A 54,047-nucleotide genomic window follows, 5' to 3' on the forward strand; every position below is an offset into this window, starting at 1 on the left:
CGCTCGCCGAGGTGCGCCGCGTGCTGAAGCCGGGCGGCCGCGTGCTGATGATCGACATCGCGGGCAACGACCATCCGCTCCTCGATACGTACCTGCAGGCCGCGGAAGTGCTGCGCGACGCGTCGCACGTGCGCGACTACCGCGCGGACGAATGGCTGGCGATGTTCCGCGCAGCCGGTTTCGACGCGCGGGTGCACAGCCGCTGGCGTCTGCCGATCGATTTCGACACGTGGGTCGCGCGCATCCGCACGCCGGCCGACAGCGTCGCCGGCATTCGCGCGCTGTGGGCGCATGCGCCGGACGAGGTGCGCGGCTACTACGCGGTGCAGGCCGACGGTTCGTTCGAGCACGACGCGTTGCTGATCGACGCGCACTGAGCGGGCGGCGCGCGCCGCGCCGTTTCGCGATCGCATGAAAAAAGCCGCGATACGCACGAACGCGTATCGCGGCTTTCGTTATCCCGGCCGGCGCGAAACCGCGCCCGCGCCGCCCGCGGATCAGCCGGTGTTGCGCAGGCCGGCCGCGATCCCGTTGATCGTCAGGTGAATCCCGCGGCGCAGCCGCGCGTTCGTGTCGCCCGCGCGGTGACGCTTGATCAGCTCGACCTGCAGGTGGTTCAGCGGATCGAGATACGGGAAGCGGTTCTTGATCGAGCGCGCGAGCAGCGGGTTGGTCGCAAGGCGGCCTTCGTGCCCGGTGATTTCCGCGAGCGCCCGCGACGTGCGCTCCCATTCCGCGACGATCCGCTCGAACACGTGCTTGCGCAGCTTGCGATCGGGCACGAGCTGCGCATAGCGCGACGCGACCGCGAGATCGGTCTTCGCGAGCACCATGTCCATGTTCGACAGCAGGTTCGAGAAGAACGGCCAGGTCTTGTTCATCTTCTTCAGCAGCGTGACGCGTTTCGCGCGTTCGGCGTCGTCCCCGGCGCCGTCGAGATACGCGCTCACCGCGCTGCCGAAGCCGTACCAGCCGGTCAGCAGCAGCCGGCACTGGCCCCACGAGAAGCCCCACGGAATCGCGCGCAGATCCTCGATCTTGCGCTGCTTCGGATCCTGCAGCTTGCGCGACGCCGGGCGGCTGCCGATATTCAGCTCGGCGATCTCGGTGATCGGCGTCGACGAGAAGAAGTAATCGGTGAAGCCCGGCGTTTCGTAGACGAGCGCGCGGTACGCGGCCATCGCCGAGTCGGACAGCGTCTGCATCGCGGCCTCGAACGCCGGCAGTTGCGCCGGTGCGTTCGACTGCGGCAGCAGCGACGCCTCGAGCGTCGCGGCGACGACCGTCTCGAGGTTGCGCCGGCCGATCGACGGGTTCGAGAACTTGCTCGCGATCACCTCGCCCTGTTCGGTCAGGCGGATCTGGCCGTTGACGGTGCCCGGCGGCTGCGACAGGATCGCCTGGTAGGTCGGGCCGCCTCCGCGGCCGACCGTACCGCCGCGCCCGTGAAACAGCCGCAGCGTGATCTTGCGCTCGCGGAACAGGTCGACGAGCGCGAGTTCCGCGCGATACAGCTCCCAGTTCGACGTGAGGAAGCCGCCGTCCTTGTTGCTGTCCGAGTAGCCGAGCATCACTTCCTGCTCGGCGCCCTGGTGCGCGATCAGCGCGTCGATGCCCGGCAGCGCGAAGTAGTCGCGCATGATGCGCGACGCGTCGCGCAGGTCGGGGATCGTCTCGAACAGCGGGATCACCATCAGGCTGTTCCTCGCGTCGCTGCCCGGCACGCCGAGCGTGCCTTCGAGCAGGCCCGTCTCCTTCTGCAGCAGCAGGACTTCGACGAGGTCGCTGACGGTTTCCGTATGCGAAATGATGTAGTTGCGCACCGCACGCGCGCCGAATTGCGCGCGGACCTCGCGCGCCTTCTCGAACACGCCGAGCTCGCTTTGCGCGAGCGCCGAGTATTCGATGTACGGCGAGCGCAGCGGGCGCGGATCGGCGAGCGCGGCGAGCAGCACGCGCAGCTTGTCTTCCTCGGCGAGCGCCGCATAGTCGGCCTCGACGCCCGCGCGCGCGAACAGCTCGGCGACCACCGCCTCGTGGATGTCGGAACTCTGGCGCAGGTCGATGCTCGCGAGATGGAAGCCGAACACTTCGGCCGCGCGCACGAGCGGCGCGAGGCGCGGCGCGGCGAGCGACGCGCCGTGGTGTTCCTCGAGCGACGCGGTCAGCACCTTCAGGTCGGCGACGAACGCTTCCGAATCTTCATACGGGACCGCACGCACGGGCGGCGCGCCGCGGCCGGCGCTGCGCACCGGCACCGTACCTTCGCCGAGACGCACGCGCGCGCTCGCGGCGAGCCGCGTATAGATGCCGATCAGCGCGCGGCGATACGGTTCGTCGACGCGGTGCGGCGACTGGTCGGGCGACGCGGCCGCGAGCGCCTTCACCGCGTCGTTCGCGCCGACCAGCAGGTTCGACACCGACAGCTCGGCGCCCAGCTTGTGCACCTGTTCCAGATAGTGTTCGAGGATCACCGCGGCCTGGCGGTTGATCGCCTCGTCGAGCGTCGCGGCCGTCACGTTCGGGTTGCCGTCGCGGTCGCCGCCGATCCAGCTGCCCATCTGGAAGAACGCGGGCACGCGGGCCGACAGGCCGTGCTCGGCGAGCGCGGCCTCGATGTCGCCGTACAGCGCGGGCAGTTCGTCGAGGAACGTCGCGCGGTAGTACGACAGCGCGTTCTCGATCTCGTCGCCGACCGTCAGGCGCGCGTCGCGCAGCATGCGTGTCTGCCACAGCGCGGTCACGCGCGCGCGCAGCATCGCCTCGTTGTACTGGCGCTCGCGCGCGGTCAGCTCCTGGTCGCGCTCGGCGAGCAGGCGCGCGATGTCGTGCTGCGCGTCGAGGATGCTCTTGCGCTGCACTTCGGTCGGATGCGCGGTCAGCACCGGCACGATCAGCGCATCGTCGAAGAAGCGCTGCAGCAGGCGCTTCGACGCGTTGCCGGTGGTTTTCAGCTGGTCGAGCGCGTACGCGACCGTGCCGGGCTGCGGCGCGGAGCCGGCCAGCGCGTGGATGCGGCGGCGGCGGTTGTGGTGGCGGTCTTCCGCGATGTTCGCGAGGTGCGAGAAATAGCTGAACGCGCGTACGACGCTCACCGTCTGCTCCGGCGTCAGCTTGCGCAGCTTCTTCTCGAGCGTCTGCGCGGCTTCGCTGTCGTCCTCGCGGCGGAACTTGACCGCGGTCTGGCGGATCGTCTCGACGACGTCGAACACCGTATCCCCTTCCTGTTCGCGCACGACGTCGCCGAGCAGGCGGCCGAGGAAGCGGATGTCCTCGAACAGCGGGCGGTCCTTGTCGTCGCGCGCGCGGGTGCCGGCCTTCGGCGCGACGGCGTCGCGGGCCGCGGGGCCGGCGGCTTTCGTCGTGCGTTTTGTCTGACGTATCGCGTCTTTCGGTTTCGTTGCCGTTGGTTTCGTTGCCGCTTTCGCACGGCCGTTCGCGGCGGTGGCGACGGTGTCCGTCGAGGCGTCGGAGGAGGACAGGGCAGCATTGCGGCGCGCCGTACGCGCCGATCCGGAAGACTTCACGATGGGTTTCCTTGGGAAAGCTCGAGTCAAAAGGAACTGCGGAAACTGCGGGAACTGCGGTCAAGCAACCAGCTACGTGCGGCACATCCGCACAACGGCGCCGCGACCCGCACGGAAGCAGGCCGGGCGCAGGCTCCGGGCCCGGGCGGGCCGGAGCGTGCGTGCTACCATTGTTCGATCTTCAATCCCGTCCTTCGATGTTCCAGCAATGAATTCCGAGACCCCCGCGGCCGGGCCGCAACAGGCACGACCGCCCGCGACGTTGACGATTGCTTCGCGCGAGAGCCGCCTGGCGATGTGGCAAGCCGAACATGTGCGTGATGCGCTGCGCAAATTATATCCAGCTTGTGACGTGAAAATCCTCGGGATGACGACGCGCGGCGATCAGATTCTCGATCGCACGCTGTCGAAGGTCGGCGGCAAGGGCCTGTTCGTGAAGGAACTGGAAGCCGCGCTGGCCGACGGCCGCGCCGATCTCGCCGTGCATTCGCTGAAGGACGTGCCGATGGCGCTGCCCGACGGCTTCTCGCTCGCCGCGATCATGGCGCGCGAAGACCCGCGCGACGCCTTCGTGTCGAACGACTACGCGTCGCTCGACGCGCTGCCGGCCGGCGCGGTCGTCGGCACGTCGAGCCTGCGCCGCGAAGCGATGCTGCGTTCGCGTTATCCGCATCTCGAGGTCCTGCCGTTGCGCGGCAACCTCGACACGCGCCTCGCGAAGCTCGACCGCGGCGACTACGCGGCGATCATCCTCGCGGCCGCCGGCCTGAAGCGCCTCGGCCTCGAAGCGCGGATCCGCGCGCTGCTCGACGTCGAGGCGAGCCCGCCCGCGGCCGGCCAGGGCGCGCTCGGCATCGAGATCGCCGCGCATCGCGACGACGTCGCCGCGTGGCTCGCGCCGCTGCACGACACGCAGACCGCGCTTGCGGTCGAGGCCGAGCGGATGGTGTCGCGCGCGCTCGGCGGCAGTTGCGAGGTGCCGCTCGCCGCGCACGCGGTGTGGCGCGCGGGCGAGCTGTACCTGACGGGCCGCGTGTCGACCACCGACGGCAAGCGCGTGCTGACGGCCGAGGAGTGCGGCGCGGTCGTGACCGTCGCCGATGCGCTCGCGCTCGGCCGCGCGGTGTCCGACGAGCTCGAGGCGCAAGGCGCGCTCGACATCGTCCAGGCGCTGCTCGCGAGCTCGCAGGCCGCGGGCAAGGGCGACGCCTGATGGCGGGCGGCGCGCGCGCGTTCACCGCTGTCCTGACGCGTCCGGACGGGCAGTCCGATGCGCTTGCGTCGCAACTGGCCGACGCCGGCTGCGACGTGCTCGAATTCCCGCTGATCGATATCGCGCCGGTCGACGATCCGGCGCCGCTCGACGCCGCATTCGCGGCGTTGGCCGACTACGCGCTGGTGATTTTCGTGTCGCCGAACGCGATCGACCGCGCGCTCGCGCGGTACGACACGATCTGGCCGAACGCGCTGCCGGTCGGCGTGGTCGGGCCCGGCAGCGTCGCGGCGCTCGCGCGTCACGGCATCGCGGCGCCCGCGCATCGCGTGATCGCGCCGCAAGCGCCGGCCGACGGCGGCGTGCCCCATTACGATTCGGAAAGCCTGTTCGCGAGCATCGAGGCCGCGTTCGGCGGCGCGCAGGCGCTGGCGGGCAAGCGCCTGCTGATCGTGCGCGGCGACGGCGGGCGCGAATGGCTCGCCGAGCGCCTGCGCGAGGCCGGTGCGGACGTCACGCTCGTCGCGGCCTACCGGCGCGTCGTGCCGGAGCCGCGCGTCGGCGCGTGGGAGCGCGTGCACGCGCTGCTCGACGGCCAGCCGCACGCATGGCTCGTCACGAGCTCGGAAGGCGTGCGCAACCTGCACGAGCTCGCGCGGGCCCATCTGAACGATGCCGAGATCGACGCGCTGAAGCATGCGCCGCTCGTGACGCCGCACCCGCGGATCGAGCAGACCGCGCGCGCATTGGGTTTTGATAGGATTACGCTGACCGGCGCGGGCGATGAGCGCATCGTCCGCGCGTTTCGAACGATGGCCGACGAGGCCGTCCAACCGGCGACAGCCGTACCGGTGACTAAACGCATGACAGATACCAACGATTCCAAAAGCGTCGCTTCCCAGCCGGCCGCTGCATCCGCGCCGCCGTCCAGCCCTCCTTATCTGGCGTCCGAGCCGCGTGCGCGCCGCGGCGGCAGCGCGGTGCTGTGGCTCGTCGTCGTCGTGCTCGGCTGCGCGGCGGGTGTCGGCGGCTACGCGCTGAACCGCAAGATCGACCGGCTCGACGGCACGTTCGCCGCCCGTCAGAAGGCGCTCGACGCGCAAGCGGCCGAAACGCGGACGAAGACCGAGCAGGCGCTCGCCAGCACGCACCAGGTCGACACGCAGCTCGCGCAGCTCGACGGCAAGCTTGCCGATGCGCAGAGCGCGCAGCAGGCGCTGCAGCAGCAATACCAGGACCTGTCGCGCAACCGCGATGCGTGGATGCTCGAGGAAGTCGACCAGATGCTGTCGAGCGCGAGCCAGCAGCTTCAACTGACCGGCAACACGCAGCTCGCGCTGATCGCGCTGCAGAACGCCGACGCGCGTCTCGCGACGTCGCAGAGCGCGCAGGCCGTCACGGTGCGCAAGGCGCTCGCGCAGGACATCGAGAAGCTGAAGGCCGCGCCGGCGGCCGATCTCACCGGGCTCGCGATCAAGCTCGACGACGCGATCGCCAGGATCGACGCGCTGCCGCTGTCCGGCGAGGCGATCGTGCCGCACGCGGCGCCGAAGGCCGTGCCGGCCGACGCCGCGTCGTCGGCCGCCGCCGGCGAGCCGCGCTGGAAGGTGTGGTGGCATGGCTTCTCGGCCAGCCTCGGCCAGCAATTGAAGGGCCTCGTGCAGGTGCGCCGGATCGACAACGCGGACGCGATGCTCGCGTCGCCCGACCAGGGCTACTTCGTGCGCGAGAACGTGAAGCTGCGCCTGCTCACCGCGCGGCTGTCGCTGCTCGCGCGCAACGACGGCGCGATGAAGGCCGACCTGCACGCCGCGCAGGCGTCGCTCGCGAAGTATTTCGATCAGGCGTCGAAGGACACGCAGACCGTCGAGGATCTGCTCAAGCAGGTTGACGGCGCAGCGCTGACGGTCGCGGTGCCGAACCTGAACACGAGCCTGAACGCCGTTCAGCAGTTCAAGAGCCGGGGGTAACGATGACGCTTCGAGGAATCGTCTGGCTCGCGATCCTGTTCGCGATCGCCGCGGCGCTCGCCACCGTCGGCCGTTTCGACGCGGGGCAGGTGCTGCTCGTCTATCCGCCGTACCGGGTCGACGTGTCGCTGAACCTGTTCGTGATCGCCATCGTCGTGCTGTTCATCGTCGTGTACGCGCTGCTGCGCATCGTGCGCAACATCTGGCGCATGCCGCAGCGGGTCGCCGCGTATCGGGCGCGTTCGCGCAACGAGAAGGCGCAGGCGTCGCTGCGCGATGCAATCTCGAACCTGTACGCGGGCCGCTTCTCGCGTGCGGAGAAGGCCGCGCGCGAAGCGCTGGCGGTCGACGCGAACCTGGGCGCCGCGAGTCTCGTCGGGGCCACGGCCGCGCACCGCATGCACGAATACACGCGCCGCGACGAGTGGCTGTCGAAGGTCGACGCGCCCGAATGGCAGGATGCACGGCTGCTCGCCGCGGCCGACATGCGCGCGGACGCACGCGACGCGGACGGCGCGCTTGCCGCGCTGGCCGACATGCAGGCCGGCGGCAAGCGCATTCATGCGCAGCAGGTCGCGCTGCGGGCGCAGCAGCAACTGAAGAACTGGGCCGAGGTGCTGAAGCTCGCGAAGGCGCTGGAAAAGCGCGAGGCGCTGCATCCGGCCGCGGCCGTGCGGCTGCGCCAGCAGGCGGCGGAAAACCTGCTGCGCGAACGCCGGCACGACGCGGACGCGCTGCTCGAGGTATGGCAGTCGCTGTCGACGGTCGAGCGCCAGTCGCCGCGCCTGGCCGATCTCGCGGCCGAGTTGCTCGTGCCGCTCGAGCGCCGCAACGAAGCGCGCCGCATCGTCGAGGACGCGCTCGCGCACAACTGGGATGCGCGCCTGCTGCGCCGTTACCCGGACACGGCCGGCGCCGATGCGCTGCCGCTGATCCAGAAGGCCGAGGGCTGGAAGAAGGATCATCCGGAAGACGCCGACCTGCTGTTCGCGCTCGGCAGGCTCTGCCAGCAGCAGCAGCTGTGGGGCAAGGCGCAGTCGTTCCTCGAATCGGCATTGAAGCTGGCCGACAACGAGGCGCTGAAAGTGCGTGCGCATCGTGCGCTCGCCCGCCTGTTCGAGCAGCTCGGCGAAACCGACAAGGCCGCGAAGCACTACCGCGAAAGCGCGCTGGCGATCACCGTGGTGTGATGCGGCGCTGCGGTGCACGCCCCGAATGCCGATCGGCCTTCGGGGCTTTTTTTCGTCCGTCGTGGGGCCGCCGGGACGCACGGTGCCGTCATCCGGCAGGTGCGGGCCTGGCCTGCCCGGAATCGAAAACGCCCCGGCGGCCGGACGATGCCGGCCGTCGGGGCGATCTCGTGAGCACCGGCCATCGACCGGCGTATTCGGTCGTTCGCGGTGCGCCGTTACACGCCGCGCATCACTTGTCGACGAGCCGCTTCGGCACCGACAGCGCAAGCAGCCCGCCGAGCACCAGGAACCCGGCCAGCATGTACATGCCCGCATCGTTGGTGCTCGTCGCCTGCTTGAGCCAGCCCATCAGGTACGGGCTCAGGAAGCCCGCGAGGTTGCCGATCGAGTTGATCATCGCGATGCCGGCGGCGGCGGCCGTGCCGCCGAGGAATGCGGTCGGCAGGCTCCAGAACAGCGGCAGCGTCGTCAGGATGCCGATCGTCGCGAGCGTGAGGCCGAGCATCGCGAGCGCGGTCTGGTGCGCCCAGATCACCGACAGCACGAGGCCGAGCGCGCCGATCGCGGCCGGAATCGCGAGGTGCCAGCGGCGTTCGCGGCGCTTGTCCGCGCTGCGCGCGATCAGGATCATCGCGACCACGGCGGCCGCATACGGCACCGCCGACAGCAGGCCGATCATGACCGTGTCGGTCACGCCGGTTGCCTTGATGATCGTCGGCAGCCAGAAGCCGACGCCGTAGAGCCCCATCACGAACGAGAAATAGATCAGCGCCATCAGCCAGACACGCGGGCTCGACATCACGGCGCCGAGCGGCAGGTCCTCCTTGGTGGCTTCCTCCGCGTCGACGTTGCGGGCGAGCAGCGCCTTTTCTTCGTCGGTCAGCCACGTCGCCTTCGCGATCCGCTCGTCGAGCGTGAAGAACACGAGCACGCCGGCGAGCACCGACGGAATGCCTTCGAGCAGGAACAGCCATTGCCAGCCGTGCCAGCCGCTCACGCCGTCGAACGCCTTCAGGATGAAGCCCGAAATCGGCCCGCCGATCACGCCGGACAGCGCGACTGCCGTCATGAAGAACGTGGTCATCCGGCCGCGCCGGTGCGCGGGATACCAGTAGGTGAGGTAGAGGATCACGCCGGGGAAGAAGCCCGCTTCGGCGACGCCGAGCAGGAAGCGCATCACGTAGAACATCGCGGGCGTCGTGACGAACATCGTCAGGATCGAGATCACGCCCCACGTCGCCATGATGCGGGCGATCCACACGCGGGCGCCCACCCGGTGCAGGATGATGTTGCTCGGCACCTCGAACAGGAAATAGCCGAAGAAGAAGATGCCGGCGCCGAGCCCGTACACGGTATCGCTGAGGTTCAGGTCGCTCGCCATCTGCAGCTTCGCGAACCCGACGTTCACGCGGTCGAGATACGCAACCACGTAGCACAGCAGCAGGAGCGGCACGAGCCGCCACGACACCTTGCGGTAGGTTGCTTCCTCGAATGCGCCGGACGATCCCGGCAGCGATTGCGTCGATGTTGCCATGTTGTCTCCTGTCGACCCGGGCTGACGCTTGAGCGGTTACCTGGATCCCATGCTGTGCGGTCGATCGAAGGCCGCGCTCGGGCGCGTGCCTGGATCCGATGCACCGCTGTCCTTGTAGTGGGCCGGAGCAGGCGCGGTGGTGCCCGATCCGGTTTCGTGCGAAGCAATACGGGCTAACCGTATGGCCCGGTGCGACTAGATGCAGCGCCCGCCGTCGACTTCGAGGCACACGCCGGTGATGAATTCGGCTTCGTCGGACGCGAGGTACAGCGCGGCGTTCGCGATGTCCTGCGGCGTCGAGAAGCGGCCGAGCGGGATCGTCGCGAGGAAGCGGCGGCGATTTTCCGGGGTGTCCTCGCAGCCCATGAACTCGGTCATCAGCGCGGTTTCGCCGAGCACCGGGTTGATGCAGTTCACGCGGATGCGATCGGCGCCGAGCTCGGCCGCGAGCGACTTGCTCGCGGTGATCATCGCGCCCTTCGTGCTGTTGTACCAGACGAGGCCCGGGCGCGGCCGCACGCCGGCCGTCGACGCGACGTTCACGAACACGCCGCCGCCCTGTGCGCGGAAATACGGGACGAAGGTCTGCACGCACCAGAACAGGCTCTTCATGTTGACCGCGTACACGCGGTCGAATTCGGCTTCCGTCACGTCGAGCACGGGCTTGTTGCGGTGCGTGGTGCCCGCGTTGTTCACGACGATCTGCACCGCATGGAAATCGTCGAGCGCGGCCTGCAGCAGCGCGCGCCAGTCGTCCTCCTTCGACACGTCGCCGGCCACCGCGATCGCCTTGCCGCCTGCGAGCGCGATCTCGCTCGCGACGCGCTCGGCCGCCGCGCCGTTGAGATCGTTGACGACGACGTTCGCGCCTTCGCGCGCATAGGTCTTCGCGATGCCTTCGCCGAACCCCGAGCCGCCGCCCGTGACGATGGCCGTCTTGCCGCTCAACCGCATGGTGTGTCTCCTGTGTTTGTCATGAGAGTCGTCGTGTGCCGCGTGCCGCGCGTTCAGCCGTGCCGGATGGCGATCGTCTTCAGCGCGGTGAAGCCGTACAGCGCCTCGAAGCCTTTCTCGCGGCCATGGCCCGAATGGCCGACGCCGCCGAACGGCAGCTCGACGCCGCCGCCCGCGCCATAGTTGTTGATGAACACCTGCCCCGCGCGCAGACGCCGCGCCAGCCGCATCTGGCGTGCGCCGTCGCGTGTCCAGATGCCCGCGACGAGGCCGTACGGCGTGCCGTTGGCGAGCGCGACGGCTTCGTCCTCGTCGACGAAACGCATCGCCGCGAGCACGGGACCGAACACTTCCTCCTGCGCGAGCCGGTGCGACGGCGGCACGTCGCGCAACAGCGCGGGCGCCTGGTAGAAGCCGGTTTCGGGCGCGTCGGCGACGACCTGCCCGTGCGCGGCCATCGGAATGCCGTCGTGCTGTGCGTCGGACAGGAAATCCCACACGCGTTGCTGCTGCTTCGCGTTGATCAGCGGGCCGCAATCGAGATCGGCGCGGCTCGGGCCGACGCGCAGCCCGTTGAACGCGGTGGCGAGGCGCTCGACGAGCGGCTCGTACACCGCGCGCTCGATCAGCACGCGGCTGCCGGCCGAGCAGGTCTGCCCGCCGTTCTGCACGATCGCGGACACGAGCACGGGCAGCGCCGCGTCGAGATCGGCATCGGCGAACACGAGTTGCGGCGACTTGCCGCCGAGTTCGAGCGTGACCGGCACGTGGTTCTCGGCCGCCATCTGCGCGACCAGCTTGCCGGTGGCCGGCGAACCCGTAAACGAGATATGGTCGATGCCCGGATGGCGCGCGAGCGCGGCGCCCGCTTCGTGGCCGTAGCCGGTGACGATGTTGAGCGCGCCGGCCGGCAGCCCGGCCTCGGCGGCCAGCTCGGCGACGCGCAGCACGGACAGGCACGCGTCCTCGGCCGGCTTGACCACGCATGCGTTGCCGGCCGCGAGCGCCGCGCCGACGCTGCGCCCGAAGATCTGCATCGGGTAGTTCCACGGCACGATATGGCCGGTGACGCCGTGCGGCTCGCGCACGGTCAGCACCGTGTAGCCGGCCTGGTAGGGGAGGGTTTCGCCGTGCAGCTTGTCGGCGGCGCCCGCGTAGAACTCGAAGTAGCGCGCGAGCGCGGCTGCATCGGCGCGCGCCTGCTTCAGCGGCTTGCCGGTGTCGCGCGCCTCGATCGCGGCGAGTTCCTCGAGATGGTCGGCCACGCGTGCCGATAGCCGCATCAGCACGCGGCCGCGTTCGGCGGCGCTCGCCGCGCCCCACGGGCCTGCGAACGCGTCGCGGGCCGCGGCGACTGCGCGCTCGATGTCGGGCGCCGTGCCGCGCGCGATCGTCGCGAATGGCTGGCCGTCGGACGGATCGACGACCGCGATGGTTTCCAATTGCGCGGGCAACGTCCATTCGCCCGCGATGAAGTGCTTCGCTTCTTCCATGTCTCCTCCTGTCGACCCGAGTTAGCGCTTCAGCGCTTACTCCACCCCCACGGCGGTCGACCCGAGTTAGTGCTTTAGCGCTTACTTGGGTCCCATGGCGTGGTTGGGTGGAGTTAGCGCTTCAGCGCTTACTTGACCCCACGGCGGTCGACCCAAGCCAGCGCTCCAGCGCCTACTTAGATCCCATGCAAAGCCGTTTGCGCTTCGGCACTTTACCCGGCTTCCGTGCCGTGTGGTCCACGCACACCGCCGCCGGCTCGACGGCCGGACATCCGGAACGATTATCGCGCCGATCGTCATCCGGACGCCACCGGTCGATTGGCTATAATGGCGCATTCCTTTTTGGGGGGCGCTGCGGCGGTGCATCGGCCGCGGCGCCCTGTCCCGAATTCCCATCGACCTACAGAGAGTGCTCATGAGCTTCAATCATGTTCCGGCCGGCAAGGACCTGCCGCAAGATTTCAACGTGATCATCGAGATTCCCGCGCAAAGCGATCCGGTGAAGTACGAGGCGGACAAGGAACTGGGCCTCCTCGTCGTCGACCGCTTCATCGGCACGGGCATGCGCTACCCGGTGAACTACGGCTACATCCCGCAGACGCTGTCGGGCGACGGCGATCCGGTCGACGTGCTGGTGATCACGCCGTTCCCACTGCTGGCCGGCTCGATCGTGCGTTCGCGCGTGCTCGGCATGCTGCAGATGACCGACGAGTCGGGCGTCGACGCGAAGCTGGTCGCGGTGCCGCACGACAAGATCTGCCCGATGACGGCGAACCTGAAGACGATCGACGACGTGCCCGAGTACCTGAAAGACCAGATCAAGCACTTCTTCGAGCAATACAAGGCGCTCGAGAAGGGCAAGTGGGTGAAGGTCGAAGGCTGGGCCGGCATCGAAGCCGCGCACAAGGAAATCACCGACGGCGCCGCGAACTACAAGAAGTAAGCGGCGTGCCGGCCGCTGGCCGGTGCGTACGGAGCGCAAACCGCGCGTGTCTCGTCAGGAGGCCGCGCGGTTTTGTTTTGCGCGGGCGGTTTTCCGGCTGGCGGACGCGGAGACAGGCGAGGGCGTGGCCGGTGCTTTCTTCGCGCGTTTCGCGCGGGGCGGGGCAATGGACGGAGCGATCGCTTCGGCGGTTTTCGTGGCCGAGGAACGGCGGCGGGCCGGTGCGGAAGCGGCGTCCTCGCGTACGTTCGCGGCGAGTTTGCCGGCGGCGGCTGGTGCCTTCCTGGTTGACGATGCGGATGGCGGCTGGCCGGTTTTCTTGACCGGTGTGCCACGCGCCGAGGTCTTTTTTGCGGCTGCATCGCCGTCGGTTTTTGCGCGTTTCGCGTCCGGAGCGGCTTGATTTGCTTTCGTCGACTTCGACGCTTGTTTGCCCTTCGCAGGCTTCGCCGTCTTCGCGGTGTTTGCAGACCCGACAACTTTCCCGGCCTTCACCTTTTTCCCGGCAACCTGTTCCGTTGCAGTCGTTTGCGCCGCATCGTCGACGTTTTCCGCCTTTCCCTTCTTGCGCCCGCGCGCCGTCGCCTTCGTCCCCGCCGTGTCGCCGCTCTCCTCGAGCGTGATCACCACCGGCACCACCGATTCGAGCGTCCGCAACCCAGCCGCCAGCTCGCGCTTTTTCGCGGGCGTGAGCCGCTTCACCCAGTATTCGGCGCGCGACGCGCTCGACCGGTCGGGTAGCGGAAACGACGCGAGCACCGCGCGCGGCTTGCGCGAGCGCGTGTAGCGCGCGCCCTTGCCGGACGCGTGTTCGTCGAAGCGCGCGGCGACATCGGTCGTGATGCCCGTGTAGACGCTGTCGTCGGTGCATTCGATCAGATACAGAAACCAGGACATGGCGGGGCGGCGGGATGCGAAGCCGCCAGTGTCTCAGAATTTACGCGTGCTCCGGTGCGCGACGTGGGGCGACGTGATACGGCTCGCCGTCAGGTACCGCGCCGGAACGGATCGTGTTCGCGCAGTTCGTCGACGTACGCGTGGATATGCTCGGTCTCGCGTTCGAGAAAGCGCGCGACCGCATCGGAAAACGCCGGATGCGCGAGCCAGTGCGCGGAATGCGTGACGGTGGGAAGGAAGCCGCGCGCGAGCTTGTGCTCACCCTGCGCGCCGCCTTCGAACGTGTCGAGCCCGGCCTCGATGCAGAATTCCAGCAACTGGTAGTAGGCCGCTTCGAAATGCAGGCAGGGCACGTGCTCGATCGCGCCCCAGTAGCGGCCATACAGCGTGCCGCCGCCGTGCTCGCCGCGCCGGTACACCGCGAGCGCGCTCGCGATCGGCTGGCCGTCGGCTTCCGCGATCACGAGCAGCAGGTTCTCGGGCATCGTCGCGCCGATCGTGCGAAAGAAGTCGAGGTTCAGGTACGGGCTCGAATAGTGCTCGCGGTAGGTCTGCCGATAGCAGCGCGAGAAGAAGCGCCAGTCGGCGTCGGTGATTTGATCGCCGGCGAGCCGCCGGAACGTCACGCCCGCGTCGTGTACCTTGCGCCGTTCCGCGCGGATGTTCTTGCGCTTCTTCTGCTCGAGCGTGCCGAGGAAATCGTCGAAGTGGCGGTACCCGTCGTTGAGCCAGTGAAACTGCACGCCCTCGCGCAGCATCATGCCCATCGATTCCAGCAGCCGCGCTTCATCGCCGGTCGGGAACAGCACGTGCAGCGACGACACGTCGCTCTGCTCGGCGAACGCGAGCAGCGTGGCCGCGAGCCGGCGGCGCGCGTCGTCGCTGGCCGCGAGCAGCCGCGTGCCCTGCACCGGCGTGAACGGCACCGCGCACAGCAGCTTCGGGTAATAGGGCAGGTTGTTGCGCTGGTACGCGTCAGCCCATGCCCAGTCGAACACGTATTCGCCGTACGAATGCTGTTTCGCGTAGACGGGCGCGGCGGCCGCGAGCCGGCCCGTGTGCGTGTCGGTCAGCGTGACGAAGTGCGGCGACCAGCCGGTGTCGTCCACCGCGCAGCGCGCGACGTGCAGCGCGTCGAGGAATTCGTGGCGCAGGAACGGCGTGGGCTGTGCGTCGCGCGCGAGCAGCGCGTTCCATTCGTCGGCCGGCACCTCGGCGGGGGACGACAGGATGCCCGTGCGATAATCGATGCGTTCGTGTTTCAAGCGTGAATCCGTACCGTTGGATGTTGCCGGATGCGGGCCGTCGCGGCCCGCGCCCGGATCGATTTCGTCAGCCGTTCAAGGCGCGCCGCCGGGCTGCGCCGCTCCCGCCATGAAGACCCGACTCGCTCTCGCCCAGATCAACGTCACCGTCGGCGATTTCGCCGGCAACGTCGCGCGCATCGTCGCGGCCGCGCGCGCCGCGCACAACGATGGTGCGCAACTGATGGTCGCGCCCGAACTCGCGCTGTCCGGCTATCCGCCGGAAGACCTGCTGCTGCGGCCCGCGTTCTACGCGGCGGCGGCCGCCGCACTCGATGCGCTCGCCGACGCGCTGAAGGCGTTCGACGGGCTCGCGGTGCTGGTCGGGCATCCGTTGCGCGGACCGGGCAGGGGGGCGGGCAGCGGACCGGGCAGCGCGTCAGCCGTCGATGGTAATGCAAACCGCCCGATCGAGCGCGGCGTGCCGCCTACCGATACCTTCAACGCGGTGTCGCTGATCGTCGGCGGCGAGATCGTCGGCACCTACCGCAAGCAGGATCTGCCGAACGCCGAGGTGTTCGACGAGAAGCGCTACTTCGCGACCGACACCGAGCCGCTCGTGTTCGAGCTGAACGGCGTGAAATACGGCGTGATCATCTGCGAGGACGCATGGCATGCGTCGGCCGCGCAGATCGCGAAGGCGGCCGGCGCGCAGGTGCTGCTGATCCCGAACGGCTCGCCGTACCACATGAACAAGGAAGCGGTGCGCATCGACATCCTGCGCGCGCGGATTCGCGAGACCGGGCTGCCGATGGTCTACGTGAACCTCGTCGGCGGCCAGGACGAGCTCGTGTTCGACGGCGGGTCGTTCGTGCTCGACGGCGAGGGCGCGCTCGTCGCGAAGATGCCGCAGTTCGACGAAGGGCACGCGATCGTCGAATTCGACGGCGCGCGGCCGCTGCCCGGCGCGATCGCGCCCGAGCTATCGACGCACGCGCAGGTGTATCGCGCGCTCGTGACGGGCGTGCGCGACTACATCTGCAAGAACGGCTTTCCCGGCGTGCTGATCGGGTTGTCGGGCGGCGTCGATTCGGCGTTGGTGCTGGCCGTCGCGTGCGATGCGCTCGGGCCCGAGCGCGTGCGCGCGGTGATGATGCCGTCGCGCTTCACGGCCGACATCTCGACCACCGATGCGGCGGAGATGGCGCGGCGCGTCGGCGTGCGTTACGACGAGATCGCGATCGCGCCGATGTTCGATGCCTTCCGCGCCGCGCTTGCCGACGAATTCGCGGGCCGCCCCGAAGACGCGACGGAGGAGAACATCCAGGCGCGCATCCGCGGCACGCTGCTGATGGCGCTGTCGAACAAGTTCGGCTCGATCGTGCTGACGACCGGCAACAAGAGCGAGATGGCGGTCGGCTACTGCACGCTGTACGGCGACATGGCCGGCGGCTTCGCGGTGATCAAGGACATCGCGAAGACGCTCGTGTACCGGCTCTGCCGCTATCGCAACGAAACGACCGACTACGGGCGGCGCGACGTGATCCCCGAGCGGATCCTGACACGCGCGCCGTCGGCCGAACTGCGCGAGAACCAGACCGACCAGGACAGCCTGCCGCCGTACGACGTGCTCGACGCGATCATGCGGATGTACATGGAAGAAGACCGGCCGCTCGCCGAGATCGTCGCGGCCGGCTACGCGCAGGCCGACGTCGAGCGCGTGACGCGGCTCATCAAGATCAACGAATACAAGCGCCGCCAGGCGCCGATCGGCATCCGCGTCACGCACCGCGCATTCGGGCGCGACTGGCGCTACCCGATCACCTCGCGCTTCACCGAACGGCTCGATTGAGCGGTGCTGGGCCGGATGCGGCCCGCCGGCTTACAATCGGGATCGCGATTTTTCACCCAAACGAGCATTGAGGGACAACCATCATGAAACGCATCACCGCCATCATCAAGCCGTTCAAGCTGGACGAAGTCCGCGAAGCGCTCGCCGAAGTGGGTCTCACGGGCCTGACCGTGACGGAAGTGAAAGGCTTCGGCCGCCAGAAGGGCCATACCGAGCTGTATCGCGGCGCGGAATACGTCGTCGATTTCCTGCCGAAGATGAAGATCGAGGTGGTCGTCGCGGAAGCGCAGGTCGATCAGGTGATCGACGCGGTGATCGGCGCGGCGCGCACCGGCAAGATCGGCGACGGCAAGATCTTCGTGTCGGACGTCGAGCGCGTGATCCGCATCCGCACCGGCGAAGAGAACGAAGCGGCCGTCTGAGCGCCGCGTCCGCGCCGTTCGATCACTTCCCGGCCGCTTCGGCCGATCGGGCCGCGGGTCGCACGCATCCGCCGCCCAAGAAAAAACGGTGCGGATACCCGGTTGGGTACCGCACCGATACGCGCCTCTCGCAGCAGCGTGGAAAACGTTGTCGGATCGTTCTTTGACGGCGCCTGATCAGAACAGGTGCTGGATACCGGCGTAGACGCCGGTCTGGCTGCCGCCCGGATGCGGGTTGCCGGTCGACACGGCGGTGCCTGCATTGTTCGCGTTCAGGCCGAAGTTGGCCGTCGAGCTGTTGCGCACCGTGGCGACCTGGACGTCGAACAGCGTGCGCTTCGAGATGTTGTACGAGCCGCCGACCGTGTAGATGTTCGCGTTGCCGCCACCGTGGTTCGCGTTCACGTGATACACGGCCGCGATCAGCGCCGCTGCCGGCGTGGCTTGCCACGTTACGCCGCCCCACACCTGTTGCGTACCCGTCACGCCGGCGTTCGCTGCCGGGCCGCCGCTGCCGTCGGCGCGCGATGCCTGGTAAGCCGCCTGAACCTTGAACTGGCCGAGGAACACGTTCACGCCCGCGAAGTATTCACGCGAGTAGTTGAACACGTCCGAGAAGCGGCCGTTGCTGTCGCGCGTTTCGTCGTAGATGCCGCGCAACTGGAACAGCGAGTTCGTATAGGTGACCTGACCGCCCATGGCACGGCCGGGCGCGCCGGCCGTCGTGTTGCCGTTGAAGCTGGTCGAGTTCGAGAACGAGAACTGGCCGTAGAAGTCGAGGCCGTAGACCGACGGCGACTGGTACGACACGTTGTTGCTGGTCTTGTTCCAGTTGCGGCCGCGCACCAGCGAGGCCGTCGACCAGGCCGACTGGCCGAACGGGTCGAAGTCCCACACGCCGTTGGCGATCGCGAGTTCGCGACCCAGCAGCAGCGTACCGTAGCGGTCGTTCGAGATACCGACGGTCGCGAAACGATCCCAGATCGAGCCGCTCGTGCCGAGGCCGCCGTTCATCGTGTTGAACGCGCCTTCGAGGTGGAACAGGATCTTGTTGCCGCCGCCGATGTCCTCGCTACCCTTCAAGCCCCACAGGCTCGTGCCCCAGTCGCCGCTCTCCGCACGGTAGCGATGGCCGTCCTGCAGGCCGTTCATGTACTCGAGGCCGGCATCCAGGCGGCCATACAGCGTGACGCTGCTCTGCGCGTGCGCCGTCACCACCCCAGCAGCCATCAGCGCGGCCGCGACCAAAGCTTTCTTCATCATCTCCTCCATACCCTGTCAAAAAGTCAACCCAGACTGCACGAGATGCCCGGAGCGCGAGCGCCGGGCAAAAGCGGGATAACCAGGGAGACCTCGTGCAGGGCCGGTAAGCGCGGCACGCGGGCAAGCAGACGGAAAACCGTTGAGCGGTCCCGCGCAGCCGGGTCGGCCTGCGGGGTCTCCTTGTTGTGTCGTGAAGCTAAACTACATTTCACGAACTTCGTTTTGCTACTTTGGTTACTAATTTAGCAAAAATACAATTTTGTGGCGACGGAAATCGTTGTTTGACTAACCGCTGTCGCCAAATTGCCATGCAACACGGTGCGCGACAGGTGTCCCAAGGGTGCTCGATTACCGGAAAACCCTTGTGCCACAAGGGAAACGTGGTTTCCGCGGGCGTGGGTCAAGGATTGCCACTATTGACGTTGCCAGGGCGCCGGCGTAAGCGCGAAAGTCGCGAAATTGGTAAGTATTTCGTAATGATTCGGGCGATTGCCGCCATCGCCGGTCGACGCCGGGAACGTCCGTGCTGCCGCGTGCCGCGCTCAGTCCGGGCTCGGCCGCGCGTCGAGCAACTGCGCGCGAATCCAGCGGTGCGCATCGGTGCGCGCATGCTTCGCGTGCGAGTAGACCTTCACCGTGTAGCGGGGGATCTCGAACGGCGCGGGGAAGATGCGGATCGGCGCCGCGTGCCGCAGCGCCTGCGCGGCGCGGTTCGGCACGGTCATCAGGAGTGCCGACTCCGCGATCACGAACGGCGCGGCCAGCACGGTCGGCAATTGCACGGCCACGTGCCGCGCGAGGCCGAGGCGATCGAGCACGTAGTCGACGACGCCGCGCGACTCGTTCCACGGCGTGACGACGACGTGGCGAGCCGCCAGATACTGGTCGAGCGCCAGCCGCCGGCGGATGTCCGGATGCGCGGCGCTCGCGATCACGACGTAGTCGTCGGAGAACCAGTCGAAGTCCTCGATGCCCGGCGCGTCGGCCGCCGATTCCTCGTGGTAGCCGAGCGCGAAGTCGATACGGCCGGCCGCGAGTTCGTCGACGGAAATCTTGCGGTCCGAATGGACGACGCGAATCCGCAGATGCGGCGCCACGTGCTGGATGCGGGCCAGGAACGCCGGCAGTACCGCGAACGCCGTGTAGTCCGTCGCGGCGAACACGAACGTGCGGTCGCTGTGCGCCGGATCGAAGCGGCGCGCGCGGGCGAGCCCCTTCGACATCGCATCGAGCGCGTCGCCGACCCACGTGGCGATGTCGTCGGCGCGCACGGTCGGCTGCATCTCGTTGCCGAGGCGCACGAACAGCGCATCGCCGATCGCGTCGCGCAGCCGCGCGAGCGCGTGGCTCAACGCCGACGGGCTCAGCGCGAGTTCGTGCGCGGCCGCCGCGACCGACCGGTGGCGGTACAACGCGTCGAACACGAGCAGCAGGTTCAGGTCGAGGCGGCGCAGATCGGGATGCATCATGTTCAGGTCTGGATGAAGAAACTGCACTTCCTGCAGGCACGTCGCGAACGTAGCATGACGGTTTGAACGGCGCCAGTGCGGTTGCGCGGCGCCGCTTGTCCGTTTCACATCCGGGCCGGAGGAGGGCTCAACCCGTGCAAATCGATATTCGCTCCGCGACCGTCGCCGACGTGCCGCTGATCCTGCGCTTCATCACCGAACTCGCCGTCTACGAGAAGGCCGAGCACGAAGTCGTCGCCACGCCCGAATCGCTCGAACGCAGCCTGTTCGGCGAAGGCTCGCCGGCGCGTGCGCTGATCTGCGAGGTCGACGGCGAGCCGGCCGGGTTCGCTGTGTATTTCTTCTCGTATTCGACGTGGCTCGCGCGGCAGGGGCTGTATCTGGAGGATCTGTACGTGTCGCCGCGTTTTCGCGGCGCCGGTGCGGGGCTGCAATTGCTGAAGGCGCTCGCGCGGGTCGCGGTCGAGTCCGGCTGCGGGCGTTTCGAATGGAGCGTGCTCGACTGGAACGAGCCGGCGATCCGCTTCTACGAGCGCGTCGGCGCGGCGCCGCAGAGCGAATGGGTGCGCTACCGGCTGGCGGGCGACGAGCTGCGCGCGTTCGCCGACGGCGCGCCGGTGAGCGCCGCGTGACGGGTAAACGCAAAACGGGCGCCGCGCGGCGAACCGCGGGGCGCCCGTTCGGGCGTGGCGGGTGACGGGCGTTACTTGAGACTGCCCGACAGGAACGCGCGCAGGCGTTCGCTCTTCGGATGCGCGAGCACCTCGGCCGGCACGCCTTCCTCCTCGACGCGGCCCTGGTGCAGGAACATCACGTGATTCGACACGTTGCGCGCGAAGCCCATCTCGTGCGTGACGACGATCATCGTGCGGCCTTCCTCGGCGAGCTTCTGCATCACCTTCAGCACCTCGCCCACCAGCTCCGGGTCGAGCGCGGAGGTCGGCTCGTCGAACAGCATCACGTCAGGATGCATCGCCAGCGCCCGCGCGATCGCCACGCGCTGCTGCTGGCCGCCCGACAAATGCGACGGATACTGCTTCTCGACGCGCGGCGCGAGGCCGACCTTCTCGAGATACTCGCGCGCACGCTCCTCGGCTTCCTTCTTCGGGATGCCGAGCACGTTCACCGGCGCTTCCATCACGTTCTCGATCACGTTCATGTGCGACCACAGGTTGAAGTGCTGGAACACCATCGACAGCTTGGTGCGCACGCGCTGCAGCTGCTTCGGATCTGCCGCGCGCAGCGCGCCCGTCTTGTCGAGCGCGGTGCGCACTTCCTCGCGATCGACGAAGATGCGGCCCGCGTTCGGCTGCTCGAGGAAGTTGATACAGCGCAGCATCGTGCTCTTGCCGGAGCCGGACGAGCCGATCACGCTGATCACGTCGCCCGAGTTCGCCTTCAGCGACACGCCTTTGAGCACCTCGTTGTCGCCGTACCGCTTGTGGAGATCGTCGACGAAAAGCTTCTGGGTCTGGGAGTTCATCAGTAATCCTGCGAAAACTTACTTGCCTTGCGGGCGCAGATACGCGAGCCAGCGGCGCTCGGCCTGGCGGAACAGCCACACGAGCGTGAACGAGATCACGAGGTAGAGCAGGGCGGCGATGCCGAACGCGTGGAACGACATGTAGGTCGCCGAGTTCACGTCGCGCGCGATCTTCAGGATGTCCGGCACGGTCGCGGTGAAGGCTACCGTCGTCGCGTGCAGCATCAGGATCACTTCGTTGCTGTACAGCGGCAGCGCGCGGCGCAGCGCCGACGGCAGGATCACGCGGCGATACATCGTGAACGGGGACATCCCGTACGCGCGCGCGGCCTCGATCTCGCCGTACGACGTCGCCTTGATCGCGCCCGCGAAGATTTCGGTGGTGTACGCGCAGGTGTTCAGCGTGAACGCGAGCAGCGTGCAGTGCATCCCGTCGCGGAAGAACGCATCGAGCATCGGCGTGCCGCGCACGGCCTGCAGGCTGTAGAGGCCCGTGTAGCAGAGCAGCAGCTGCACGTAGAGCGGCGTGCCGCGGAACACGTACGTGTACAGCCACACGGCGCCCGACAGCCATTTCTTCTTCGACACGCGCGCGACCGCGAGCGGCACCGACAGGCAGAAGCCGAGGCCGATCGACATGACCAGCAGCCACAGCGTGATCGCGACACCGGTGATGCGATAGCCGTCGGTGTACAGATAGTTGCGCCAGTATTCTTGGATGAGTTCGATCATAGGTCAGCCTTGCGGACGCCGGTCGAGTAGCGCTTTTCGAGCCACATCAGCACGAAGTTCGAGATCGTCGTGATGGCGAGGTAGACGGCGCCTGCGATCAGCGTGAAGAAGAAGAACCGCAGCGTGCCCTTGCCGGCGTCCTGCGACGCCTTCACGACGTCGGCCAGGCCGATGATCGACACGAGCGCGGTCGACTTCACGAGCACCTGCCAGTTGTTGCCGATGCCCGGGAGCGCGAAGCGCATCATCTGCGGGAACATGATCCGCGTGAATACCTGCCAGTTCGTCATCCCGTAGGCGCTGCCGGCCTCGAGCTGGCCGCGCGGCACGGACAGGAACGCGCCGCGGAACGTCTCGGTGAAGTACGCGCCGTAGATGAAGCCGAGCACGAGCACGCCGGCGAGGAACGGGTCGATGTCGATCTGGTCCCAGCCGAGCGCGTCGGTCGCCATGTTCAGCCAGATCTGCAGGCTGTAGAACAGCAGCAGCATCAGCACGAGATCGGGAACGCCGCGGATCAGCGTCGTGTAGACGGTGCCGACGCCGTTCGTGACGCGGTTGCGCGACAGCTTCGCGCCGGCGCCGAGCAGCCCCAGCAGGAACGACAGCGCAAGCGAAAGCACCGCCAGCTTGACGGTTTGCCAGGTGCCGGCGAGGATCAGCGGGCCGTAGCCTTGTAGAAACATATGGGGTCCCTGGTGTGGTCCCTGGGGGCGCACGCCGTGCGCCGCGAAAGACGCGCCCGCCAAGCTGCGCGGAACGCCCCGTGCGTATCATGACCGTCCGCCCCGGCAACGGTGCCGGACCCACCCGTCGCGCGAGCGGCGGGCAAGGGGCGGGCGGCGCGTGGTTGACTGCGTGTACTGCGCGGACGCGGGGCCGCCCCCGCATCCGCTGCTTCTTCTTGTCCGCGTTCAGCGGGCCGGCGCCGAATAGACGCTGAACGAGAAGTACTTGTGCGACAGCCGGTCGTACGTGCCGTCCTTGTGCATGTCGGCCAGCGCCTGGTTGATCCTGAGCTTCAGGTCGGTATCTTCCTTGCGCAGGCCGATCGCGGTGCCGTCGCCGATCGTCTTCGGATCCTTCACTTCCGGCCCGGCGAACGCGAAACCCTTGCCGCGCGGCGTGCGCAGGAAGCCGTAGTCGGCCTGCAGCTCGTCCTGCAGCGTCGCGTCGAGGCGGCCCGTGCCGAGATCGGCATAGACCTGGTCCTGGTTCTGGTAAGGAACGATCGTCACGCCCTGCGGTTCCCAGTACGCCTTCGCGTACGATTCCTGCGTCGAACCCTGCTCGACGCCGACGCGCTTGCCTTTCAGCGACGCGACCGTCGGCCGCAGCGGCGAGCCGGCCTTCGCGATCATCCGTGCGGGCGCGTCATACACCTTGTCGGAGAAGTCGATCTGCTCGCGGCGCTTGTCCGTGACCGTCAGCGACGACACGATGACGTCGTACTTCTTCGCTTTCAGCGCCGGGATGATCCCGTCGAGATCCTGCGCCACCCACACGCATTTCACGTTGATCCGCTTGCAGATTTCCTTGGTGAGATCGACGTCGAAACCGACGATCTCGCCGCTCGGCGCGGTCGACTCGAACGGCGGGTAGCTGGCGTCGACGCCGATCCGCACGGTCTTCCACTCCTTCGCGAAGGCGCTGCCCGCCACGAGGGCGAGGGCGGCGCACAGGGCGGCCTTCTTCATTTCCATCCTTCTGTTGCTGGCTTTCCGGGGGCGCTCGCGGCCGGTCGGACCGGGCGCCGCGGCGTATTCTAGACGGCCAAAAATCGCCGATAGGCGCTCTGGCGTGGGCGGCCGCCTCGAGGGCGAACGCCAAAAGGGCGGTATTTTACCCGAACGCGATACCCGGAAAACGGCAATCCGGCGCGATCGACCGATTCCTCGATTCGGCTGTTGCGGCAGTCGTGGCATTCGCAACGAATATTCGGGCAATTGGTGGCGTGCTTGCAACAATGAGGTGCATTGGCGGCGGATTGTGGCGCGTTCGGCGCCCCCCTACAGTGGAGGTAAACCCGAACAGAACACCTGCGCCCCCGAGCGTCCACCCCCATGTTCCAGATCCTGCGCGCCGAAGACCGCTGGCACACGCGCCACGGCTGGCTCGAATCGAGTCACAGCTTTTCATCCGCCTGCCGCACCGGGCATGAGCCCGCGCCGGTGCGTCCGCCCGTCGGCGCGTTGTGCGTGCTGAGCGAGGACCTGATCGCGCCGACGCGCGGTTTCGGGATGCAGCCGCGCCGCGACGTGGAGATCGTCACTTACGTACTGGATGGCGTGCTCGCGCACCGCGACAGCCTCGGCTGCGGCGCGATCGTTCGAACCGGCGGCGTCCAGCGGATGAGCGCCGGCACGGGGCTCGTGCACAGCGAAACCAACGCGTCGCGCGACCGGCCGCTGCACCTGTTGCAGATCTGGCTGCAGCCGGCCGGGCGGGGCGGGCGGCCCGATTACGAGGCGCGGCGTTTCGCCGACGACGAGAAGCGCGGCCGGTTGAGGCTCGTCGCGGCGCCCGACGGCGGCGACGGCGCGCTGTCGATGCGGGCGGACGCGCGCATCTTCGCGGGGCTGATCGACGGCGACGAGACGACGGCGTTCGACGTGCCGGCCGGGCGCAGCATCTACGTGCACGTGGCGCGCGGCGAGGTCGAGGTCAACGGCCGCGCGCTGGCGGCCGGCGACGGCGCGCGGATCGGCGGGGCGGACGCGGTGGCGTTCGCGCGCGGCCGGCTGGCCGAGGTGCTGCTGTTCGACGTCGCCTGAAACGAAAAAGGGGACGCAGGCCGATGCCTGCGTCCCCTTCGGCGCCGCTGCGCAACGCGGCCCGCCCGCTTACTGCGCCGGCGCCGACGCGCCCTTGGCGGCCGCGCGATGCTGCTCCCAGCGCGCCTTCATCTTCTCGTGGCGCTGCTCCATGTTCGCGAACTGCTGCTTGAGCGCCGTGCTGACCATCGTCTTCTGCTGGTCGTTCAGCCCGTTGTAGAACGTGAGCCATGCGGCGGACGTCTGCTCGCGCAGTTGCGCGTTCTGCGCCTCTGCCTGCTGGCGCGCCGAATGCATCGCGCTCAGGTCGAGGATCGGCTGGTTCTGCTGCGCCTTGAACTGCTCGCGCATCTGCTCGTGGCTCTTGCGCATCGCGTCACGGTTCTGCTTCATCGTGTTGACGGCCGCTTGCCATTGCTGCTCCTGCGACGCATTGAGCTTCAGCTGGTCGTGCAGTTTCATGATCGCGCCGAACGGGCCGCCTTCATGCTCGCCGTGCATCCGGTGCATGCCGGGGCCGCCCGGCGGCGGCATGTCGTTGGGCTGCGCGGCATGCGCGGTGCCGAATGCGAGAGCGAGCAAGGCGGCGGCCGCGATGGCCACGCGGGAAGTCTTCTTATACATTTCAGAAACTCCTTGAATCCAAAGGGTCCGACGATGCGGTGCCGGGAAAGCCGGGTACCGCATCCGGTAAGACGCAGGTTAGCGATGCAGGCCCCGGCGGGTGTTACGCGGGGTGGCGGCCGGGTTACCGTGCATTACAGTTCCCTTGCGCGGTAACCCGCAGTAACCCTTTCGTCCCTTTGTTTCGTTCTTCGACTCCACCCTTGCGCGGTAAACTTCGAGCCATGACTACCCAGATCCTCATCGTCGACGACGACCAAGAACTCCGAGACCTGCTGCGCGACTATCTCGTGCGCCAGGGGATGGAAGTGTCCGTGCTGCACGACGCGGCGACGCTCGAAAAGCGCCTCGAGCGCGAGCGGCCCGACCTGATCGTGCTGGACCTGATGATGCCGGGCGTGGACGGCCTGACCGCGCTGCGCCAGTTGCGCGCGGCCGGCGACGACATCCCCGTGATCATGCTGACCGCGCGGGCGGACGACGTCGACCGCATCGTCGGGCTCGAGCTCGGCGCGGACGACTACCTCGGCAAGCCGTTCAACCCGCGCGAGCTGCTCGCGCGCGTGCAGGCCGTGCTGCGCCGCCGCCGCGCGACGCCGTCGGCCGCCGCCCCCGAGCAGCGCGAGCCGTTCGCGTTCGGCCGCTTCCTGCTCGACTTCCAGGCGCGCACGCTGTCGGTCGACGGCAAGCCGGCCACGCTGTCGAGCAGCGAATTCGCGCTGCTGAAGATCTTCGTGAACCATGCGCTGCGCACGCTCACGCGCGAGCGGCTGCTCGAGCTGCTGCATGGGCCCGAGTACGACGGCACCGACCGCGGCATCGACGTCCAGGTATGGCGCCTGCGCCGCATCCTCGAAACGGATCCGTCGACGCCGCGCTTCATCCAGACGGTCCGCGGGCGCGGCTACGTGTTCGTGCCCGACGGCGAGGCCCATGCGCAAACCCATTGATTCACTGTTCGGGCGGCTGGCGCTGCTCGTCGTCGGCGTCCTGCTGCTGTCGCACTTCGCATGGTTCTTCGCGATGCGGCTCGAGCGCAACCAGATGCAGACGCGTTATGCGGTCGAGGAGGCCGCGTTCCTCGTCGACGCGGTGCGCCAGCACGTCGCGCGCACGCCCGACCAGCCGCTGCCGTCGCGCGTGAGGCTCGTGTCGCCGGACAGCGCCGACGTGCCGAAGGGCGGCGATTCGGGGCTGCCGCCGCCGCTGAAGCGGTTTCGCGACGACGTGAGCGAGCGCATGCCGCCCGGCACGCAGGTCGAGATCGGCGCGCCCGGCCATCCGCCGGTGCTGTGGGTGAAGGAGCCGGCCGACCGCAACTGGATCGTGGTGCCCGTGCAGCCGCTGCGGCCGCCGCGCTCGCTCGACCGGATGCTGCTGTGGCTCGGCACGATCTTCTCGGCCGGCGTGATCGCCGCGCTGTTCGCCGCGTGGCAGTTGCAGCAGCCGCTGCGCTCGCTCGCGCGCGCGGTCGCGCGTTTCGGCCGCGGGCAGCCGGTGCCGCCGCTGCGCGAACGCGGCCCGCGCGAGCTGCGCCAGCTCACGCGCGGCTTCAATCAGATGGTGGAGCAGGTGTCGCAGGCCGAGAGCGATCGCGCGGTGATGCTGGCCGGCGTCGCGCACGACCTGCGCACGCCGCTCGCCCGGATGCGCCTGCGGGCCGAAATGATGGACGACGCGCGGCTGCGCGACGGCGTCGTGCGCGACGTCGACTCGATGTCGCACATCGTCGACCAGTTCCTGGTATTCGCACACGGCGGGGCCGACCGCAGCGAGCCGGTGCCGGTCGATCAGGCCTGCGAGCGGATCGCGCGCAGCTATCGTGCGGTCGCGCCGAACGCGCCGACGGTCCAGACGCGGCTGGAAGCCGATCCCGGCTTCCGGCTGCCGACGGCGACGCTCGACCGGATCCTGTCGAACCTGCTGGACAACGCGCATGCGTACGGCGCGCCGCCCGTATTCGTCGAGACGGCGCGCACGCCGGCCGGCTACGTGCTGTCGGTCAGCGACAGCGGCGGCGGCATCGCGCCGCGCGACCTCGCGGCCGCCACGCGGCCGTTCGTGCGGCTCGATCCCGCGCGCGGCGGCAACGGCCACAGCGGGCTCGGGCTCGCGATCGTCGAGCGGCTCGTGTTCAGGCTGGGTGGCGCATGCGACATCGGCAATCGCCCCGAAGGCGGCCTGCGTGTGTCGATGACGTTCCCGTTCGAGGCCGTGCCGAAGGACGAACCTCACGAACAAGCCGCATGAGCGGCTGCGGCGCCTGCCCGGCCGGGCAGGCGCCGCGCGGCTTCATTCGCCGAACAGCGTGCCGAGCGTCTCGGCCGCATTGCTGTCGATCGTGTTGTAGGTCACCGTGGTGGCCTCGAAGATATAGACGGTCGTATACCGGCCGAGGCGCTCCAGGATTTCCTCCTGCAGCGATTCCGGCACGACGTTCATGTTCAGGTACCATGCCGTGGACGACAGCCGCGTCTGGAACGACCCGTACTCCTGCATCAGTTCATAGAACGCGTCGGCATCCTGATCGCGACAGACGATCACCAAGTTTCCTGCCATTCCCTTCCTCCCGCTCGTCGGTCGATCCCCGTGGCCTGTTGACAGAGGGCCGTGCACATTGCCGCGACACGGCCGAACCGGACCCGGGGGCTAGCCCCGATCATACCTGCTTCGCCGTATCCGGCTGCTGATGCCGCACAGGGTTTGTGGCCGCATGCGGGCGGCGGGTTCACGGCCGGGCCGGATCGCGGCATAATTCGGGCCTGCGTGCCGGCCGCAGGACCGCGGCCGGGCCGTTCCGTACCGCGCGCCCGCCATCCGCCCATGCGCCGGGCACGATCCCTGCGCTGCCCGCGCCGTCCCGGACGGTTGTGCCTGAAATACAGGTTGGTGTAGTGTCGTGCCGTCGCGGCCCGGCTCGACCGGCCGCGGCCGCGTGTGCGCGCACGGCGCGCCGCGCGCGCGAAATCGCCAGTCAATCGAATTACCGCGCCCGTGCGCTTTGCCATGAATCAACATCGACTGCCGGCTTCGTTCGGCCTTACCGGGGAGGGCGCCTGATGAACGTCGGATTCTTCAATCCGAACCGGACCGCCAACGCATCCGCGTGGCGCGTGCTGCCGAATCGGTGGGACTTCATCGCCTTTCCGCTGATCATCTGCCTGATCGCGATGGCGGTGGTCGGCTTCCACGAAACGATGGCGCCGATCGGCGTGCTGCAGACGCAGAAGATCTCGCTCGATCCGTCGAACCTGCCCGAATACGCGTTGCGCACCACGCTGCGGATGCTCGCCGCGATGGTCGCGTCGCTCGCGTTCACGCTCGTCTACGGCACGCTCGCGGCCAAGAGCCGCCGCGCGGGCATGGTGCTGATCCCGATCCTCGACATCCTGCAGTCGGTGCCGGTGCTCGGCTTCATCTCGTTTACGGTCACGTTCTTCCTCGCGCTGTTCCCGAGCCGCGTGCTCGGCGCCGAGCTGGCCGCGATCTTCGCGATCTTCACGAGCCAGGCGTGGAACATGACGTTCAGCTTCTACCAGTCGCTGCGCACGGTGCCGCGCGACCTGGACGAAGTGTCGCGCGGCTTCCACCTGACGTCCTGGCAGCGCTTCTGGAAGCTCGAGGTGCCGTTCTCGATGCCGGGCCTGATCTGGAACATGATGATGTCGATGTCGGGCGGCTGGTTCTTCGTCGTCGCGTCCGAGGCGATCACCGTCGGCAACCAGACGATCACGCTGCCGGGCATCGGCGCGTATCTCGCGCAGGCGATCTCGGACAAGAACTTCGGCGCGATCGGCTGGGTGATCCTGACGATGACGGTCGTGATCCTCGCGTACGACCAGTTCCTGTTCCGCCCGCTCATCGCGTGGGCCGACAAGTTCCGGATGGAGAACACCGCGTCGGGCGATGCGCCGCAATCGTGGCTGCTGGACCTCGTGCGCCGCACGCGGCTGATTCATCAGCTGCTCGTGCCGGCCGGCTGGTTCTTCGCGAAGGCCGCGCGGATTCCGCTGCGCCTGCCGCTGTCGGGCGCGATGCGCTTCACGCTGCCGAAAGTCGAGAAGAAGGCGTCGCGCACGGTCGACATCGCGTGGGCCGGGCTCGTGCTGATCGGCACCGCCTATATCGTGTGGCGCGTCGTCAGCTTCGTCGCCACCGGCGTGACGATGGCCGAAGTCGGCCACGTGCTCGTGCTCGGGCTCATCACGCTGCTGCGCGTGGTCGTGCTGATCTCGATCGCGTCGGTGATCTGGGTGCCGATCGGCGTGTGGGTCGGGCTGCGCCCGAAGCTGGCCGAGAAGCTGCAGCCGCTCGCGCAGTTCCTCGCCGCGTTCCCGGCGAACCTGCTGTTCCCGGTGTTCGTGATCGTGATCGCGCGCTTCCACCTGAACGCGGACATCTGGCTGTCGCCGCTGATCGTGCTCGGCACGCAGTGGTATATCCTATTCAACGTGATCGCCGGTGCGACGTCCTACCCGAACGACTATCGCGAAGCGGCGACCAACTTCCGCATCCGCGGCTGGCAGTGGTGGCGCCAGGCGATCCTGCCCGGCATCTTCCCGTACTACGTGACGGGCGCGATCACCGCATCGGGCGGCGCGTGGAACGCGAGCATCGTGTCCGAAGCCGTGCAGTGGGGCAGCACGCGGATCGAGGCGCACGGCCTCGGCGCCTACATCGCGCAGACCACCGCCGCCGGCGATTTTCCGAAGATCATCCTGGGCATCGCCGTGATGTCCCTGTTCGTCACCCTGTTCAACCGCCTGCTGTGGCGCCCGCTGTATGCCTTCGCCGAAGCGAAGCTGCGGCTCGACTGAGACCGATTGAGAGCGAAACGCGATGCACAATCCGAATGCTGTAAACGCCCCCGTCCAGACGTCCCAGCCGCCGCGCCCCGGTGAAGAAATCCTGCGCGTCGAGCACGTCTGCCGCGGTTTCAACAAGACACAGGGCGAGCTGCTCGTGCTCGACGACGCGAACCTGTCGCTGCGCGAAGGCGAGATCGTCGGGCTGCTCGGCCGGTCGGGTTCGGGCAAGTCGACACTGCTGCGCATCATCGCCGGGCTGATCGAGCCGACCGGCGGCGAAGTGACATACCTCGGCAAGCCGCTGCGCGGGCCGGCCGAGGGTGTCGCGATGGTGTTCCAGACCTTCGCGCTGTTCCCGTGGTTGACCGTGCTGCAGAACGTGGAAGCCGGGCTCGAAGCGCTCGGCGTCGGCGCGCGCGAGCGGCGCGAGCGCGCGCTCGCGGCGATCGACCTGATCGGACTCGACGGCTTCGAGAACGCGTACCCGCGCGAGTTGTCGGGCGGCATGCGTCAGCGCGTGGGCTTTGCGCGCGCGCTCGTCGTCGACCCGACGATCCTGCTGATGGACGAGCCGTTCTCCGCGCTCGACGTGCTGACCGCCGAGACGCTGCGTACCGACTTGCTCGATCTGTGGACGCAAGGCCGCATGCCGATCAAGTCGGTGCTGATCGTCACGCACAACATCGAGGAAGCGGTGTTCATGTGCGACCGCATTCTCGTGCTGTCGTCGAACCCGGGCCGCGTGATCGCGGAGATCAAGGTGCCGTTCAAGCACCCGCGCAATCGTCTGGATCCGGCGTTCCGCAAGCTCGTCGACGACATCTACGCGAAGATGACGGCCCGCCAGACCGGCGAGGCGACGAAGAAGGGGCTCGAGCTCGGCAGCTGGCTGCCGCAGGTGTCGACCAACCTGATGGCCGGCCTGATCGAGACGCTCGCGATGGCGCCGTACCACGGCCGCGCGGACATGCCGGAAATCGCGCGCACGCTGCACCTCGAGGTCGACGACCTGTTCCCGATCGCGGAAGTACTGCAGTACCTCGGCTTCGCGGACGTGCGCGAAGGCGACGTGTTCCTGACGCCGCCGGGGCGCGTGTTCGCGGAGTTCGGCACGCAGGAACGCAAGCTGATGTTCGCCGATCACTTGCTGAAGCACGTGCCGCTCGCCGCGCGGATCAAGAAGGTGCTGAACGAGCGCCCGGGCCATCGCGCGCCGCGCGTGCGCTTCGAGCAGGAGCTCGAGGATTTCCTGTCGGACGGCGCGGCCGAGGAAACGCTCGACGCGGTGATCGACTGGGGGCGGTACGGCGAGATCTTCTCGTACAACGACCAGACCGAGATCTTCAGCCTCGAGGACGTCGAGTCCTGATGCGATCGGGGAGCTCGGTGTAACTACGCATCGCAGAATCCGAGGCGCCACGCATGATGCGCGGCGCATCGCACCGTTACTGCAAGTTCCCCCACCGATCGACTGCCGGTTCCGCCGACGCCCACTTCCAGTGCGTGCCTTGCTGGCACGCATTCGCGAAATACCAGTCGGCCTTGTCGCCGTCCTTCACCGAGAACGCGAATTCCTTGCACAGCGCGAGCGCCGACGAGTACGCGCGCGTGACGCGCACTTCGCCTTCGCCGTTTTCCAGCGGCAGCGTGTTCTTCACCTTCCACGGCTTCACTTCGCCGACGGCGAGGCTGCCGGCTGTCTTCGCGATCGCGTCCTGCTGGTTCTGATGAAGCTGCTTCATCGTGCGGTTGACGGCTTCGTCGGTCGCGGCCTGCACGGCAATCCCGACGCCCACGCCGACCGCCGGGTTCGCGGTGACGAGGCCCGTCGCCGCGCCGGCCAGCGCACCGCTCGCCGCGCCGACCGAGCCGCAGCCCGACAGCGCGAGCGTCGCCGCGCACAGCGCGCCGATCGCCGCGATACGGATCGCCACGCTCATTGCAGCGCGCCCCAGCGCTCGGTCGCCGGTTCCGCCGACGCCCATTTCCACACGGGGCCGTCGCGGCAGATGGTGGCGACGTAGAACGCCGATTGCGCGGGCTTGTCGGCCTTCGCCGGCGTATCGACCGCGAACACGATTTCCTTGCAGTCGAGCGGGCCGACGCTGATCATCCGGCTGACCGTCACGCGGCCCTGCTCGTCGTCCTCGATCGGGAACGAATGGTGCGTCGCCCACGGCGCGACGCCGCCGACGTCGAGCGGGCCGGCCGCCTTCGCGATCTGTTCCTGCGTGTAGCGGTGCGCGACGCGTTGCGTGTACTGGACGCCCGCCCGTGCGCCGGCGACGGCGCCGAGGCCGATGCCGGTGGCGACGGCGGCGTTGTTGGTGACCTTGGAGGCGATCGCGGCGCCCGCGATACCGGCGCCGGCCGTCGCGCCTTCGCTGTACAGCGAATTGCAGCCGGACAGCAGTGCGGCCGCGGCGATCACGGCCAGCACGACGCGCGCCGGCGTGGCCCGACGCGGCGATTCGAAGCGAATGTTCATCCCTGAGTGCAAGTCCTGTCTGGGTGAGCGGCGACGCATGCACGCTCCTGATGCCGCGTCATTGTTTCGCAATTGTCATGGGAAAACTGCAAAGCTTTGACAAATCGCCGTGCGGCGGGCCGCGTGCGCGCGGGCGGCGTTATTGTCGAATAGATGAACGACGAGGGGTCGAAACGTTACAAATTGAAGGTAATTGTTACCTTCGGATGCGATCGCGCGACCTAGACTGTTTTGTTATGGAATGTTTCTACGACGGCCTCGAGCCGCGCCGCATATGAGACACCTAGCCATGCGCCGTTCGAAACGGTTGTCACACCGGCCACCCGACGCGGCGGCCGGCCATCCGGAAGACCGCCCGCGTCCGCGGACCGACGCGCCATCGGCCCCGCCCGCGGGCGCGCCGGACGAGGCGCCGTCGGACGGCGATCACAACCAGGGTGGTGCTCGCCCGGAAGGGCTCGACTATCAACGCGACCTCGGTCAGGAGCAGGACGCTTGATACGGTCGTCGCCGCATTCCACCGCCGTATTTCATTGCAATTCTCGGAACTGAGTCGCCGCGCGGCCGCCTTCGGGCCGCCGCGCCTGCTTTGGCGCGCGTCGCGCGTCAGCCAATCGAATCGAGGAGGGGAAATCGCATGAGCAGATTGATCGTGGTATCGAATCGTGTCGCCGCCGGCGAGGACACGCGCCCGAGCGCGGGCGGCCTGGCCGTCGGCGTGATGGACGCGCTGCGGGAAACGGGCGGCGTCTGGTTCGGCTGGAACGGCGAGATCGTCGGTGCGCCGGACGCCGAGCCCGCGATCCAGCGGGACGGCAACGTGACCTACGCGACGGTCGGCCTGACCCGGCGCGACTACGACCAGTACTACCGCGGCTTCTCGAACGCGACGCTGTGGCCGGTGTTCCATTACCGCGGCGATCTCGCGCGCTTCGACCGGCAGGAGTACGCCGGCTACCTGCGCGTGAACGCGATGCTCGCGAAGCAGCTCGCCGCGCTGTTGCGCCCGGATGACCTGATCTGGGTGCACGACTACCACCTGCTGCCGTTCGCGCACTGCCTGCGCGAGCTCGGCGTGAAGAACCCGATCGGCTTCTTCCTGCATATCCCGTTTCCGTCGCCCGACGTGCTGCGCCTCGTGCCGCCGCACGAGGAACTCGTGAAGTTCATGTGCGCGTACGATGTCGCGGGCTTCCAGACCGAGGCCGACAAGCAGGCCTTCACCGACTACATCGAGCGGCGCGGCATCGGCGCGGCGAGCGACGACGGGATGCTGCATGCGCACGGCCGCGTCGTGAAGGTCGCGGCCTATCCGATCGGCGTGCATCCCGACGCGATCGCGCAGGCGGCTATCCAGTACGGCGCTCGCAAGCCGGTGAAGATGCTGCGCGAGGCGCTGGGCGACCGCAAGCTGGTGATGAGCGTCGATCGCCTCGATTATTCGAAGGGGCTCGTCGAGCGCTTCCAGTCGTTCGAGCGGATGCTCGCGAATGCGCCGGGCTGGCAAGGGCGCGTGTCGCTGCTGCAGATCGCGCCGCCGACGCGTTCCGACGTGCAGACCTACCAGCAGATCCGCGAGACGCTGGAAGGCGAGGCCGGCCGCATCAACGGCCGCTTCTCGCAGCTCGACTGGACGCCGATCCAGTATCTGAACCGCAAGTACGAGCGCAACCTGCTGATGGCGTTCTTCCGGATGTCGCAGGTCGGCTACGTGACGCCGCTGCGCGACGGGATGAATCTCGTCGCGAAGGAATACGTCGCGTCGCAGGATCCGGCCGATCCGGGCGTGCTCGTGCTGTCGGAGTTCGCGGGCGCGGCGGCCGAGCTGACCGGCGCGCTGCTCGTCAATCCGTACGATCTGTCGCAGATGGCCGAGGCGCTCGAACGCGCGCTGTCGATGCCGCTCGCGGAGCGGCAGGCGCGTCACGCGGAGAACCTCGCGCGGCTGCGCGAGAACGACCTGTCGGTCTGGCGCGACACGTTCGTCGCCGACCTGCGCAGTGTCGCGGCGGCGGCGTCGGTCACGCGGCGCGCGGGCCAGCGGGCCGCGCATGCGTGAGTTCGCGCAGCGTGCAGCGAGTGACGACGAAGAAGCCGACGACGCAACCGGCCGCTTCTTCGTCGTGACGGGCGGCCCGGGGTCGGGCAAGAGCACGTTGCTCGATGCGCTCGAGCGCGCCGGGTTCGCACGTTCGCAGGAAGCCGGGCGCGGCGTGATCCGCGACCAGATGGCCGTCGACGGTCCGGCGCTGCCGTGGCGCGACCCGGCTGCGTTCGCCGAGTTGATGCTGAGCTGGGAGATGCGGTCCTACCATCTCGCGCGGCACGCGCGCGGGCCGGTGTTCTTCGACCGCGGCGTGCCGGACGTGATCGGCTATCTGAAGCTGACCGGATTGGCGGTACCCGCGCACACGGAAGCGGCGGCGCGGCGTTTTCGTTATCACCGGCGCGTGTTCATCGCGCCGCCGTGGCCCGACATCTATGCGCAGGACACCGAGCGCCGGCAGGATTTCGCGGAAGCGGTGCGGACCCATGACGCGATGGTCGATTGCTATACGTCGTACGGCTATCGGCTGATTGAGTTGCCGCGCGCGAGCGTGAAGGCGCGCGTGCGCTTCGTGATGGACACGCTCGACGCCGCTTGACACCCGCCGCGGGTGCGGCGCGCGACGGTGTCAGGCCGCCGGGTCCGGCGGCGGCGACGCGATGCGCAGCAGGCTGACCGCCGCTGCCACCGCCGCGAACACCGTGGCGACAAAGAGTGCGATCGTCGGCCCGCGATCGGGCGCGAGCCCGAAAATCAGCGCGACGAGCGCGGCGCCGAACGTCTGGCCCGTCAGGCGCGCGGTGCTCAGCATGCCGCCGGCGCCGCCGCTGCGCTCGCGCGGCGCCGACGACAGCATCGCGCGGTTGTTCGGCGACTGAAACAGCCCGAAGCCCGCGCCGCACAGCGCCATCCGCCACACGATGTCGACAGTGCCCGGGTGCGCGCCGATCGTCGCGAGCGACAGCAGCCCGGCGGCAAACAGCGCAAGCCCGATCCCGCCGAGCATGCCGGCCGAATAGCGGTCCGACAGCACGCCCGCGAGCGGCGCGGCGAACACGATCACGAGCGGCCACGGCGTCATGTAGAGGCCCGTCTCGACCTGCGAGAAGCCGAGCGAATGCTGCAGCCAGAACGGCAGCGCGACGAACGCGAGCATCTGCGACGTGAACGACGCCATCGACGTGTAGATCGACAGCGCGAACATCGGGATGCGCATCAGGTCGACGGGCAGCAGTGGCGCCGGCTGCGACAACTGACGCTTCACGAAGAAGTAGCCGACCACGCCCGCGATGGCCAGTTCCGCCGCGACGTACGCATGACCTTCGCCGTGACCGAGCCCGTCGACGGCCGTGATCAGGAGGCCGAACACGCACGCGTTCATCAGTGCGCTCGGGAAGTCGTACGGCGCGTCGTGCAGCGGGTTGGCCGGCAGCGCGCGCAGGCTGCCGAGCACGGCCGCGATGCCGATCGGCACGTTGACCGCGAAGAGCCACGGCCACGACGCGAACGACAGGATCGCGGACGCGACCGTCGGGCCGATCGCCGACGACAGCGCGACCACCATCGCGTTGATCGACAGCCCGCGCCCGAGCATCGACGACGGGTAGATCATCCTCACGAGCGCCGCGTTGACGCTCATGATGCCGGCCGCGCCGAACCCCTGGATCACGCGCATCACCGCCAGCATCGGCAGCGAGCCGGCCAGCGCGCAGCCGAGCGACGCCGCGGTGAACAGCGCGAGCCCGGCGATGTAGATGCGGCGATAGCCGATGCGCTCGCCGAGCGACGCGAGCGGCAGGAGCGTGATCGTGACCGCGAGCTGGTACGCGTTGACGATCCAGATCGACGCGGCGTCGGACGCGTGCAGGTCGCGCGCGATGGTCGGCAATGCGACGTTCGCGATGGCGCCGTCGAGCACGGCGAGCGTGATGCCCAGGGCGACGCAGACGATCGCCCAGTAGCGTTGCGGAAGCGGCAGGCCGGTATCGGCGTTCATGGCGGGAGCGAGAGCAGGGTTATCCGCGCACCCGCTTGCCGGTTGCGTGCGCAACCATGTACGCGGGAGGCGGCGATGAACGGCCCGGCCGGCGCGGCTGCACCGGGGCGGGGCCGGTCGAGTGTATCACCGGGCCGCATCGCGCGACGCCAAGCCGCGAGGTGGCCGGCTGGCGCGCGTATTCAGCCTTCGAAGTCGAGGCCGCCGAGCCGCACGAGCGGCTCGGCCTGCGTGCGCGACGCGAGATCGATGTCGCGCGCGCTTTGCCATGCGCCGAGCTTTCTCGGCAGCGCGGCGAGGTAGTGCTCGAAGCGTTGCGGGCCGTCGGGTTCCATCAGCCGCTCGATCTCGTCGGTGTCCCACGTCAGTTCGAGATTCAGCGGATGCACGAAGCCGCTCACGTGCTCGTGCGGCGCGCTGCGGATCTGCACGCGCGTCGGGTGCCCGTGCCCGCCATAGGGGACGACGTCGGCCCGCACGTGGTCGGCGAAGAACGCGGCGATCGCCTGCGCGATGCGCGGCGCGAATTCGGTATCGAAACGGCGGGCGGTTTCGGGCTGCATGAAGGCGTCTCCTGTGTGCCGAAAATCGTAGCACGGCGACGACGCGTTTCGGCGTGGGCGATACCGGTAATCGCGCGTTACCACTTGCTGCATCTATTACGGCCGCGTCCCGCCACAATGCATCGCATCCAGTACCACTTCGCGTGGGAGTCCATCATGAAAAAGATTGCCGCAGTGTGTGTCCTCGCCGGTTCGCTCGCCGTCGCGGGGCCGGCGTCCGCGCATGGCCGCGACGGCGGCGCCGTCATCGGCGCATTGATCGGCGGGGCGGTGCTCGGCGCGATCGTGACGTCCGCGATGAATCCGCCCGTCGCGTATCAGGCGCCGGCCTATCAGCCGCCGACGTACTACCAGGCGCCCGCATACCAGCAGCCGGCCTATCCGACCTACCAGCAGGCGCAGTACCAGGACGACGGCCCGAACTATTGCTACGACCGCTACCAGCGCGCGTACGTGTGCGGTGCGCCCGTGTCCGGCGGCTACGCGCGGCCGGCTGGCTGGTAAGCGCGCGGCGTTCCGCGTGCGATCGCGGTTCCGGACCGGTCGGCCGGCGTGCGCCGCCGTTCGCTTTGCCGGGCCGGACGACGAAAGGCCCTCGCTCGATGCGAGGGCCTTTCGTCGTTTGCGTGGCCATTCTGTGGCCGGAGTAATGCGCCGCCGGCCATCGGCGGGCCGTGCGTGGATACAAACGGTTGCAATTGAACGTCAGTGGCGATGACCGCCGCCGTCGCCGCGACCGTGTCCGCCGCCACCGCCTTCGTTCCAGTCGCCACGGCGTCCGCCGCCGCGCCACCAGCCGTTGCCGCGGTTGCCGCGGTCGCCGTCCCAGCGATGATAGTCGCGCCGGCCGCGATCCCAGTCGCGTCCGCCGCCACCGCCCCAGATGTTGACCGTGCCGTACACCGGGGACGGGGCGTACGCGTAGCCGGGATCGGAATAGTAGGGCTGCCCGTAGCCGTATCCGGCGTCCGGGGCGACGACGCAGCCGGCCAGCAGGGTAGCGACGCCGGCGGCAGCAATGAGCTTGAGCATGATGTTCTCCGTTGATTGCGCTATAAGTACCGCGCTCGGGGATTGCCGGCTGTTTGCAATTGTGTCGCCAAATTACAGCTCCGTAAGGTCTTGCGACGAAAGTGATAGCATCCGGGGCTCATTGGTTTTTCAGGAGCACATCGATGAAATTCGCGATCCGGGCCGCGCTGGCCGCCTTCTGCGTAACGACCGCCGCCGCCTGCGTGGCCGCGCCTGCCGTATCCGCCGAGTCGATCAAGATGTTTCCGCAGGCACCGGCCGGCCAGCAGCGCGCCGTGATCGCGCTGCCCGCGCTCGAGAACGAAGGCGATGCGCGCGTCGAGCTGATGATTGGCAAGACGTTGCAGACCGACTGCAACCAGCATTGGTTCGGCGGCGAGCTGACCGCCGAGGATGTGAAGGGGTGGGGCTACACGTATTACCGGCTCACCGACGTGAAGGGGCCGGCATCGACGTTGATGGCGTGCCCGGGCCAGGCGCCGCAGCAACGGTTCGTGCAGGTGCGCGGCGACGGTCAGCTGCTGCGCTACAACAGCCGCCTGCCGCTCGTCGTCTATGTGCCGGACGGCTTCGATGTGCGCTATCGCGTGTGGCATGCGTCGAAGGACGTGCAGCAGGCTGCGAAGCAGTAACCTTTCCTTCGGCGGTATCCTGCCGCTATCTATACACCGGCCGCGCTGCTCGTGCCGACGAGCGCCGGCCATGCGGCCAGCGCGGCCTGCGCGACGGCCTCCAGATCGCGGCGGCTCGCGCCGTCGCGCGCCTGGATCGACATGCCTTGCTGAACCGTCACGTAGTAGCGGGCGATCGCGTCGAGGTTCGCCTGCGTTGATATTTCTCCTGCCGCGACGCCTTGCACGAGGCGTTCCCGCAGCGCGTCGACCGTGCCCTCGCGCATCGCGATCAGCGTTTGCCGGACCATATCGGAACGTTCGGCCGGATGCAGCGCCGACAGCACGATCAGGCAGCCGGCCGGCTTCGAGCGCCGCGTGAACACGCGTGCGGTATCCATCAGGTAGTTGTGCACGGCCTCGTACGCGCTGGCCGCCCGTTCGACGCCGCCCCAGATTTCCCGTCCCTCGGTTGCGCGGTAATGCTCGAGCGCTTGCCGGAACAACGCTTCCTTGCTGCCGAAGGCCGCATACAGGCTCGGCGACGCGATGCCCATCGCGGCCGTCAGGTCCGTCATCGACGCCCCTTCGTAGCCGAGACGCCAGAACACCTCCATCGCGCGATCCAGCGCCGCTTCCTTGTCGAAGCTTCTCGGTCGGCCTCGTTCAGCCATTGCGTCCGTTCCTTCATCGATATCTGTATCGATCGATAAAATAAATCAATTGACTGCGCGGTGCAACGTGCCACATTCTGTGTCGGTCGTTACATAAATTGGGAAAGGAACCGACATGAATCGACTTCAAGGCAAGCGTGCACTCATCACGGGCGGCAGCCGCGGCATCGGCGCGGCGATCGCGAAACGGCTGGCGGCCGATGGCGCGGACGTGGCGATCACGTATGAAAAATCCGCCGAGCGGGCGCAGGCCGTGGTCGCCGGCATCGAAGCGCTGGGCCGCAGAGCCATTGCGATCCAGGCCGACAGCGCCGATCCGGTGGCGGTGCGCAACGCGGTCGATCGTGCCGCGGAAGCGTTGGGTGGCCTCGACATTCTCGTCAACAACGCGGGGATTTTCCGGGCCGGCGCGCTGGACGACCTCACGCTCGACGATATCGACGCGACGCTGAACGTGAACGTGCGCGCTGTGATCGTCGCGTCGCAGGCGGCGGCGCGGCATCTCGGGGAGGGCGGGCGCATCGTGTCGACCGGCAGTTGCCTCGCGACGCGCGTGCCCGATGCCGGGATGAGCCTTTATGCGGCGAGCAAGGCCGCGTTGATCGGCTGGACGCAGGGGCTCGCGCGCGATCTCGGCTCGCGCGGCATCACGGTCAACGTCGTGCATCCGGGGTCGACCGATACCGACATGAATCCGGCCGACGGCGAGCATGCCGATGCGCAGCGTGCGCGGATGGCGATTCAGCAGTACGGCAAGGCCGACGACGTGGCCGCGCTCGTGGCGTTCGTCGTCGGGCCGGAAGGGCGGTCGATCAACGGGACGGGGCTGACGATCGACGGCGGGGCGAACGCGTAAAGGCCGATGCCCGGCGTGAGCTGGCCGGGTGGGAGGTGTGTGTTCGCGCGCCCGTTACTGGCAGCCGAGGCGCTGGTGCTCGGCTTCCAGGTCGGCCCGTTTGTCGTAGGTGCGCAGTTCGTTGCGCGGCTTGCCGTCGGGGCCTGTTCCTCGCACGACCTTCTGGCCGCGGTCGGGCGAATGCGTGACCGCGTCGATGCCGGCGGCCAGTTCCCGGCAGCGGGCGTCGGGGGAGGTGCTTTCCGGGCGTGGGGCTGCCGAAGCCGTGACGTTGGCGATGCCGGGGCTGACGTAGCGCTGTTTGGCGGGAGCCGAGCCGGCGTCGGCGGCGTTTGCGGTGGCGGACATCGCTGAAAGCGCGGCGAGCGCCGCGATCGTTCGAATCATTCGAGAATTCCGTGTGTTGAACCGAAGAAGGTTCGGAATTCTACGCAATGTTCGGTGCATGTCCGCGGCGAACGGGCGAGGTGCGATCGTGTGTCGCACGTCGTGGCGAGCGCTCGATTGCACCATCTTCGTGTACCGCGCCGCGCGCGCAAGCAATATTCCCCAGGCAGCAAAAAGCCCGCTTGCTTTCGCAAAGCGGGCTTCGGTATTTGGTTGCGGGGGTAGGATTTGAACCTACGACCTTCGGGTTATGAGCCCGACGAGCTGCCAGACTGCTCCACCCCGCGGCGCGAAGTGTACTTGGGTCGGTGCGCGGAGTCAAACGATTCGTGCAAAGACGGGCTGATGTCATATCGGGCCTGTTCCTTGAAACCCCTGCCACGCAGGGAAGCCGATGCGTGCAGCCGCAAATTTTTTACGTTCGCCACAATATTCGCGCGCCTGAAACGTCTTCAGACGCATGGAACCGCCACCCACTTCGCAAACGATGACCGACCCAGACCGCGACATCACTGCGACAGTGATGCGTGAGCGAACGAGGCTAGGGAACTTTATTCGGCGCCGGATCCGCGACCCGGACGACGCCGAGGACGTTCTGCAGGATGTGCTTCACGAATTCGTGCAGGCTTATCGGCTTCCGGCGCCGATCGAACAGGCGAGCGCGTGGCTGTTCCGTACCGCGCGCAACCGCATCATCGATCGTTTCCGCAAGAAGAAGGAACAGCCGCTGACTGATCTACTCGATGCCGACGACGAAGCGGACAGCGAGTATCGCCTGGATCTCGCGCTACCGGCACACGATGCCGGCCCTGAAGCGCTCTACGCTCGCACGCTGCTGCTCAAGGCGTTGCAGGATGCGCTCGACGAGTTGCCGGCGAATCAGCGCGAGGTTTTCATCGCACACGAACTGGAAGGGCTGTCCTTCAAGGAGCTGGCCGCGCAGAGCGGCGTCACGCTCAATACGCTGCTCGCGCGCAAACGCTACGCGGTCCTGCACCTGCGTGCTCGACTGCAACCCATTTATGACGAACTGGATATCTAGAGGAGTCGACGGATGAATTTTCGAATCAGATGTGCGGGCAAGGCGCTGCTCGTGGTGGTCGCCATCGGCGTGCTCGGATGGGTCGTCATGATGCTGTGGAACTGGGTGATGCCGGGGTTATTCGTCGGCGCACGGACGATCGACTTCGCCCATGCGCTGGGCCTGCTCGTGTTGAGCCGCATCCTGTTCGGCGGATTCCGCGGACACCGCGGCTGGCACGGCCGGCGTCATTGGCGCAAGTGGGAAGCCATGACGCCCGAAGAACGCGAGCAATTCCGGGCCGCATGGCGGTCGCGTGGCAAGCGGCCTACGGAGGAGTGAACATGCGCGAGAAATCAACGGCCGACTGCAAGCAGAAGGCGGGCGTGATTGCGCCCGTCGTCGATCTGAAACGTTGTGAAGGCAAGGGCGATTGCGTCACCGTCTGCCCTGAAAACGTGTTCGAGGTCCGGCGCATCGATCAGGCCGATTATCTCGATCTTGGCCTGATGCATCGCTTGAAGTTGCGCGTGCACGGAATGAAAGTCGCGTACACGCCGAATGCGGACGCGTGCAGATCATGCGGGCTTTGTGTGACGGCGTGCCCTGAACGGGCGATCACGCTTGCCCGACGGGCATAGCATCGCTCGTGCTTGCCGACGATCGAACGGCAGCGCAGGGAGCCTGACGGCGGACTGGCAGTCGCTGGATACGCCGTCTACGTCATCAACTTCGTGAAGGAATGGACTTGGCTTCGACCACCAACGCTCTTTTGCAACGGCTTCATGAAGAGAGCCAGAGCGAAATCATCGCCCGCGCACGCGCGCAGTTCCAGGGGCCGAACGAGGCGTTTCCGACGCTCGTCGACGAATACGAAGCGCTCGCCCCGAGGTTGCGAGGACGGTTTCTCGAAACGTTCGGCCTGTTCACCGAGGATTTCGAATCATCGGGAGGCAGTGCGCTATCGTTGGCCGTGTCGGCGGAAACGGGAAGGTTTTTGCGCAATATGGTGCTCGCGCAACGGCCGAGCAGAATCCTCGAGCTCGGCAGTTCCTGCGGCGTGTCGACGCTGTATTTCGCCGATGCGCTGCGCACGCTGGGCCGTGGCGTGGTCATTGCAACTGAATGCGATGCGCTCAAGTGTGCGCGTTTGCGGGCTCATGTCGAAGCTGCGGGCCTGGATGCCTATGTCGACGTGCGGGAGGGCGATGTATTCGAGACGGTTGCCGAGCTGGAAGGAGCCGTCGACATGGTGTTTATCGACGTATGGGCAGACGCGTACTTGACGCTGTTCAGACAGATCGAGCGCTTGCTGCGGCCCGGAACGGTCGTGCTGGCCGACAACATGTACACGGCCGAGGAAGCCGTTCGACCGTACAAGCACTACCTCGACGAGGATCCGCGGTTTTCGACCACGACGCTGGATTTTGAGTCGGGGGTGGAGTTTACGGTCGTTGTGGCTTGAGGGAAGTTTCTTGCGAAGCCGGGGCAGTATCGGCTTGGCTGGTCCCCCGACAGAATTCATATCGCTTTGCTGCGTGTGCCGTTCGGGCGACGTTGTTTAGAAGATACCAACAAAAATACCAACAGGCGTATCGGCGTAGGCTCGATCAGTCGAAGGTCGGTGCTGTACGGAACGTTGCTGTGCCGCCGGAAGCAAAAATATTTGGAGATTTGGAGATAGACGGTTGTATCGGCCTGTAAGCCTTGTCTGGTAAGGCTGTGGTTATCTCCAAGTCTATCTCCAAAGTACACATTTTCTTGGAGATAACTTTGGAGACAGGCGACTTAGCAACGTGGTCGTATGACTGCTCGCAAACTTTCGCCCCGTCTGGAGCGCTCCGCGCAAAAGAACTCCCCCCGCCGCCGCTTGCTCGGCCGGCGACAACAATCGAGCTGGGTGAACGATAGGGACGGGGCCCCCACTGTCTCAAGCTAGAATATCGAGACAAGACGAACGATCAGCACGGGGTAGGGCAATGCAGAGCTTTTGCGATTACTACGGTATCGATCCTGATGTATTCGAGGCGTCAGGTGCGCTGGATCCCGTATTCGGTGTTGATACTCGGCTCTTTATCGATCCGTGCCTGCTCAAGCATACGGATACCCCTGAGCTAGCCAACAGTTACGATCGGGTGTCCGAGCATTTTGCAGACGTCCTCAAGATCGTCTCGAATATTGGAACCGAGGGGGACGTTTTCTGGCGAGCTGCCGATCAGAGGCTTACTTTTCCGGAAGTGCATGGGTTGTGCATCGGATATGCCACTAACGGGAAAACAGGGAGTGGGATGGGGGCAGGGCTTCGAAAACCTTTGCTTTCAACGGTAAAGAAAATCATCGATGCGGGCGTGAAGGATCCAGCATTGTTCGAGCTGGTCGGTGCATTCGAGGACAATATCGGACCGGACAGAATCAGCGACATGGTCGCCCGAATTATCCTTGATGATCTTGTTAAGTTCACCCAGCGTGTATGTAGTGATTGCGGAATTCCAATGGAGCCGCTAGTCGTGTCTAAGGGGGTGCCGAAAGAGGATATGCCGCTGAATCCAATTACTGGAAAGGCAGTTATTTTGGTTCCTCGGGATATATTGCGGGATCTTCCAATGGCAGAAACGTATGGTGACATTTCTCGAATTGCCTATGAGAATAAGCTACTCCGGGACGAGTTAAATGCGATCATCGGCGATTCGTGGCGTAAGGCGACTCTTTCCGATCAGAAGGAGGTCTTGCGAAATTCGTTCATTAAATACCCGGATATTCTGTTGGAGGTTCTCGGGGCATATCACAAGGCCGGTAGGAGTCTATACGATTTCAAGGATGATCCAGCCGGCGAGACTCGCTGGTACCGAGCTTCTAAGGAATTCTCGACGGCATATCCGCTAGAGTTGACGCTCGAAGCGCCCGCTGATACTGATCGTGTCTTTGCGGTGGTGCGGAAGATCTGTCAGCATTTCCGAGAGCTGATTGAGGATAATCAGCTTTGCAAGCTTCTTTATAATAAAGATGGAACCCGAAAACATGAGTCGGCGGCTCAGCTGGTGTTTTTCGGAATAGCGTCCGCATATTGCCGTGCCAACGGTCTCGAGCTATCCCCGGAAAGTGACGGCGGTCGTGGTCCGGTGGACTTTAAGCTGAGTAGTGGTTTTGACGGTCGAGTATTGGTTGAGGTGAAGCTAACTAGTAATTCTCAGCTATTCCACGGATTTGAGAAGCAACTCCCGATATACCAAAAGGCCGAGAAAGCGACGAAGGGAGTGTATCTGGTCATCGATAACGGTGCCTCTGAGGATCGAATGACTGCGTTCCGTAATCTGATTATGTCTGCAGGAAAGGATGCACCAGAAGTTATTATTGTCGATGGCGTCCCGAGGCCTTCTGCCAGCAAGGCCGATGAGTAATGGCCGGTTGCTCAATTGTCGTTAAAATCGAGGCAGGTCCTACCGATTCGGTGAAAAGTAACTTTGGCCGTCACTGCTCTACGTCGCATCCCGTACACGCATAATCGTCTGACGACTCGTTTCATATTGTTTGGCAAGTGCGGCCACAGACGCGCCTTCGCCGAGTAAGTGGCGCACTTCGATTTGTTGTTGCTTCGTTAGCGCAGTCGGTCGACCCATAGTCTTCCCTTCTGCTCTTGCCCGCGCGATCCCGGATTGGGTGCGCTCGATCAACAGGTCGCGTTCAAATTCAGCGACGGCGTTCAATACCTGCATCGTCATGCGGCCGGCAGCGCTGGTCAGATCGACCCCTCCGAGTGCGAGACAGTGAATCCGGATGCCTCGTTCTGCCAGCATTTCGACCGTCGCACGAACATCCATTGCGTTACGGCCAAGGCGATCGAGCTTCGTCACGATCAGAACGTCGCCTTCCTCCATCTTAAGTAACAGCTCGGAAAACCCCGGTCGCTGGTGCGCGCTTACGCTTCCAGAAATGCTTTCCGTAACGACGCGGCGCTTGTCGACGGAAAAGCCTGCCGCCTCGATCTCGCGAAGTTGGTTGGCCGCAGTCTGATCAGTCGTACTTACTCGGGCGTATGCGAAGGTTCGGGACATGCTGCTCTCTGTGTACGAAATGGATGTCCGAATGATAGACCATGTCCGAAAGTTGTGAAAGCTTATTTTCGGACATGGCTTCGCGATAGTGTCCGAAAGGGTTCGGTTTCGGACATATGGTTGGGTTGGCGGTAGATGGTCGTTCGATCGGCCGCCAGGGTGAAAGGGAACACGCAGTTGGTCGAACGCCAACAATCGCGACCAGCGGATAGACGTCACGCCGGTTGAGTTGGACCGGTCAATTCGATCCCGTAGTGCTGCCGGGCCGCGTTGATAAACTGGACGTCTGAGTCAGCAGCTATTCTTCGGCTTCCAGCCGGGTCACCGGGTAGAAACACGAAGCCCACTTTACCTGCGTAGAAATAGATAGCTGTCGCCCGAGGGTCCTCGTTTGCGGCAAGAAACGTATAGCCGGTCAGCCCTTCTTCGGTCGACCGTCCCACGTACACCGATTGCAAATACTCCAGTTCCCCAGAGATTCGAGCATTTACCACTCTGGTAACTGCGTCGGTTACGGCGCCGACCGTTTCGACGGATTTCCTATGACACAGCCTTTCCAATGCATCCGTCGCGACCGCGAACCATCGCTCGCCATCCATCGGCTCGAATGGCTCCGTTATGAATGAGCCGTCCGGCTGTTGCACCATGCGTATCTTCGGCCCGGCATACGCACCCAACAGTGCGCTTAACTGGCGGTAGCCTTCTGCGTCGCCAATGTAGGCTCGTTCGGCATTTCGTATGCCGTCCTCCAGCGTCACTTTGTCAAGCATCGGGCCATTGTCCAGCAATCGCAGAATTAGAAAGTCTGCGCGCTGGGCTTCCGGTATCTCAGTTGCGCGTCGTTGGTACATCTCCAAAAGACATCTCGGGACGTCAACGTTTGGGTGCGTTTCAGTCTCTGCTTTCAGTTCCGCAATGAGGTCGCAGGCTAAGCTGGGATCACCAGCGAACGCGACCGCTAGACGGCCGGACAGTATGTGAACCTTCAATGTATGACGTGCGCCGTTGAACGGGCCCCCGTCACCCCGCAATGTGACGGGCGAGCTTAGAAGGGTGTCGGCGATCAAGAAGCCTATTTCTCTTGTGGCGTGTCCAATGATCAAAGTCATCGTTGTCTCTCCGTCTTATTCGGGGCCCGACGTGACGCTGCCGCTCAAGCATAACCGGTAGGCTGCGACGGCGTAGGTAGAGGCTGGCGGCTTCGAACTCAGTGCGCGGAATTATCGGCGTGGTAACTCGTGAGAAAATGCTTGCCGTCGAGCCTAGGGCGGCCACCCGAAAACCGGACACCTTCACCGGCTGGCTCGGCGTTCTTCGTGAAGGTCCACGCGAAGGGTGGATATGAGAAAGTCGCGCAACCTCGTGCACGAGGAAATAGATCCCGACGAAGAGCCGGTATCAGCGAACGAGCTGACCGCGTTTGTCGATCGCGGCCCGTCAGCGAAAATCAAACAAGTCTCCGACCATTTTCTGCATCTCGATCCGGTCGACAGGGATAGTCCTGCGGCACAGGCCGCCGCTGTTCAGCTAATCAAGGCGGAGTATGAGCGGTGGGAGCGCGAGCATTTTCAGATGGAGCGCCTAGATTTGCTTCGGGCGCGACGGCTTGCATCGAGCGATTCATTGCCGTATCCGCTGGAACAGAATGCGGGGCACGTTGCACGCCTAAGCGGCGGGAAGTACGACCGGGCGGAATGGATGTATGCCTTGTATTTGCGTGGAGTGGCGGAGGCAAGGCGGCGAGCGCGCGCTGGCGGAGACTTGTCCGACCTACCGAAGCCGGACAAGGCCGTCGCTGCGCAGATTCGAAAGCTATGGCCGGACATGGAGCGCGCGATTGAATTTGCTGTTTCTGCTGATGTCAGCGGCATCCAGCGCGAACAGCGGATTTATGCTTTCGTCCATTGCGGCAGCACTCATGCCTTTACCGCTACACTTGAACTTCTGCATCGGCGCTTGAAGACCGCTTCCGCGAAACTGGCGGCAGAGGCGGTGCGCCGCGAGACGCGAAAGCGAGACGGATCTGTTGGCCGGGATGCCAATGTCGCTAAGGGTGCGGCAACGCGTGCACTGGTCAAGACCGAAGTCGCGCGCTATCGCAATCGTGGGGTCCAGATTGGAATCGACGAGCGAAAAGCTATCGCAGTGAAGCTGGGAATCTCTGAGCGTCACGTGCGCCGGGTGATAGAACAACTTGCAGACGACGATTGAGGGACGGACATTTCAGTGTGAAAGTGCAGGACATTCCTGCAATCCGGACATTCCACTTTAAAAGGTGCTGATCGCACGGCGATAGTCGCTCCCGTTACTGTCACTCAGGGAGCACAAATGTCCGCAAACAACGCATTCGCAACGCAAGCTCCGGCCACTCTGCCGCTTGATGGTCTTTCCAAATGGCGCGATCTGCGTCGATCAATTTGCCTGTCTCGTGAGACTGTTCGCAAGCGCGAACAGGAGGGGAAGTTTCCGCGCTCGATCCGCTTGACTCAGAGGTGTACGGTTTGGAACAACCGCGAAATCCATCGCTATCTCGCTGATCCGCTGAACTATCGCGCTGCCGATGCCGTGAATGCAGTGACGGAGGGCGTGTGATGACGAGCGCAACGAACGCGCGAGCGATGGCGCGTGACACCAAAAAACAGGCCGACGCGGAGTTCTACGATTGTGAACTCTCCCGCCTGCACGAACTGTTCAGCGACGTGCTCCAGTGTACGGAGCAGGGTGTGCGGCGCGATGCTGCATGCATGATCGTTGCCGCTGCGGGCGTCTTCGAGCGCGACGCGGTTCGGATGCCGACGCGCGCTAAGCATGCCGTCCGGCTGCTGAAGGAGGCGATTTTCATGCTAGATCCGAAGGTGTCGGCATGAGTGTTTGCCAAGTCACTTTGCCATGCCAGCGCACGGCGGGCATGGCCCCGCTTTCTCTGGACCGTTCTGCGCCGGATTTGCACGTCGCGACGGCACGCAGTATTCTATGCATGTCGCCGACACAGAAGCGACCGGGTTTGGAAGCCCGATTGTTCCAAGGCGGACGACCGCCGCAGTGCGGTTTTTTTACGTCCGTGTGCCTTCGCGCGCCTCTACGATCAATGGGTGGGCGACGGTGGGGAGGCTTCGGCCTGCCGGTTCCCTTGGACGCCGGTCTTCCAACCCTGCTGTCTGCCCGCCCACCCCATTTGGAAGTGGGGAGCGGGTTCAACCCGTCCAAGGAGGTCGCATTCAATGCGCCAGTCCACGCACGCCCGTACCGGGCAGCAATCCCACCTCATTCGATCCATCGTCCGCGCAGCGCTGCGCGATGCGGCAACCGCCAGCACGTATCAGGACGCGCTCGATGCAACCGGTGCGGCATTGGCCGCAATCGCCGCGCTCGTTCGTGCGGAGGTGCGTCATGGCTGAGCTGCGCTGCAAGATTGGCGATCTGGCGATCGTCACGAAGTGCGATGCTCGCTCGCGTATCGGCATGCTGGTCGAGGTGGCATCGGCTCGCCCGACGCCCGATCACGATTGGCGCGTGCGGATCTTGGGCGGCCCCGTCTCGGGGCGTAGCGTCTGTGGTCGCCGGTCTGGCGACTTCATGCACGCAGCCGTCCATGACTGGAACCTCACGCCGATTCGCGGCGAAGCGGAGCTGGATTGCACGGTCGACGTCCGGCACCTCCTCGCGTCGATTCTGGAGGTGCGCCATGTCTAAATACCGCCTGCCGAACGAAGTCACGATGATCGCCATGTGTGCGGCCCATCAGTTCGCCCAGCTCGAAGCCCTGTTCGATGCTGTCCGTTCGCATCTTGCGGAGGGCACCTACGAGCGGGCGCTCGTCGACATGGGGCAAAGCGTTGCGAGCCGGTACTCCGCCGAAATGCGCCGCACCGCGCAGCCGGAGGTGTGCCATGACTGACCAGCGCATCCGAACCGCGGTTATCAATGGCTTCGACAATGCGCCGCCGCTGGATACCGGCGCGCCGATCGAGCTGCAATTCGCCGTCGACCTGGGCGCGATCTGCGCCGACGCGTGGCTCGACCTGAAAGGCGACGTGCGGCTGCACGACTACGCGGCGCATCAAGCCGCCGCGTTCGCGCGCGGCATGGAAGCCGCCATGCAGGACGCTGGTGACGTCGACGCGCACCGCGTGACGATCAGCCGCCAAGCGTTCGCGGCCGGCCTGATGGGGCGCGTGCAGCAGCACCTGTTCGCGGCGCTCGGCCTCGTTACGCGCGAACCGCGCACGACGCACTGAGGGACGGTCATGGCAAAGACGAACAAGAATGCCGTGCAGCCGCTCGCGTCGGACTTCGTGGCCGAGGTGAATCGGCCCGATCGCAACCGCATCGGCACGCGGATCAGCGATGCAATGGAGCTGCTGGACAGCCTGCATTGGGCGGCCGACAAGGCCATGTCCGATGACGACTACTGGCTTGTGCTGAGCCTGTTCCGCGCATCCCTGCCGTCGATCGGCGCGGCGCTGGAGGCGGCCAACGACGCACTCGGCGAGTCGCGGCTCGGCCGCTACGTCTACAGCAACGACGTCACGGCCGGCGGTGCGGTTCTGGCGGTGCCTCGCGCGGCCGGCTGACGCCGCGCCACTAGGCATCGTCGAATCATTCAATTCTTCGCGCGTCGGGTAGCTGCTTGCCCGATATGGACTACTAATCGGAAGCCGACCGACGCGCGTCCAGTGGGAACCTATGAGTAACGCACCCATGTCCGAATTCGAGCGGGCGAGAGTCGCGCTCGGCTATGTTCCACCCGACGACCGTGACACGTGGAGTCAGGTGGGGATGGCGCTCAAGGCCGAGTTTGACGAGGAGGGCTTCGCCCTCTGGAACGAATGGAGCCAAGGCGCGCAGAACTACAACGGCAAGGACGCGCGCGATGTGTGGAAGTCGTTCAAGGGCGGCAAGATCACCATCAACACGCTGTTCCACCTTGCCAAACAAGGCGGCTTCGATCCGCGTGCGCATCGAGCGAAGCCGGTCGACCCAGCGGAGCGCGAGCGGCAGAAAGCCGAGCGCGCGGCCCGCGAAGCGGTCGAGCTGGCCGAACTGACCGAGAAACAGCAAGCCGCGTCGGTGCTCGCTGAATCGATCTGGTCGGCGGCCGAGCCTGCGCCGGCCGATCACCCGTATCTCGTTCGCAAGCGCATTCCGGTCGACGCGCTGCGCGTCTATCGCGGCGGCTTGTGCATCGGCACGGCCGCATGCGACGGCGCACTCGTCATTCCGGCCCGTGACGCGGACGGGAAGCTGTGGACGCTGGAGTTCGTCCTCACGGACGGCCAGAAACGCTATCTGCCGAATGGCCGCAAAGCGGGCTGCTTCTCGCTGATCGGCGGTCCGCTGTCTTCCGCGCCGTTCACGCTGCTGATTGGCGAGGGCTACGCCACGTGCGCGACCCTCGCGGCCGCGACGGGCTATCCGGCCGCCGTCGCGTTCGACGCCGGCAACCTGCACGCAGTGGCGACGGCGCTGCGCGGCCAGTATCCGGACGTCCGCATCGTCGTGTGCGCCGACGACGACCACACGACGAAGGGCAATCCGGGCGTGACGAAGGCCCGCGCGGCGGCCGAGGCCGTCGCCGGCATCGTCGCCGTGCCCGACTTCGGTCCGAACCGCCCGGCAACTGGCACCGACTTCAACGACCTGGCTGCGCACCTCGGCCCGGATGCGGTGGCCGCCGCCGTGCGTGCTGCGCTCGCGCCGACCGGCTCAGCGGATGCCGGCAAGGCCAAGGCAGCACTGCCCGCCGCGAAGCCCGCCAAGCGTCCGAAAACGGCCCGCGCGCAGGACGGCAAGTCGCGGTTCGTCGTCGACGACAAGGGCGTGTGGTTTCACGGCTTCAACAATCAGGGCGATCCGCTCCCGCCGCATTGGGTCAGCACGCGTATCGACGTGATTGCGGAGACGCGAAACGAGATGAACAGCGAGTGGGGCTACCTGCTCGAATTCACCGATCGCGACGGCATCCTGAAACGGTGGGCGGTGCCGGCCGGCCTCTTTGCCGGCGACGGCACGGAGCTGCGCCGCATGCTGCTCGATATGGGCGTGAAGCTTGGCGTGACGCAGATCGCCCGCACGCAGATCGCGAACTATGTCCAGATGGCGCAGCCGGACGAGCGCGTGCGCTGCGTGCCGCGCGTCGGCTGGCATCACGGCGCGTTCGTGCTGCCCGATCGCGTGATCGGTACCGGCAAAGAGGCGCTGATCTATCAGGCCGACACGCCGATCCAGAGCCAGTTCAAGGAGCGCGGCACGCTGGACGACTGGCAACGCGAGGTCGCAGCCTACTGCGTCGGCAATAGCCGCCTGCTGTTCTGCGTCGCTACCGCCTTCGCTGGTCCGCTGCTGCACTTCTCCGGGCTTCAGTCTGGCGGCTTTCACCTGCTCGGCACGACGTCCAAGGGCAAGTCGACGGGCGGCGTCATCGCCGCGTCCGTGTTCGGCTCGCCGGACTACGTGCGGAGCTGGAAGGCGACCGACAACGCGCTCGAAGCCGTCGCCACGCAGCATAGCGACGCGCTGCTGATCCTCGATGAAATCGGGCAGGTCGAGCCGCGCTTGGTCGGCGATGTGATCTACATGCTCGCGAACGAATCGGGCAAGGCTCGCGCGTCGCGTAGCGGGTCGGCCAAGCCCGTTCTCACGTGAGGCTGCTGTTCCTGTCGAACGGCGAAAAGAGCGTGTCCGCGCTTATGGCCGAGGGCAACAAGCCCATGAAAGGCGGTATCGAGGTGCGACTGCCCGCGATTCCGGCCGAGGTCGGCGAAATGGGCGTCGTGGAGAAACTGCACGGCTTCCCGACGCCGGCCGCGCTGATCGAGCATCTAGAGCGGCACGCAGGCATGCACTACGGCACGGCCGGCCCCGCGTTCATCGAGTGGGCGTCGTCTCAGGCCGGCGAGCTGGCCGAGCATCTGCGCATGCGCGTCGATGAGCTGGTCGGGCAATGGGTGCCGGACGGCTCGCATTCGCAGGTTGCACGCGTGGCGAAGCGGTTCTGCCTCGTTGCGGTAGCCGGCGAGCTGGCGACGGCGCACGGCCTGACCGGCTGGCCGCAAGGTGAAGCGGTCGAGGCCGCACGTCGCTGCTTCGAAGGCTGGCTCGAACTGCGCGGCGGCACCGGCAACTCGGACGAAGCCGAAGCCGTGCGGCAGGTACAGCATTTCCTCGCCGCACACGGCGACAACCGTTTCGTGTGGATGAACCGGGCACAGGACGACCATCGGCCCAACGTGCCGCATCGAGCGGGTTTCAAGCAGCACGTAAAGCGCGACGAGCGACGCACGCCCATCGCCTCCGATCGCGAGTATTACGCCGAGTTCGGCGGCAAGATGAGCGCCGACGATGCGGAGAGCGTCGAGACGGAATACCTGATCGAAGCGGCCGTGTTCCGCAAGGACGTGTGCGCCGGCTTCGATCACAAGATCGTCGCCAAGGCACTGATGAAGCGCGGCGTGCTGATGCCGCGTAGCGACGGCTATCCGTACCGGCAGGAATACATCCCCGGTCACGGCAAGTTCATGGTCTACCGCGTGCTGCCGTCCATCTTCACGCTTGAGCTGTGAAAAGCGCCGCCGCCGTCCGGGAGGGCGGTGGCGGGCATTCCTTTGCGCGGCATTTTTGGCCCGTGCGTCAAAGTTACTTTGAGCGATACGCTCCAGATGGAACCGGGCCGGCGATGGCCGCGAATCTTGCCGTAACCGTAACAATCCAGCCCGGTTTATCTCCAGTATCTCCAGCGTTCTCCAAATCGTTTGGAGACACGCGAAGCCTTACCCCATAAGGCTTTGCGCCCGATTCAGACGTTTATCTCCAAATCTCCAACTCGTTTTGCACTGAGCGGACAGGCAGCGACCGACTGTATCAACCGCGAAGCCCGACGGGGCGCGGGTCTCCGGGATTCAAGGTGCGTCGACAACGTGTTTTTG

Annotated in this window: 55 protein-coding genes, 1 tRNA gene and 1 pseudogene (1 of these 57 running past the window's edge); 33 read left to right on the forward strand and 24 right to left on the reverse strand. The window is 66.4% G+C overall.

Annotation, left to right across the window (positions count from 1 at the left end; genetic code table 11):
• On the forward strand, positions 1-377 hold the 3' portion of the coding sequence (locus LGM42_RS11610) for a class I SAM-dependent methyltransferase (RefSeq protein WP_226232263.1). 376 nt of this gene lie to the left of the window's left edge; the window shows 377 of its 753 coding nt (coding positions 377-753); its start codon lies off the left edge, out of view; it ends in the stop codon at positions 375-377.
• A 120-nt stretch (positions 378-497) separates the two neighbouring features.
• Here LGM42_RS11610 and ppc read toward each other — a convergent pair whose 3' ends face one another.
• Positions 498-3,527: a phosphoenolpyruvate carboxylase gene (gene ppc / locus LGM42_RS11615; RefSeq protein WP_226232264.1), complete on the reverse strand. Its 3,030-nt coding sequence runs from the start codon at positions 3,525-3,527 to the stop codon at positions 498-500.
• A gap of 208 nt (positions 3,528-3,735) precedes the next feature.
• Between ppc and hemC the strand changes: the two genes are divergently transcribed.
• From hemC to LGM42_RS11630, 3 genes are read left to right on the forward strand one after another with little or no spacing between them, the layout of a single operon-like run.
• Positions 3,736-4,740 carry a hydroxymethylbilane synthase gene (gene hemC / locus LGM42_RS11620; RefSeq protein ID WP_059576651.1) on the forward strand — a complete coding sequence of 335 codons (1,005 nt, stop codon included), beginning with the start codon at positions 3,736-3,738 and terminating at the stop codon, positions 4,738-4,740.
• Positions 4,740-6,710, forward strand: a complete 1,971-nt coding sequence (hemDX, locus tag LGM42_RS11625) for a fused uroporphyrinogen-III synthase HemD/membrane protein HemX (RefSeq protein WP_226232265.1) — start codon at positions 4,740-4,742, stop codon at positions 6,708-6,710. The genes hemC and hemDX overlap by 1 nt, the downstream gene beginning before the upstream one ends.
• Positions 6,711-6,712: 2 nt before the next feature.
• On the forward strand, positions 6,713-7,900 hold the full coding sequence (locus LGM42_RS11630; RefSeq protein WP_059576645.1) for a heme biosynthesis protein HemY: 1,188 nt from the start codon (positions 6,713-6,715) through the stop codon (positions 7,898-7,900).
• A gap of 232 nt (positions 7,901-8,132) precedes the next feature.
• Here the strand turns inward: LGM42_RS11630 and LGM42_RS11635 are convergent, their stop codons facing one another.
• From LGM42_RS11635 to LGM42_RS11645, 3 genes are all read right to left on the reverse strand, one after another.
• The gene (locus tag LGM42_RS11635) at positions 8,133-9,437 is read right to left on the reverse strand and encodes an MFS transporter (protein WP_059576642.1); all 1,305 of its coding nucleotides are present in this window, start codon (positions 9,435-9,437) and stop codon (positions 8,133-8,135) included.
• A 195-nt stretch (positions 9,438-9,632) separates the two neighbouring features.
• Positions 9,633-10,391 carry an SDR family oxidoreductase gene (locus LGM42_RS11640; protein WP_034208109.1) on the reverse strand — a complete coding sequence of 253 codons (759 nt, stop codon included), beginning with the start codon at positions 10,389-10,391 and terminating at the stop codon, positions 9,633-9,635.
• A gap of 53 nt (positions 10,392-10,444) precedes the next feature.
• On the reverse strand, positions 10,445-11,884 hold the full coding sequence (locus LGM42_RS11645; protein ID WP_059576639.1) for an aldehyde dehydrogenase family protein: 1,440 nt from the start codon (positions 11,882-11,884) through the stop codon (positions 10,445-10,447).
• A 415-nt stretch (positions 11,885-12,299) separates the two neighbouring features.
• On the opposite strand from LGM42_RS11645, the gene ppa reads away from it, so the two are divergent.
• Positions 12,300-12,827: an inorganic diphosphatase gene (gene ppa / locus LGM42_RS11650; RefSeq protein ID WP_006489643.1), complete on the forward strand. Its 528-nt coding sequence runs from the start codon at positions 12,300-12,302 to the stop codon at positions 12,825-12,827.
• A gap of 54 nt (positions 12,828-12,881) precedes the next feature.
• Here ppa and LGM42_RS11655 read toward each other — a convergent pair whose 3' ends face one another.
• Positions 12,882-13,724, reverse strand: a complete 843-nt coding sequence (locus LGM42_RS11655; RefSeq protein ID WP_226232266.1) for a GIY-YIG nuclease family protein — start codon at positions 13,722-13,724, stop codon at positions 12,882-12,884.
• A gap of 89 nt (positions 13,725-13,813) precedes the next feature.
• On the reverse strand, positions 13,814-14,989 hold the full coding sequence (locus tag LGM42_RS11660; protein ID WP_226232267.1) for a GNAT family N-acetyltransferase: 1,176 nt from the start codon (positions 14,987-14,989) through the stop codon (positions 13,814-13,816).
• A gap of 109 nt (positions 14,990-15,098) precedes the next feature.
• Between LGM42_RS11660 and LGM42_RS11665 the strand changes: the two genes are divergently transcribed.
• Positions 15,099-16,820: an NAD+ synthase gene (locus tag LGM42_RS11665; protein WP_226232268.1), complete on the forward strand. Its 1,722-nt coding sequence runs from the start codon at positions 15,099-15,101 to the stop codon at positions 16,818-16,820.
• An 83-nt stretch (positions 16,821-16,903) separates the two neighbouring features.
• Positions 16,904-17,242, forward strand: coding sequence for a P-II family nitrogen regulator (locus LGM42_RS11670; protein ID WP_006398637.1), 339 nt, complete (start codon positions 16,904-16,906; stop codon positions 17,240-17,242).
• A gap of 177 nt (positions 17,243-17,419) precedes the next feature.
• Here the strand turns inward: LGM42_RS11670 and LGM42_RS11675 are convergent, their stop codons facing one another.
• Both LGM42_RS11675 and LGM42_RS11680 read right to left on the reverse strand, forming a co-directional pair.
• Positions 17,420-18,505 carry a porin gene (locus tag LGM42_RS11675; protein ID WP_059576905.1) on the reverse strand — a complete coding sequence of 362 codons (1,086 nt, stop codon included), beginning with the start codon at positions 18,503-18,505 and terminating at the stop codon, positions 17,420-17,422.
• Positions 18,506-19,047: 542 nt separating this feature from the next.
• On the reverse strand, positions 19,048-19,974 hold the full coding sequence (locus LGM42_RS11680) for a LysR family transcriptional regulator (protein WP_226232269.1): 927 nt from the start codon (positions 19,972-19,974) through the stop codon (positions 19,048-19,050).
• Between the two features lie 134 nt (positions 19,975-20,108).
• Between LGM42_RS11680 and LGM42_RS11685 the strand changes: the two genes are divergently transcribed.
• Positions 20,109-20,606, forward strand: coding sequence for a GNAT family N-acetyltransferase (locus tag LGM42_RS11685; protein ID WP_059646352.1), 498 nt, complete (start codon positions 20,109-20,111; stop codon positions 20,604-20,606).
• A gap of 71 nt (positions 20,607-20,677) precedes the next feature.
• Here LGM42_RS11685 and LGM42_RS11690 read toward each other — a convergent pair whose 3' ends face one another.
• From LGM42_RS11690 to LGM42_RS11705, 4 genes are all read right to left on the reverse strand, one after another.
• Entirely contained in the window at positions 20,678-21,457 is a 780-nt protein-coding gene (locus tag LGM42_RS11690) for an ABC transporter ATP-binding protein (protein WP_060311936.1), read from the reverse strand.
• Positions 21,458-21,475: 18 nt separating this feature from the next.
• Positions 21,476-22,189, reverse strand: a complete 714-nt coding sequence (locus tag LGM42_RS11695; protein WP_226232270.1) for an ABC transporter permease — start codon at positions 22,187-22,189, stop codon at positions 21,476-21,478.
• Positions 22,186-22,875 carry an ABC transporter permease gene (locus LGM42_RS11700; protein ID WP_006489645.1) on the reverse strand — a complete coding sequence of 230 codons (690 nt, stop codon included), beginning with the start codon at positions 22,873-22,875 and terminating at the stop codon, positions 22,186-22,188. Before LGM42_RS11700 ends, LGM42_RS11695 begins: the two co-directional genes overlap by 4 nt.
• Before the next feature lie 228 nt (positions 22,876-23,103).
• Positions 23,104-23,886, reverse strand: a complete 783-nt coding sequence (locus LGM42_RS11705) for an ABC transporter substrate-binding protein (protein WP_059576902.1) — start codon at positions 23,884-23,886, stop codon at positions 23,104-23,106.
• 366 nt (positions 23,887-24,252) lie between these two features.
• Between LGM42_RS11705 and LGM42_RS11710 the strand changes: the two genes are divergently transcribed.
• Entirely contained in the window at positions 24,253-24,963 is a 711-nt protein-coding gene (locus tag LGM42_RS11710) for a pirin family protein (protein ID WP_060966799.1), read from the forward strand.
• Between the two features lie 69 nt (positions 24,964-25,032).
• On the opposite strand, the gene LGM42_RS11715 is transcribed toward LGM42_RS11710, so the two are convergent.
• Positions 25,033-25,587: a periplasmic heavy metal sensor gene (locus LGM42_RS11715; RefSeq protein WP_059576616.1), complete on the reverse strand. Its 555-nt coding sequence runs from the start codon at positions 25,585-25,587 to the stop codon at positions 25,033-25,035.
• 224 nt (positions 25,588-25,811) lie between these two features.
• Between LGM42_RS11715 and LGM42_RS11720 the strand changes: the two genes are divergently transcribed.
• Positions 25,812-26,537: a response regulator gene (locus LGM42_RS11720; RefSeq protein WP_006493394.1), complete on the forward strand. Its 726-nt coding sequence runs from the start codon at positions 25,812-25,814 to the stop codon at positions 26,535-26,537.
• Positions 26,521-27,837: an ATP-binding protein gene (locus tag LGM42_RS11725; RefSeq protein WP_226232271.1), complete on the forward strand. Its 1,317-nt coding sequence runs from the start codon at positions 26,521-26,523 to the stop codon at positions 27,835-27,837. Before LGM42_RS11720 ends, LGM42_RS11725 begins: the two co-directional genes overlap by 17 nt.
• 42 nt (positions 27,838-27,879) lie before the next feature.
• Here the strand turns inward: LGM42_RS11725 and LGM42_RS11730 are convergent, their stop codons facing one another.
• Positions 27,880-28,146, reverse strand: coding sequence for a hypothetical protein (locus tag LGM42_RS11730; RefSeq protein WP_011545926.1), 267 nt, complete (start codon positions 28,144-28,146; stop codon positions 27,880-27,882).
• Positions 28,147-28,646: 500 nt separating this feature from the next.
• On the opposite strand from LGM42_RS11730, the gene LGM42_RS11735 reads away from it, so the two are divergent.
• A complete protein-coding gene (locus LGM42_RS11735) occupies positions 28,647-30,404 on the forward strand; it encodes an ABC transporter permease (RefSeq protein ID WP_027813839.1) in 1,758 nt (585 codons plus the stop codon).
• A gap of 22 nt (positions 30,405-30,426) precedes the next feature.
• Positions 30,427-31,764, forward strand: coding sequence for an AAA-associated domain-containing protein (locus LGM42_RS11740; protein WP_059576606.1), 1,338 nt, complete (start codon positions 30,427-30,429; stop codon positions 31,762-31,764).
• Between the two features lie 76 nt (positions 31,765-31,840).
• Here the strand turns inward: LGM42_RS11740 and LGM42_RS11745 are convergent, their stop codons facing one another.
• Together LGM42_RS11745 and LGM42_RS11750 are read right to left on the reverse strand one after the other, a co-directional pair.
• On the reverse strand, positions 31,841-32,335 hold the full coding sequence (locus LGM42_RS11745; protein ID WP_059576585.1) for a hypothetical protein: 495 nt from the start codon (positions 32,333-32,335) through the stop codon (positions 31,841-31,843).
• The gene (locus tag LGM42_RS11750) at positions 32,332-32,883 is read right to left on the reverse strand and encodes a hypothetical protein (RefSeq protein WP_226232272.1); all 552 of its coding nucleotides are present in this window, start codon (positions 32,881-32,883) and stop codon (positions 32,332-32,334) included. Before LGM42_RS11750 ends, LGM42_RS11745 begins: the two co-directional genes overlap by 4 nt.
• Positions 32,884-33,172: 289 nt before the next feature.
• Here LGM42_RS11750 and LGM42_RS11755 point away from each other — a divergent pair, with 289 nt between their 5' ends.
• From LGM42_RS11755 to LGM42_RS11765, 3 genes are all read left to right on the forward strand, one after another.
• Positions 33,173-33,382 carry a hypothetical protein gene (locus tag LGM42_RS11755; RefSeq protein ID WP_081083214.1) on the forward strand — a complete coding sequence of 70 codons (210 nt, stop codon included), beginning with the start codon at positions 33,173-33,175 and terminating at the stop codon, positions 33,380-33,382.
• Between the two features lie 138 nt (positions 33,383-33,520).
• Positions 33,521-34,942: an alpha,alpha-trehalose-phosphate synthase (UDP-forming) gene (gene otsA / locus LGM42_RS11760; RefSeq protein WP_226232273.1), complete on the forward strand. Its 1,422-nt coding sequence runs from the start codon at positions 33,521-33,523 to the stop codon at positions 34,940-34,942.
• The gene (locus tag LGM42_RS11765) at positions 34,935-35,528 is read left to right on the forward strand and encodes an AAA family ATPase (protein ID WP_089465279.1); all 594 of its coding nucleotides are present in this window, start codon (positions 34,935-34,937) and stop codon (positions 35,526-35,528) included. Before otsA ends, LGM42_RS11765 begins: the two co-directional genes overlap by 8 nt.
• A gap of 30 nt (positions 35,529-35,558) precedes the next feature.
• On the opposite strand, the gene LGM42_RS11770 is transcribed toward LGM42_RS11765, so the two are convergent.
• Together LGM42_RS11770 and LGM42_RS11775 are read right to left on the reverse strand one after the other, a co-directional pair.
• On the reverse strand, positions 35,559-36,926 hold the full coding sequence (locus tag LGM42_RS11770; protein ID WP_226232274.1) for an MFS transporter: 1,368 nt from the start codon (positions 36,924-36,926) through the stop codon (positions 35,559-35,561).
• Between the two features lie 182 nt (positions 36,927-37,108).
• Positions 37,109-37,489, reverse strand: coding sequence for a DUF5594 family protein (locus tag LGM42_RS11775; protein WP_059576572.1), 381 nt, complete (start codon positions 37,487-37,489; stop codon positions 37,109-37,111).
• A 117-nt stretch (positions 37,490-37,606) separates the two neighbouring features.
• Here LGM42_RS11775 and LGM42_RS11780 point away from each other — a divergent pair, with 117 nt between their 5' ends.
• A complete protein-coding gene (locus LGM42_RS11780) occupies positions 37,607-37,993 on the forward strand; it encodes a hypothetical protein (protein WP_226232275.1) in 387 nt (128 codons plus the stop codon).
• Between the two features lie 201 nt (positions 37,994-38,194).
• Here the strand turns inward: LGM42_RS11780 and LGM42_RS11785 are convergent, their stop codons facing one another.
• Positions 38,195-38,521, reverse strand: coding sequence for a hypothetical protein (locus tag LGM42_RS11785; RefSeq protein ID WP_059576567.1), 327 nt, complete (start codon positions 38,519-38,521; stop codon positions 38,195-38,197).
• Between the two features lie 143 nt (positions 38,522-38,664).
• Between LGM42_RS11785 and eco the strand changes: the two genes are divergently transcribed.
• Positions 38,665-39,153, forward strand: coding sequence for a serine protease inhibitor ecotin (eco, locus tag LGM42_RS11790; RefSeq protein WP_226232276.1), 489 nt, complete (start codon positions 38,665-38,667; stop codon positions 39,151-39,153).
• Positions 39,154-39,182: 29 nt separating this feature from the next.
• On the opposite strand, the gene LGM42_RS11795 is transcribed toward eco, so the two are convergent.
• Positions 39,183-39,806 carry a TetR/AcrR family transcriptional regulator gene (locus LGM42_RS11795; RefSeq protein ID WP_226232277.1) on the reverse strand — a complete coding sequence of 208 codons (624 nt, stop codon included), beginning with the start codon at positions 39,804-39,806 and terminating at the stop codon, positions 39,183-39,185.
• Between the two features lie 115 nt (positions 39,807-39,921).
• Here LGM42_RS11795 and LGM42_RS11800 point away from each other — a divergent pair, with 115 nt between their 5' ends.
• Positions 39,922-40,662 (forward strand): SDR family NAD(P)-dependent oxidoreductase, encoded by a 741-nt coding sequence (locus tag LGM42_RS11800; RefSeq protein ID WP_226232278.1) that lies wholly within the window; start codon positions 39,922-39,924, stop codon positions 40,660-40,662.
• A 54-nt stretch (positions 40,663-40,716) separates the two neighbouring features.
• On the opposite strand, the gene LGM42_RS11805 is transcribed toward LGM42_RS11800, so the two are convergent.
• Together LGM42_RS11805 and LGM42_RS11810 are read right to left on the reverse strand one after the other, a co-directional pair.
• A complete protein-coding gene (locus tag LGM42_RS11805; protein ID WP_226232279.1) occupies positions 40,717-41,049 on the reverse strand; it encodes a hypothetical protein in 333 nt (110 codons plus the stop codon).
• Positions 41,050-41,259: 210 nt separating this feature from the next.
• Positions 41,260-41,336, reverse strand: a tRNA-Met gene (locus LGM42_RS11810).
• Between the two features lie 173 nt (positions 41,337-41,509).
• Between LGM42_RS11810 and LGM42_RS11815 the strand changes: the two genes are divergently transcribed.
• From LGM42_RS11815 to LGM42_RS11835, 5 genes are all read left to right on the forward strand, one after another.
• Positions 41,510-42,091: an RNA polymerase sigma factor gene (locus tag LGM42_RS11815; protein WP_081103831.1), complete on the forward strand. Its 582-nt coding sequence runs from the start codon at positions 41,510-41,512 to the stop codon at positions 42,089-42,091.
• Between the two features lie 12 nt (positions 42,092-42,103).
• A complete protein-coding gene (locus LGM42_RS11820) occupies positions 42,104-42,412 on the forward strand; it encodes a hypothetical protein (protein WP_059576549.1) in 309 nt (102 codons plus the stop codon).
• A 2-nt stretch (positions 42,413-42,414) separates the two neighbouring features.
• The gene (locus tag LGM42_RS11825) at positions 42,415-42,711 is read left to right on the forward strand and encodes a 4Fe-4S dicluster domain-containing protein (RefSeq protein WP_059646395.1); all 297 of its coding nucleotides are present in this window, start codon (positions 42,415-42,417) and stop codon (positions 42,709-42,711) included.
• Positions 42,712-42,812: 101 nt separating this feature from the next.
• Positions 42,813-43,535, forward strand: coding sequence for an O-methyltransferase (locus LGM42_RS11830; RefSeq protein ID WP_395129000.1), 723 nt, complete (start codon positions 42,813-42,815; stop codon positions 43,533-43,535).
• Positions 43,536-44,049: 514 nt separating this feature from the next.
• On the forward strand, positions 44,050-45,468 hold the full coding sequence (locus LGM42_RS11835; protein WP_226232281.1) for a hypothetical protein: 1,419 nt from the start codon (positions 44,050-44,052) through the stop codon (positions 45,466-45,468).
• A gap of 78 nt (positions 45,469-45,546) precedes the next feature.
• Here LGM42_RS11835 and LGM42_RS11840 read toward each other — a convergent pair whose 3' ends face one another.
• Together LGM42_RS11840 and LGM42_RS11845 are read right to left on the reverse strand one after the other, a co-directional pair.
• On the reverse strand, positions 45,547-46,122 hold the full coding sequence (locus LGM42_RS11840; protein ID WP_226232282.1) for a recombinase family protein: 576 nt from the start codon (positions 46,120-46,122) through the stop codon (positions 45,547-45,549).
• Between the two features lie 215 nt (positions 46,123-46,337).
• Positions 46,338-47,231 (reverse strand): hypothetical protein, encoded by an 894-nt coding sequence (locus tag LGM42_RS11845; RefSeq protein ID WP_226232283.1) that lies wholly within the window; start codon positions 47,229-47,231, stop codon positions 46,338-46,340.
• 232 nt (positions 47,232-47,463) lie between these two features.
• Between LGM42_RS11845 and LGM42_RS11850 the strand changes: the two genes are divergently transcribed.
• The 9 genes and pseudogenes from LGM42_RS11850 to LGM42_RS11890 all read left to right on the forward strand — a co-directional run bounded on the left by LGM42_RS11850 (position 47,464) and on the right by LGM42_RS11890 (position 53,684).
• The gene (locus LGM42_RS11850) at positions 47,464-48,333 is read left to right on the forward strand and encodes a hypothetical protein (protein ID WP_226232284.1); all 870 of its coding nucleotides are present in this window, start codon (positions 47,464-47,466) and stop codon (positions 48,331-48,333) included.
• A 117-nt stretch (positions 48,334-48,450) separates the two neighbouring features.
• Entirely contained in the window at positions 48,451-48,714 is a 264-nt protein-coding gene (locus LGM42_RS11855) for a helix-turn-helix transcriptional regulator (RefSeq protein WP_226232285.1), read from the forward strand.
• Positions 48,714-48,989: a hypothetical protein gene (locus tag LGM42_RS11860; protein WP_226232286.1), complete on the forward strand. Its 276-nt coding sequence runs from the start codon at positions 48,714-48,716 to the stop codon at positions 48,987-48,989. The genes LGM42_RS11855 and LGM42_RS11860 overlap by 1 nt, the downstream gene beginning before the upstream one ends.
• Positions 48,990-49,343: 354 nt before the next feature.
• On the forward strand, positions 49,344-49,520 hold the full coding sequence (locus LGM42_RS11865) for a hypothetical protein (protein ID WP_038707849.1): 177 nt from the start codon (positions 49,344-49,346) through the stop codon (positions 49,518-49,520).
• Entirely contained in the window at positions 49,513-49,815 is a 303-nt protein-coding gene (locus tag LGM42_RS11870; protein ID WP_009908644.1) for a hypothetical protein, read from the forward strand. Before LGM42_RS11865 ends, LGM42_RS11870 begins: the two co-directional genes overlap by 8 nt.
• Positions 49,808-50,020, forward strand: a complete 213-nt coding sequence (locus LGM42_RS11875) for a hypothetical protein (protein ID WP_006765346.1) — start codon at positions 49,808-49,810, stop codon at positions 50,018-50,020. The genes LGM42_RS11870 and LGM42_RS11875 overlap by 8 nt, the downstream gene beginning before the upstream one ends.
• Positions 50,013-50,360, forward strand: coding sequence for a hypothetical protein (locus LGM42_RS11880; protein WP_014722320.1), 348 nt, complete (start codon positions 50,013-50,015; stop codon positions 50,358-50,360). Before LGM42_RS11875 ends, LGM42_RS11880 begins: the two co-directional genes overlap by 8 nt.
• Positions 50,361-50,369: 9 nt before the next feature.
• On the forward strand, positions 50,370-50,696 hold the full coding sequence (locus LGM42_RS11885; protein ID WP_124631619.1) for a hypothetical protein: 327 nt from the start codon (positions 50,370-50,372) through the stop codon (positions 50,694-50,696).
• Between the two features lie 127 nt (positions 50,697-50,823).
• Positions 50,824-53,684: pseudogene (locus LGM42_RS11890) on the forward strand (DUF927 domain-containing protein).
• The last annotated feature ends 363 nt before the right edge of the window (positions 53,685-54,047 follow it).

The sequence above is a fragment of the Burkholderia sp. AU39826 genome, assembly GCF_020419965.1.
Classification (GTDB): domain Bacteria; phylum Pseudomonadota; class Gammaproteobacteria; order Burkholderiales; family Burkholderiaceae; genus Burkholderia; species Burkholderia semiarida.

Excerpts from the sequence above, each read along its gene's own strand:
- LGM42_RS11825 (WP_059646395.1), top strand. The coding sequence starts at position 42,415 with ATGCGCGAGAAATCAACGGCCGACTGCAAGCAGAAGGCGGGCGTGATT.
- LGM42_RS11775 (WP_059576572.1), bottom strand. The coding sequence starts at position 37,489 with ATGCAGCCCGAAACCGCCCGCCGTTTCGATACCGAATTCGCGCCGCGC.
- LGM42_RS11765 (WP_089465279.1), top strand. The coding sequence starts at position 34,935 with ATGCGTGAGTTCGCGCAGCGTGCAGCGAGTGACGACGAAGAAGCCGAC.
- LGM42_RS11830 (WP_395129000.1), top strand. The coding sequence starts at position 42,813 with ATGGACTTGGCTTCGACCACCAACGCTCTTTTGCAACGGCTTCATGAA.
- LGM42_RS11675 (WP_059576905.1), bottom strand. The coding sequence starts at position 18,505 with ATGATGAAGAAAGCTTTGGTCGCGGCCGCGCTGATGGCTGCTGGGGTG.
- LGM42_RS11630 (WP_059576645.1), top strand. The coding sequence starts at position 6,713 with ATGACGCTTCGAGGAATCGTCTGGCTCGCGATCCTGTTCGCGATCGCC.
- LGM42_RS11640 (WP_034208109.1), bottom strand. The coding sequence starts at position 10,391 with ATGCGGTTGAGCGGCAAGACGGCCATCGTCACGGGCGGCGGCTCGGGG.
- LGM42_RS11700 (WP_006489645.1), bottom strand. The coding sequence starts at position 22,875 with ATGTTTCTACAAGGCTACGGCCCGCTGATCCTCGCCGGCACCTGGCAA.
- LGM42_RS11720 (WP_006493394.1), top strand. The coding sequence starts at position 25,812 with ATGACTACCCAGATCCTCATCGTCGACGACGACCAAGAACTCCGAGAC.
- LGM42_RS11815 (WP_081103831.1), top strand. The coding sequence starts at position 41,510 with ATGGAACCGCCACCCACTTCGCAAACGATGACCGACCCAGACCGCGAC.
- LGM42_RS11690 (WP_060311936.1), bottom strand. The coding sequence starts at position 21,457 with ATGAACTCCCAGACCCAGAAGCTTTTCGTCGACGATCTCCACAAGCGG.
- LGM42_RS11715 (WP_059576616.1), bottom strand. The coding sequence starts at position 25,587 with ATGTATAAGAAGACTTCCCGCGTGGCCATCGCGGCCGCCGCCTTGCTC.
- eco (WP_226232276.1), top strand. The coding sequence starts at position 38,665 with ATGAAATTCGCGATCCGGGCCGCGCTGGCCGCCTTCTGCGTAACGACC.
- LGM42_RS11785 (WP_059576567.1), bottom strand. The coding sequence starts at position 38,521 with ATGCTCAAGCTCATTGCTGCCGCCGGCGTCGCTACCCTGCTGGCCGGC.
- LGM42_RS11860 (WP_226232286.1), top strand. The coding sequence starts at position 48,714 with ATGACGAGCGCAACGAACGCGCGAGCGATGGCGCGTGACACCAAAAAA.
- otsA (WP_226232273.1), top strand. The coding sequence starts at position 33,521 with ATGAGCAGATTGATCGTGGTATCGAATCGTGTCGCCGCCGGCGAGGAC.
- ppa (WP_006489643.1), top strand. The coding sequence starts at position 12,300 with ATGAGCTTCAATCATGTTCCGGCCGGCAAGGACCTGCCGCAAGATTTC.
- LGM42_RS11635 (WP_059576642.1), bottom strand. The coding sequence starts at position 9,437 with ATGGCAACATCGACGCAATCGCTGCCGGGATCGTCCGGCGCATTCGAG.
- LGM42_RS11780 (WP_226232275.1), top strand. The coding sequence starts at position 37,607 with ATGCATCGCATCCAGTACCACTTCGCGTGGGAGTCCATCATGAAAAAG.
- LGM42_RS11850 (WP_226232284.1), top strand. The coding sequence starts at position 47,464 with ATGAGAAAGTCGCGCAACCTCGTGCACGAGGAAATAGATCCCGACGAA.
- LGM42_RS11835 (WP_226232281.1), top strand. The coding sequence starts at position 44,050 with ATGCAGAGCTTTTGCGATTACTACGGTATCGATCCTGATGTATTCGAG.
- LGM42_RS11655 (WP_226232266.1), bottom strand. The coding sequence starts at position 13,724 with ATGTCCTGGTTTCTGTATCTGATCGAATGCACCGACGACAGCGTCTAC.
- LGM42_RS11680 (WP_226232269.1), bottom strand. The coding sequence starts at position 19,974 with ATGATGCATCCCGATCTGCGCCGCCTCGACCTGAACCTGCTGCTCGTG.
- LGM42_RS11740 (WP_059576606.1), top strand. The coding sequence starts at position 30,427 with ATGCACAATCCGAATGCTGTAAACGCCCCCGTCCAGACGTCCCAGCCG.
- LGM42_RS11750 (WP_226232272.1), bottom strand. The coding sequence starts at position 32,883 with ATGAACATTCGCTTCGAATCGCCGCGTCGGGCCACGCCGGCGCGCGTC.
- LGM42_RS11735 (WP_027813839.1), top strand. The coding sequence starts at position 28,647 with ATGAACGTCGGATTCTTCAATCCGAACCGGACCGCCAACGCATCCGCG.
- LGM42_RS11855 (WP_226232285.1), top strand. The coding sequence starts at position 48,451 with ATGTCCGCAAACAACGCATTCGCAACGCAAGCTCCGGCCACTCTGCCG.
- LGM42_RS11840 (WP_226232282.1), bottom strand. The coding sequence starts at position 46,122 with ATGTCCCGAACCTTCGCATACGCCCGAGTAAGTACGACTGATCAGACT.
- LGM42_RS11710 (WP_060966799.1), top strand. The coding sequence starts at position 24,253 with ATGTTCCAGATCCTGCGCGCCGAAGACCGCTGGCACACGCGCCACGGC.
- LGM42_RS11725 (WP_226232271.1), top strand. The coding sequence starts at position 26,521 with ATGCGCAAACCCATTGATTCACTGTTCGGGCGGCTGGCGCTGCTCGTC.
- LGM42_RS11730 (WP_011545926.1), bottom strand. The coding sequence starts at position 28,146 with ATGGCAGGAAACTTGGTGATCGTCTGTCGCGATCAGGATGCCGACGCG.
- LGM42_RS11795 (WP_226232277.1), bottom strand. The coding sequence starts at position 39,806 with ATGGCTGAACGAGGCCGACCGAGAAGCTTCGACAAGGAAGCGGCGCTG.
- LGM42_RS11770 (WP_226232274.1), bottom strand. The coding sequence starts at position 36,926 with ATGAACGCCGATACCGGCCTGCCGCTTCCGCAACGCTACTGGGCGATC.
- LGM42_RS11695 (WP_226232270.1), bottom strand. The coding sequence starts at position 22,189 with ATGATCGAACTCATCCAAGAATACTGGCGCAACTATCTGTACACCGAC.
- LGM42_RS11665 (WP_226232268.1), top strand. The coding sequence starts at position 15,099 with ATGAAGACCCGACTCGCTCTCGCCCAGATCAACGTCACCGTCGGCGAT.
- LGM42_RS11755 (WP_081083214.1), top strand. The coding sequence starts at position 33,173 with ATGCGCCGTTCGAAACGGTTGTCACACCGGCCACCCGACGCGGCGGCC.
- LGM42_RS11670 (WP_006398637.1), top strand. The coding sequence starts at position 16,904 with ATGAAACGCATCACCGCCATCATCAAGCCGTTCAAGCTGGACGAAGTC.
- LGM42_RS11745 (WP_059576585.1), bottom strand. The coding sequence starts at position 32,335 with ATGAGCGTGGCGATCCGTATCGCGGCGATCGGCGCGCTGTGCGCGGCG.
- hemC (WP_059576651.1), top strand. The coding sequence starts at position 3,736 with ATGAATTCCGAGACCCCCGCGGCCGGGCCGCAACAGGCACGACCGCCC.
- LGM42_RS11645 (WP_059576639.1), bottom strand. The coding sequence starts at position 11,884 with ATGGAAGAAGCGAAGCACTTCATCGCGGGCGAATGGACGTTGCCCGCG.
- LGM42_RS11845 (WP_226232283.1), bottom strand. The coding sequence starts at position 47,231 with ATGACTTTGATCATTGGACACGCCACAAGAGAAATAGGCTTCTTGATC.
- LGM42_RS11880 (WP_014722320.1), top strand. The coding sequence starts at position 50,013 with ATGACTGACCAGCGCATCCGAACCGCGGTTATCAATGGCTTCGACAAT.
- LGM42_RS11875 (WP_006765346.1), top strand. The coding sequence starts at position 49,808 with ATGTCTAAATACCGCCTGCCGAACGAAGTCACGATGATCGCCATGTGT.
- LGM42_RS11820 (WP_059576549.1), top strand. The coding sequence starts at position 42,104 with ATGAATTTTCGAATCAGATGTGCGGGCAAGGCGCTGCTCGTGGTGGTC.
- LGM42_RS11870 (WP_009908644.1), top strand. The coding sequence starts at position 49,513 with ATGGCTGAGCTGCGCTGCAAGATTGGCGATCTGGCGATCGTCACGAAG.
- LGM42_RS11885 (WP_124631619.1), top strand. The coding sequence starts at position 50,370 with ATGGCAAAGACGAACAAGAATGCCGTGCAGCCGCTCGCGTCGGACTTC.
- LGM42_RS11805 (WP_226232279.1), bottom strand. The coding sequence starts at position 41,049 with ATGATTCGAACGATCGCGGCGCTCGCCGCGCTTTCAGCGATGTCCGCC.
- LGM42_RS11865 (WP_038707849.1), top strand. The coding sequence starts at position 49,344 with ATGCGCCAGTCCACGCACGCCCGTACCGGGCAGCAATCCCACCTCATT.
- hemDX (WP_226232265.1), top strand. The coding sequence starts at position 4,740 with ATGGCGGGCGGCGCGCGCGCGTTCACCGCTGTCCTGACGCGTCCGGAC.
- LGM42_RS11800 (WP_226232278.1), top strand. The coding sequence starts at position 39,922 with ATGAATCGACTTCAAGGCAAGCGTGCACTCATCACGGGCGGCAGCCGC.
- LGM42_RS11705 (WP_059576902.1), bottom strand. The coding sequence starts at position 23,886 with ATGAAGAAGGCCGCCCTGTGCGCCGCCCTCGCCCTCGTGGCGGGCAGC.